The 57,671-nt window shown below is 61.4% G+C and carries 50 protein-coding genes (2 of these 50 only partly in view); 11 read left to right on the forward strand and 39 right to left on the reverse strand.

What is annotated here, in order from left to right; all coding sequences use genetic code 11:
- A protein-coding gene (locus LDZ28_RS13405) for an aromatic ring-hydroxylating dioxygenase subunit alpha (protein WP_244826588.1) crosses the window boundary here: on the reverse strand, nt 1-301 show its 5' portion. The gene continues 683 nt to the left of window position 1, outside the view; the window shows 301 of its 984 coding nt (coding positions 1-301); the start codon lies at nt 299-301; its stop codon lies off the left edge, out of view.
- A 203-nt stretch (nt 302-504) separates the two neighbouring features.
- Here LDZ28_RS13405 and LDZ28_RS13410 point away from each other — a divergent pair, with 203 nt between their 5' ends.
- On the forward strand, nt 505-1,599 hold the full coding sequence (locus LDZ28_RS13410; RefSeq protein ID WP_244826589.1) for a diguanylate cyclase: 1,095 nt from the start codon (nt 505-507) through the stop codon (nt 1,597-1,599).
- A gap of 94 nt (nt 1,600-1,693) precedes the next feature.
- Here the strand turns inward: LDZ28_RS13410 and LDZ28_RS13415 are convergent, their stop codons facing one another.
- Genes LDZ28_RS13415 through flhF form a run of 3 tightly spaced genes read right to left on the reverse strand, consistent with a single transcriptional unit; the run spans nt 1,694 to nt 5,141 of the window.
- A complete protein-coding gene (locus tag LDZ28_RS13415) occupies nt 1,694-2,425 on the reverse strand; it encodes an RNA polymerase sigma factor FliA (RefSeq protein ID WP_244826590.1) in 732 nt (243 codons plus the stop codon).
- An 18-nt stretch (nt 2,426-2,443) separates the two neighbouring features.
- Nucleotides 2,444-3,364, reverse strand: a complete 921-nt coding sequence (locus LDZ28_RS13420; RefSeq protein WP_244828138.1) for a MinD/ParA family protein — start codon at nt 3,362-3,364, stop codon at nt 2,444-2,446.
- Nucleotides 3,357-5,141, reverse strand: a complete 1,785-nt coding sequence (gene flhF, locus LDZ28_RS13425; protein ID WP_244826591.1) for a flagellar biosynthesis protein FlhF — start codon at nt 5,139-5,141, stop codon at nt 3,357-3,359. The genes LDZ28_RS13420 and flhF overlap by 8 nt, the downstream gene beginning before the upstream one ends.
- Nucleotides 5,142-5,545: 404 nt before the next feature.
- On the opposite strand from flhF, the gene LDZ28_RS13430 reads away from it, so the two are divergent.
- The 4 genes from LDZ28_RS13430 to LDZ28_RS13445 all read left to right on the forward strand — a co-directional run bounded on the left by LDZ28_RS13430 (nt 5,546) and on the right by LDZ28_RS13445 (nt 9,238).
- Nucleotides 5,546-7,228, forward strand: a complete 1,683-nt coding sequence (locus LDZ28_RS13430; RefSeq protein WP_244826592.1) for a thiamine pyrophosphate-binding protein — start codon at nt 5,546-5,548, stop codon at nt 7,226-7,228.
- 78 nt (nt 7,229-7,306) lie between these two features.
- A complete protein-coding gene (locus LDZ28_RS13435) occupies nt 7,307-7,570 on the forward strand; it encodes a PepSY domain-containing protein (protein WP_244826593.1) in 264 nt (87 codons plus the stop codon).
- Nucleotides 7,571-7,582: 12 nt separating this feature from the next.
- Complete coding sequence (locus tag LDZ28_RS13440) at nt 7,583-8,143, forward strand: cytochrome b/b6 domain-containing protein (RefSeq protein ID WP_244826594.1); 561 nt, start codon at nt 7,583-7,585, stop codon at nt 8,141-8,143.
- 195 nt (nt 8,144-8,338) lie between these two features.
- A complete protein-coding gene (locus tag LDZ28_RS13445; RefSeq protein ID WP_244826595.1) occupies nt 8,339-9,238 on the forward strand; it encodes an NYN domain-containing protein in 900 nt (299 codons plus the stop codon).
- Nucleotides 9,239-9,309: 71 nt separating this feature from the next.
- On the opposite strand, the gene LDZ28_RS13450 is transcribed toward LDZ28_RS13445, so the two are convergent.
- The 4 genes from LDZ28_RS13450 to hemE all read right to left on the reverse strand — a co-directional run bounded on the left by LDZ28_RS13450 (nt 9,310) and on the right by hemE (nt 18,729).
- Nucleotides 9,310-10,458, reverse strand: coding sequence for a branched-chain amino acid ABC transporter substrate-binding protein (locus tag LDZ28_RS13450; RefSeq protein ID WP_244826596.1), 1,149 nt, complete (start codon nt 10,456-10,458; stop codon nt 9,310-9,312).
- A gap of 92 nt (nt 10,459-10,550) precedes the next feature.
- Nucleotides 10,551-14,480 (reverse strand): trifunctional transcriptional regulator/proline dehydrogenase/L-glutamate gamma-semialdehyde dehydrogenase, encoded by a 3,930-nt coding sequence (gene putA, locus LDZ28_RS13455; protein ID WP_244826597.1) that lies wholly within the window; start codon nt 14,478-14,480, stop codon nt 10,551-10,553.
- Nucleotides 14,481-14,945: 465 nt separating this feature from the next.
- Nucleotides 14,946-17,183 (reverse strand): primosomal protein N', encoded by a 2,238-nt coding sequence (locus LDZ28_RS13460; RefSeq protein WP_244826598.1) that lies wholly within the window; start codon nt 17,181-17,183, stop codon nt 14,946-14,948.
- 448 nt (nt 17,184-17,631) lie between these two features.
- On the reverse strand, nt 17,632-18,729 hold the full coding sequence (gene hemE / locus LDZ28_RS13465) for a uroporphyrinogen decarboxylase (RefSeq protein ID WP_305038164.1): 1,098 nt from the start codon (nt 18,727-18,729) through the stop codon (nt 17,632-17,634).
- Between the two features lie 141 nt (nt 18,730-18,870).
- Between hemE and LDZ28_RS13470 the strand changes: the two genes are divergently transcribed.
- Nucleotides 18,871-19,710 (forward strand): transporter substrate-binding domain-containing protein, encoded by an 840-nt coding sequence (locus LDZ28_RS13470; RefSeq protein WP_244826600.1) that lies wholly within the window; start codon nt 18,871-18,873, stop codon nt 19,708-19,710.
- Between the two features lie 4 nt (nt 19,711-19,714).
- Here the strand turns inward: LDZ28_RS13470 and LDZ28_RS13475 are convergent, their stop codons facing one another.
- The 27 genes from LDZ28_RS13475 to LDZ28_RS13605 form a co-directional block, all read right to left on the reverse strand.
- A complete protein-coding gene (locus tag LDZ28_RS13475) occupies nt 19,715-20,662 on the reverse strand; it encodes an alpha/beta hydrolase (RefSeq protein ID WP_244826601.1) in 948 nt (315 codons plus the stop codon).
- 601 nt (nt 20,663-21,263) lie between these two features.
- Nucleotides 21,264-22,994: an AMP-binding protein gene (locus LDZ28_RS13480; protein ID WP_244826602.1), complete on the reverse strand. Its 1,731-nt coding sequence runs from the start codon at nt 22,992-22,994 to the stop codon at nt 21,264-21,266.
- Nucleotides 22,995-23,212: 218 nt separating this feature from the next.
- The gene (locus tag LDZ28_RS13485; RefSeq protein WP_244826603.1) at nt 23,213-23,638 is read right to left on the reverse strand and encodes a F0F1 ATP synthase subunit epsilon; all 426 of its coding nucleotides are present in this window, start codon (nt 23,636-23,638) and stop codon (nt 23,213-23,215) included.
- A 70-nt stretch (nt 23,639-23,708) separates the two neighbouring features.
- Nucleotides 23,709-25,103 (reverse strand): F0F1 ATP synthase subunit beta, encoded by a 1,395-nt coding sequence (gene atpD, locus LDZ28_RS13490; RefSeq protein WP_244826604.1) that lies wholly within the window; start codon nt 25,101-25,103, stop codon nt 23,709-23,711.
- 44 nt (nt 25,104-25,147) lie between these two features.
- A complete protein-coding gene (gene atpG / locus LDZ28_RS13495; protein WP_244826605.1) occupies nt 25,148-26,044 on the reverse strand; it encodes a F0F1 ATP synthase subunit gamma in 897 nt (298 codons plus the stop codon).
- A 70-nt stretch (nt 26,045-26,114) separates the two neighbouring features.
- Nucleotides 26,115-27,656 carry a F0F1 ATP synthase subunit alpha gene (gene atpA, locus LDZ28_RS13500; protein ID WP_244826606.1) on the reverse strand — a complete coding sequence of 514 codons (1,542 nt, stop codon included), beginning with the start codon at nt 27,654-27,656 and terminating at the stop codon, nt 26,115-26,117.
- Between the two features lie 57 nt (nt 27,657-27,713).
- Nucleotides 27,714-28,256, reverse strand: coding sequence for a F0F1 ATP synthase subunit delta (locus LDZ28_RS13505; protein ID WP_244826607.1), 543 nt, complete (start codon nt 28,254-28,256; stop codon nt 27,714-27,716).
- 2 nt (nt 28,257-28,258) lie between these two features.
- Entirely contained in the window at nt 28,259-28,729 is a 471-nt protein-coding gene (locus LDZ28_RS13510; RefSeq protein WP_244826608.1) for a F0F1 ATP synthase subunit B, read from the reverse strand.
- Nucleotides 28,730-28,865: 136 nt separating this feature from the next.
- Nucleotides 28,866-29,135 carry a F0F1 ATP synthase subunit C gene (gene atpE / locus LDZ28_RS13515; protein WP_244826609.1) on the reverse strand — a complete coding sequence of 90 codons (270 nt, stop codon included), beginning with the start codon at nt 29,133-29,135 and terminating at the stop codon, nt 28,866-28,868.
- Nucleotides 29,136-29,225: 90 nt separating this feature from the next.
- Complete coding sequence (atpB, locus tag LDZ28_RS13520) at nt 29,226-30,077, reverse strand: F0F1 ATP synthase subunit A (protein WP_244826610.1); 852 nt, start codon at nt 30,075-30,077, stop codon at nt 29,226-29,228.
- Nucleotides 30,078-30,244: 167 nt separating this feature from the next.
- Nucleotides 30,245-30,724: an ATP synthase subunit I gene (locus LDZ28_RS13525; protein WP_244828139.1), complete on the reverse strand. Its 480-nt coding sequence runs from the start codon at nt 30,722-30,724 to the stop codon at nt 30,245-30,247.
- Nucleotides 30,725-31,027: 303 nt separating this feature from the next.
- A complete protein-coding gene (locus tag LDZ28_RS13530; RefSeq protein WP_244826611.1) occupies nt 31,028-32,164 on the reverse strand; it encodes an SLC13 family permease in 1,137 nt (378 codons plus the stop codon).
- A gap of 3 nt (nt 32,165-32,167) precedes the next feature.
- Nucleotides 32,168-33,070 carry a ParB/RepB/Spo0J family partition protein gene (locus LDZ28_RS13535; RefSeq protein ID WP_244826612.1) on the reverse strand — a complete coding sequence of 301 codons (903 nt, stop codon included), beginning with the start codon at nt 33,068-33,070 and terminating at the stop codon, nt 32,168-32,170.
- 46 nt (nt 33,071-33,116) lie between these two features.
- Complete coding sequence (locus tag LDZ28_RS13540; protein ID WP_244826613.1) at nt 33,117-33,887, reverse strand: ParA family protein; 771 nt, start codon at nt 33,885-33,887, stop codon at nt 33,117-33,119.
- Nucleotides 33,888-33,962: 75 nt separating this feature from the next.
- A complete protein-coding gene (gene rsmG, locus LDZ28_RS13545) occupies nt 33,963-34,628 on the reverse strand; it encodes a 16S rRNA (guanine(527)-N(7))-methyltransferase RsmG (RefSeq protein WP_244826614.1) in 666 nt (221 codons plus the stop codon).
- The gene (mnmG, locus tag LDZ28_RS13550) at nt 34,625-36,589 is read right to left on the reverse strand and encodes a tRNA uridine-5-carboxymethylaminomethyl(34) synthesis enzyme MnmG (protein WP_244828140.1); all 1,965 of its coding nucleotides are present in this window, start codon (nt 36,587-36,589) and stop codon (nt 34,625-34,627) included. The genes rsmG and mnmG overlap by 4 nt, the downstream gene beginning before the upstream one ends.
- Nucleotides 36,590-36,739: 150 nt before the next feature.
- On the reverse strand, nt 36,740-37,492 hold the full coding sequence (locus LDZ28_RS13555; protein ID WP_244826615.1) for an ABC transporter ATP-binding protein: 753 nt from the start codon (nt 37,490-37,492) through the stop codon (nt 36,740-36,742).
- Nucleotides 37,492-39,276, reverse strand: coding sequence for an ATP-binding cassette domain-containing protein (locus tag LDZ28_RS13560; RefSeq protein ID WP_244826616.1), 1,785 nt, complete (start codon nt 39,274-39,276; stop codon nt 37,492-37,494). Before LDZ28_RS13560 ends, LDZ28_RS13555 begins: the two co-directional genes overlap by 1 nt.
- A 4-nt stretch (nt 39,277-39,280) precedes the next feature.
- Entirely contained in the window at nt 39,281-40,336 is a 1,056-nt protein-coding gene (locus LDZ28_RS13565) for a branched-chain amino acid ABC transporter permease (protein ID WP_244826617.1), read from the reverse strand.
- Between the two features lie 156 nt (nt 40,337-40,492).
- Nucleotides 40,493-41,665 (reverse strand): ABC transporter substrate-binding protein, encoded by a 1,173-nt coding sequence (locus LDZ28_RS13570; RefSeq protein ID WP_244826618.1) that lies wholly within the window; start codon nt 41,663-41,665, stop codon nt 40,493-40,495.
- A 247-nt stretch (nt 41,666-41,912) separates the two neighbouring features.
- Entirely contained in the window at nt 41,913-43,079 is a 1,167-nt protein-coding gene (locus LDZ28_RS13575) for an ABC transporter substrate-binding protein (protein WP_244826619.1), read from the reverse strand.
- 505 nt (nt 43,080-43,584) lie between these two features.
- Nucleotides 43,585-44,556, reverse strand: a complete 972-nt coding sequence (locus LDZ28_RS13580; protein WP_244828141.1) for a branched-chain amino acid ABC transporter permease — start codon at nt 44,554-44,556, stop codon at nt 43,585-43,587.
- Entirely contained in the window at nt 44,556-45,440 is an 885-nt protein-coding gene (locus tag LDZ28_RS13585) for a branched-chain amino acid ABC transporter permease (protein ID WP_244826620.1), read from the reverse strand. Before LDZ28_RS13585 ends, LDZ28_RS13580 begins: the two co-directional genes overlap by 1 nt.
- An 83-nt stretch (nt 45,441-45,523) precedes the next feature.
- Nucleotides 45,524-46,741, reverse strand: coding sequence for an ABC transporter substrate-binding protein (locus LDZ28_RS13590; RefSeq protein ID WP_244826621.1), 1,218 nt, complete (start codon nt 46,739-46,741; stop codon nt 45,524-45,526).
- A gap of 95 nt (nt 46,742-46,836) precedes the next feature.
- Entirely contained in the window at nt 46,837-47,598 is a 762-nt protein-coding gene (locus tag LDZ28_RS13595) for an ABC transporter ATP-binding protein (protein WP_244826622.1), read from the reverse strand.
- Nucleotides 47,595-48,374: an ABC transporter ATP-binding protein gene (locus tag LDZ28_RS13600; protein WP_244826623.1), complete on the reverse strand. Its 780-nt coding sequence runs from the start codon at nt 48,372-48,374 to the stop codon at nt 47,595-47,597. The genes LDZ28_RS13595 and LDZ28_RS13600 overlap by 4 nt, the downstream gene beginning before the upstream one ends.
- 312 nt (nt 48,375-48,686) lie before the next feature.
- Entirely contained in the window at nt 48,687-50,363 is a 1,677-nt protein-coding gene (locus tag LDZ28_RS13605) for a GMC family oxidoreductase (RefSeq protein WP_244826624.1), read from the reverse strand.
- A gap of 125 nt (nt 50,364-50,488) precedes the next feature.
- On the opposite strand from LDZ28_RS13605, the gene LDZ28_RS13610 reads away from it, so the two are divergent.
- Nucleotides 50,489-51,391: a LysR family transcriptional regulator gene (locus tag LDZ28_RS13610; RefSeq protein ID WP_244826625.1), complete on the forward strand. Its 903-nt coding sequence runs from the start codon at nt 50,489-50,491 to the stop codon at nt 51,389-51,391.
- An 88-nt stretch (nt 51,392-51,479) separates the two neighbouring features.
- Nucleotides 51,480-52,019 carry a class IV adenylate cyclase gene (locus LDZ28_RS13615; protein ID WP_244826626.1) on the forward strand — a complete coding sequence of 180 codons (540 nt, stop codon included), beginning with the start codon at nt 51,480-51,482 and terminating at the stop codon, nt 52,017-52,019.
- Here the strand turns inward: LDZ28_RS13615 and LDZ28_RS13620 are convergent.
- A complete protein-coding gene (locus tag LDZ28_RS13620; RefSeq protein WP_244826627.1) occupies nt 51,995-52,480 on the reverse strand; it encodes an Lrp/AsnC family transcriptional regulator in 486 nt (161 codons plus the stop codon). The genes LDZ28_RS13615 and LDZ28_RS13620 overlap by 25 nt on opposite strands.
- A gap of 2 nt (nt 52,481-52,482) precedes the next feature.
- On the opposite strand from LDZ28_RS13620, the gene LDZ28_RS13625 reads away from it, so the two are divergent.
- The 3 genes from LDZ28_RS13625 (at nt 52,483) to LDZ28_RS13635 (ending at nt 55,256) form a co-directional block, all read left to right on the forward strand.
- Nucleotides 52,483-52,746: a hypothetical protein gene (locus LDZ28_RS13625; RefSeq protein WP_244826628.1), complete on the forward strand. Its 264-nt coding sequence runs from the start codon at nt 52,483-52,485 to the stop codon at nt 52,744-52,746.
- Between the two features lie 282 nt (nt 52,747-53,028).
- Nucleotides 53,029-53,715 (forward strand): response regulator transcription factor, encoded by a 687-nt coding sequence (locus LDZ28_RS13630; protein WP_244826629.1) that lies wholly within the window; start codon nt 53,029-53,031, stop codon nt 53,713-53,715.
- A 20-nt stretch (nt 53,716-53,735) separates the two neighbouring features.
- Nucleotides 53,736-55,256, forward strand: coding sequence for a sensor histidine kinase (locus tag LDZ28_RS13635; RefSeq protein ID WP_370652049.1), 1,521 nt, complete (start codon nt 53,736-53,738; stop codon nt 55,254-55,256).
- 54 nt (nt 55,257-55,310) lie between these two features.
- Here the strand turns inward: LDZ28_RS13635 and LDZ28_RS13640 are convergent, their stop codons facing one another.
- The 3 genes from LDZ28_RS13640 to LDZ28_RS13650 all read right to left on the reverse strand — a co-directional run.
- Nucleotides 55,311-55,760, reverse strand: coding sequence for an SET domain-containing protein (locus LDZ28_RS13640; RefSeq protein WP_244826630.1), 450 nt, complete (start codon nt 55,758-55,760; stop codon nt 55,311-55,313).
- Between the two features lie 217 nt (nt 55,761-55,977).
- On the reverse strand, nt 55,978-57,090 hold the full coding sequence (locus tag LDZ28_RS13645; protein ID WP_244826631.1) for an NADH:flavin oxidoreductase/NADH oxidase: 1,113 nt from the start codon (nt 57,088-57,090) through the stop codon (nt 55,978-55,980).
- A 101-nt stretch (nt 57,091-57,191) separates the two neighbouring features.
- Nucleotides 57,192-57,671: the 3' portion of a glutamine amidotransferase gene (locus LDZ28_RS13650; protein ID WP_244826632.1), read on the reverse strand. Its footprint extends 249 nt past the window's final position; the window shows 480 of its 729 coding nt (coding positions 250-729); its start codon lies beyond the right edge, outside the window — the gene reads right to left on this strand; its stop codon occupies nt 57,192-57,194.

Here is a 57,671-nt window from a genome sequence, read left to right on the forward strand (position 1 = left end):
CGCACGCGCGTTTCGAAGGCCGAAGCGACGGATTCGACGGAATCAGCACGCACTGACCAAGCGTGTCGTAGCGCCAGCCGTGATACGGACACGCGAGCTGATCGTTCGTCACCGTGCCCAGCGACAGTTGCGCGCCGCGATGCGGACAGTAGTCACGCCAGACATGCGCCACGCCTTCGGCATCGCGCCAGACGACGATGCGCTCATCCGCGACGATGAACGCTCGCGTCGAACCCGCCGGCACGTCATCGCCATTACAGACCGCCAGCCATTCGCCAGCGAGAGAAAAGTCGTCGCTCATAGCACTGAAGCATCCGCAGAAAACGCCGTTAATCATCTGTCCGAGATGCGTTCTTACACGATTCACAGCAGCTTGGCAAAACGTTGCAAAATACCAGTCGTCGAAGACGAACATCGCGACGGGGCCGCAATAAGACAGAAGCGCGACAGCAAAGACACGCGCAAAAGACCATAACAGCAAGAAATCACCACCAGGGGTTCGGTATGGAGCAGGCGCATCAACCGGCACGCCGGGCCTATGCCTTCGCATGGTCCGGCAACCGGAATCCCGAACGCGAGCAAGCCATGCTGCGTATCGGGATGGGAGCGGCAGTTCTGCTGGCTTATGCGGTGTATGCGTGGCGGCACCCTTCGGCCAACGCGTCGCTGATCACGCGGTTGATCGCGCTCTACGTGTCCTACGGTGCAATCACACTATTGCTCGTCAGCCGGATGATGGCGCTGTCCAACGTCCGGCTCGTCATCACCACTATCCTCGATCAGGCGTTGCTCGGCGCCATGCTCTTTCTCTGCGGCACGCTCGCCTTGCCGCTGCTGTGGGTGGTGTTCTGGTTTCTGATCGGCTCGGGATGCCGCTACGGCAAGCGCACGCTCGCCATTTCGTGCGCGATGGCGCTCGTCGCGATCGTCGCGCTGGCGTTGTGGCAACCGTGGTGGGTGGCAAACCGCGCCGCCGCGCTCGGGCTCGCGCTGAGCGTGCTGGGCGCGTCGGTGTATCTGAGCGTGCTGGTCGACAGGCTTGGCAGCGCGAATCGCGTGCTGGCGCGGCAGGCATCGACGGACCCGCTCACGGGCCTCTATAACCGTTACGCGCTCGAACAAACCGTGAATCGCGCGATGTCCGCGCCCGAAGCCGCCGACGCGAATACCAGCGCACTGCTACTGATCGATCTCGACGGCTTCAAGGGCGTGAACGATACCTACGGTCACGCGGTCGGCGACGTGCTGTTGCAGTCGTTCGCGCAATTGCTTGCACGGCGCATGCGCAAGACCGACACCATCGCGCGGCTGGGCGGCGACGAGTTCGTCGTGCTCGCGCGCAACATGCGCGATCGCAGCGCGGTGCTCACGCTCACCGATGGCATCCATTCGGCGCTCGCCGACCTCACGCTGGTGCAGGAGCGGCCAGTGAGCGTATCGGCGAGTATCGGCGCCTGCTTGCTGTCGAGCGCGGCAGAAGCGCATGACGCCGATATCACCGCCGTGCTGAGAGCCGCCGATCGCGCGATGTATCGCGCAAAGAGTCTCGGCGAAGGCAAGACGGTGTTCGCCGAGGCGCGCGACTTCGAGATGCATTGAGCCCATCCGCGCGCATTCGAGCGCCTTTGCAAAGGCAAAAGCAAAAAGCGCGCGGCCCCGGTTCGGGGCTTCGCGCGCCTCTACAACTCGGAACTCAAGCCTCGACGCTAGTCCACGACTGTTCCCGCAGCTTCGCACGCAAACGCGCCACGGCCTGGCTATGCAACTGGCACACGCGCGACTCGCTCACTTCCATCACCGCGCCGATTTCGCGCAGGTTGAGGCCCTTCTCGTAGTACAAGCTCATGAGCAGCTTCTCGCGCTCCGGCAACTTGTCGATGGCTTCGATCAGCGCGCCGCGCAGACTGTCGTCCAGAAGCGCCGACAGCGGGTCCGAACGATCGACGCAGTAACGGTCGAGGAACGGCTCGTCGTCCGCCGAGCGGTCGAAGTCTTCGTAATAGATCAACTGGCTGCCGTGCAAGTCCTGCAGCATCGACTGATACTCGTCGAGCGGCATCTTCATGTGCTCGGCGACTTCGGTCTCGCTGGCCGAACGGCCAAGGTTCTGTTCCACCTTGTGTACCGCCGACTCCACTTCGCGCGATGTCTTGCGCATGCTGCGTGGCAACCAGTCGTTGGCGCGCAACTCGTCGAGCATGGCGCCGCGAATACGCTGACTTGCGTAGGTTTCGAACTGGGCGCCCTGATCTTCCTTGTAGCGGCTAGCCGCATCGAGGAGGCCAATCATGCCGGCCTGGATCAGATCGTCGAGATCGACGCTCGCCGGCATTTTGGCGACGAGCTGGAGTCCGAGGCGGCGAACGAGCGGCGCATATTTCGTAAGCACGTCGGACTGCGAGAGTTTGCCTTGGGCGTTATACATCCTGTTCACCTTTCAATATCACATCGACGCCGTGCTGCTCATTGCATGATCGGAAAACGCCGCCGCTCGGTGCGCCGCTTTCCGTCCGCTTTCACCAGACTCGCCAACCGGAATGTGCGCGTCGTACTGGCTCGCTTCGTCGCCGCGCGAAAACGGCGCGGGACGCATCGGCCAGTGCAGCAGCTCGGCTGCGATGTAGCGGTAGTCGCGCGCCGCGGCCGTAGCCGGAAACGCTTCCACCGCACACCGAGAGAGCTCCCTCGCCCGAGCGACGCGCGCATCCTCGGACACATACCCTGCCTGCACGAGCGAAACGGCCAGATAACGGCTCGCGACACCCGAGAGGTTGTCGAACGCGACCGCTGCATCGGCTGCGTCCTGCACGTGATTCATCAGCACGCGGAACTGGCCGATCGCGTGGGCGTAGTGCAAGCGCTTCATGCACGCATACGCCTCGGTGATCGCCGACGCGGCTACCCGCGTCACTATCAGAAAGTCATGCGCCTGCGCCGCGAGCGACGAGAGCGCGCCATTACGATCGAGTTGCGCATCGATCAGCACGATATCCGCGGGGCCGTCGAGCAGCGCGCGTGCTTGCGCCGCATCGTGGCTGATACGTTCATCGCGCGGTGCGGCGATCAGCGAAAAACCCATCGGCGTGCGCACCGCGACATCCTGCAGTTCGCGACGGCCGGACATCACCGCCGAGAGCGCGCCCGCGCCATCCACACCCGCCATGCGGCTGACCGAGCCCGCGTTATGCCGCTCGTCGATGACGAGCACATCCTTGCCATGCACGGACAACGCCGCGCCGAGGTTCACTACCGCCGACGTGCAACCGATGCCCGCCGGTCCGCCCACTACAGCCACCACGCGAGAACTGGCGCGCGTCAGCAGCCTTCTCAGGCCTTCAGCCTGATCGAGCACGAACTTATCCAAAATGGACTCCATGCAGTTCGGTCGTGGCGCGTGCGGACAGTGCGGACAGAAGCGCCGGCACATCGTCGTCTTGCGGCACGAAAGGCGAGCCATCGCGCGGAATGCAGAACGCGCTCTTGATGAGGAAACGCTTGGTTGCGACGTACAAGTTCTCCGGCACCTTCTGACCGGTCGATACGTAATGCACCGGCAGCTTGTAGCGGATGACCGTATCGAGCACGCTGCCGAGGTTGGTCGCCTCGTCGAGCTTGGTCAGAATGCAGCCCGCGAGCGGCGGCTGGTCCGGCGCACTCTTGTAGGCCTGCACGACTTCGTTGAGCGTGTCGCCGTGGCTCGTGGCGTTCAGCAGCAACAAGCGTTGCACCGGCTGACCCGTGCCGCACAGCATCGCGATCTGGTCGGAGACCGTGCGATCGCGCTGGCTCATGCCGATCGTGTCGATCAGCACGATATGTTTGTTGCGCAGTTCGGAGAGCGCGAGTTGCAGGTCAGCGCCGTCCTTTACCGCGTGCACCGACACGCCGAGAATCTTGCCGAAGATGCGCAGTTGTTCATGCGCGCCGATCCGGTAGCTGTCCGTCGTCAGGAGCGCGACCTTGCTGGCGCCGAAGCGCATCACGCAGCGCGCCGCGAGCTTTGCCGTGGTCGTCGTCTTGCCGACGCCCGTCGGGCCCATCAGCGCGAACACGCCGCCGCGTTCCATCAACGCGTCTTCGCTCGGCATCACCGGCAGATTCGATTCGAGAACTTGCTGCACCCATTCGAGCGCGTTTTCCACGTTCTCCATCGACGGCATGTTGTCGATCACCATGCGCACGAGTTGCGCGGAGAAACCGGCGGCGAAGAGGCGCTTGGTCAAGGCCGAGTTGGTCGGGTTGCGGCGCTGGCGGTCGCCCCACAGCAAACCCGAGAAGTGCTCTTCCATCATCTCGCGCATCGACGAGAGTTCGTTCATCACCGTTTCGTTGACGACTTGCTCCATGCGCGTGCGGATGGCTTCGGTCACGACGGCTGCGGCATTAGCCGGCAAGCCTTCGAAATTGCCCGATGCGGCCGGCGCTTCGTCGGCGGGTTGCGGTGCTGCGTTGATCTTCTGTGCGGCGCGGCGTGCGGCGACTTGCGCGGCTTCACGCGCCCAGTCGGGCGTTTCGATCTTTGCGTGCGCTTGCGCGGCGGGTGCGGCAGGCGCGGCGGCAACCGGTTGCGCGGCGGCTTGTGCACGCGGCGCTTGCTGGCGCGGTGCGTCGGCTGCCTTGACCGATACCGGCACGCCCATGCCGCGTGCAATTGCGGCGGACGGCGTCAGCGGCCGGTTCGACGGCACCGAAGCCTGTTGCGCGATACGGCGCGCATGTTCGATCAACCACGGATTGGAATCGGCCATCGTGCGCGGTGCTTCCATGCGCTCTTCGTCGGCTTGCTCGTCGAAATCGTCGGCGTCGGCGGTGTTGCCGAAGACGGAGGAGAAAACATCGCCGCTGGCGTAGGGGTTCATCGGAGAGCTGGGAGCGGCGGCCTGCTGCTTCATCGCGGCGGCTGCGGCTTGTGCAAGCGCGGCGCGCGGCGTGGCGCTGGCGAACGGCGCGGCGGCGGCTTGTTCGCGTGCGGCCTTCGCGGGCGAGATCGAAGCGAGATCGCTATCCGCGACACCGACGATTTCCACCGATCCATCGTCGAGCGTGCGGTTGGACAACACCACGGCATCGGGTCCGAGCGCTTCACGGACCTGGCGCAGAGCGTCACGACTGTTCGCGCCGATGAATTTACGAATGTTCAAACTGGCCCCCGATGAGGATAAATGCAGCGATATTTGCGAGGCGAGCACCCTTTGGTTATTTCCGTGCCCGCTTTTCAGTGAAGCCATTATTGCGAAGATCACTTCGGGCCTATCGCTGGATAAAGGGTGTGAAAGAGGGGTATTTCGACTGATGGAAACAACCCGGCCGTGCGGATTGCGTCGCGCGTCATGCGGGAAAAAATGCCGGTCTGGCACGATCGACGCGACGGGACGAGAGATGTCGCTTGGCGGTTTGTCCGGCTGTGAGGCGCGCGGCGGCAGGCGCGTTGCGCGCCAAGGCGGCCGGACTGCATCAGCCAGAGTCCCATCCAGCGGCGTAAGCTACGGTCTGCGGCTCGAAACCCGGGCTCACCGATGCTCACTGACAAAGGAGACTTGTTCGCATGGCATCCGCTTCTCATGGCCAGACCACCGGCGCGCGTCTGGTTGTCGATGCGCTCGTTCATCACGGTGTCGAACGCGTGTTCTGCGTGCCGGGCGAGAGCTTTCTCGCCGTCCTGGATTCGCTGCACGACGAAACCAGCCAGATACAGACGATCGTCTGCCGCCACGAAGCCGGCGCGGCGAACATGGCCGAGGCGGTCGGCAAGCTGACGGGGCGTCCGGGCGTGGCTATCGTCACGCGCGGGCCGGGCGCGACGCACGCGTCCATCGGCGTGCACACCGCTTTCCAGGACTCGACGCCGATGATCCTGCTGATCGGCCAATGCGCGCGGGATCACATGGATCGCGAGGCGTTTCAGGAAATCGACTATCGGCGCATGTTCGGGCAAATGGCGAAGTGGGTCGCGCAAATCGACGATCCGCGCCGCGTGCCGGAGTATCTGAGCCACGCGTTCCATGTCGCGACGGCGGGACGTCCTGGCCCGGTCGTGCTGGCGTTACCCGAAGACATGCTGACCGAAGCGTGCGACGCGGCGCCGCCCGTGCCGCGCTATCAGCGCGTCGCGGCGGCGCCGTCGCAGGCGCAGATCGAGCGCGTGCGCGAACTGCTCGCCAACGCGAAGACACCGTTCGTGATCGCGGGCGGCAGCGGCTGGACCGCCGAGGCGACGCAGGACTTCGCGCGCTTCATCGAGCGCTGGCAGTTGCCGGCGGGATGCGCGTTCCGCTATCAGGACACGCTTCATAACGAGCATCCGAATTACGCGGGCGATGTCGGGCTCGGCATCAATCCGGCGCTGGGCGCGCGCGTGCGCGAAGCGGACGTGCTCTTCGTTCTCGGCCCGCGCATGGGTGAATCGACGACGGGCGGCTACACGCTGCTCGACATCCCGAAGACGAAGCAGACGCTGATTCACGTGCATCAGGGCGCGGAGGAACTGGGCCGCGTGTATAGCGCCGATCTGCCGATCGTCTCCGGCATGCCCGAGATTGCGTCGATGCTTGCCGCGCTCGAACCACCCGCGCAGATCGCGTGGTCGGGCAGCGCCGAGACGGCGCACGCCGCGTATCTCGAATGGCGCAAGCCGCGCCCCATGCTCGGCGATGTCCAGCTCGGCGAGATCATGCGCACGCTTTCGGAGCGCCTGCCCGAAGACGCGATTCTCACCAACGGCGCGGGCAACTACGCGACCTGGCTGCATCGGCATTATTCGTATCGGCACTTCCGCTCGCAAGTTGCGCCGACGAGCGGTGCGATGGGTTACGGCGTGCCCGCGGCCATCGCGGCGAAGTCGCTGTATCCGCAGCGCACGGTGATCGCGTTCGCGGGCGATGGCTGCTTCATGATGTCGAGCCACGAACTCGCCACGGCGATGCAGTACCAGCTGCCGGTGATTTTCGTGGTCGTGAACAACGGGCAGTTCGGCACGATCCGCATGCATCAGGAGCGGCACTATCCGCATCGGGTCCATGGCACGGGGCTGACGAACCCCGACTTCGCGGCTTATGCGCGCGCGTTCGGGGCGCACGGCGAGCGGGTCGAATCGACGGAGCAGTTCATGCCGGCGTTCGAGCGCGCTGTGAGTTCCGGATTGCCCGCGGTGATCGAGATTCGGATTCCGGCGGATCAGAGCACGCCGGGCGCGACGCTCGAACAGATTCGGGAGCAGGGGAAGCGCTGAGGGATAGCTTTCGATTGACTTGCGATGTCCTTCCGGTGGAAGTAGAGTGTTCGGACTTCAAACCACCGGGAGTCGACGATGTTCAAGGTACTGGCTTTGTCATTGGCAATGGGTTTCTCCGGCGCCGCGTTCGCGAAGGCGGACTGCACGGCGCATCCCAAGAGCGAGTGGATCAAGGAGTCGGACGCCAAGGCGCAACTCGAAGCGCAGCGCTACAAGATCCGCAAGTTCAAGATCGATGGCAACTGCTATGAAATCTACGGGCACGACAAGAATGGCAAGAAGGTCGAGATCTACTACGACACCAAGACGCTGGCTGTCGTGAAATCGGAAGTCGAATAAGCGCGCTTCGTCATGTCTGCCAAGACCGGCCCTCGCGTGAAGGTCTGGGATCTTTGGGTCCGGCTCACACACTGGATCGTGGCGGGCGTCGTTTCATGGAATCTTTTTGGGCCAACAGACCAGACGCATCGAGTGCTTGGCTATATCGCGGCGGGGTTGGTGCTGGCGCGTATCGTGTGGGGTTTCGTCGGTTCGCGGCATGCGCGCTTTGCCGCCTGGTGGCCGGGCGCCGCGCAGCTTCGTACCTATCTCCGTTCGCTTGCAGCGGGCAAGCCCCTACATCATGTCTCGCATAATCCATTGGGCGCGTTGATGGCCGTTGCGTTGTGGTTCCTGGTACTGGCGCTCGCGGTATCCGGCTGGATCATGCGGCTCGATGCCTTCTGGGGCGAAGACTGGCCACAAGAGATCCACACATGGCTGTCTTATCTGATCGAAATATGCGTGTGCGTGCATGTCGTCGCGGCGGTGTCGATGAGCTTGTGGACACGAGAGAATTTAATCGGCGGGATGGTGACGGGACTCAAGCGCGTTAAACAGCACGATGAAAGCGATCGAGCAACTGATGCCTAAGCGCGTCAGATTCAGCTAATCGGCAAATGACTGATAGATCGCTTGAGATTTAGGCAGCAACAAGCGGTGACGTCGGCGCACGAGCCGATTCTTTTAAGCATTAAACACTATCAGCAGCCTGCATTCGCTTTGGATAATTGAGTTAATCGCCCATTCGGCGAGCCACCTCAGTTTGAAGAAGGAGCGAACTAAACGATGTCTCACGCAGCGAAGCAACTGACGAAGATCGGCGTCTTCTACGATGGGAATTACTTTGATCTGGTGAGCAAGTACTACATGCACCAGCATCCGAAAAAAGCATGGCTTTCGATTCACGGTTTGCATGAATACATTCGCCACAGAGTAGCGCTTGTCGAGACAGTGGACGCGCGCGATTGTCAGGTGATCGACGCGCATTACTTCCGAGGCCGATTCTCAGCGCGCAAGAGCGCGGACAAAGGCCACGACATTCTGTTCAACGAGCGTGTACTCGACGACATCCTGATGCGGGAGAACGTCACGGCGCATTACTTCCCAATGAGCTTCGCTGGCAAGGAAAAGGGCATCGATGTCTGGCTGGCTCTTGAAGCGTTCGAGCTTTCCATTTACAAGCAGTTCAATGTGGTCGTCCTTATTGCAGGCGACAGTGATTACATACCGCTCGCGCGTAAGCTCAAGACGCTTGGTATTCGAGTAATGGTTGTTTGCTGGTCTTACTCATTCGAGACTACGACTAGAGAACAAAAGGGCGCAAATCCGAGCCAGATGTTGCTCAACGAGGTGAGTTATCCATTGATGATGTCCGAGGTCATCGACCGGATGGATGACGCGCGAGGAGACGAGCGGGCCGTTTTGAGCGGGTTGTTTCAGATCAGACGCGACAGGCCTCCGTCCTCTGGGGCAGCGGAGGATGTCTGGAAGATGGGCGTCATTGCAAGTCTGAAAGATCACTTCGGCTTCATCAAACCGGCAAGCGGTTCGAACACAAGCATCTACTTCCGATACGCCGTTCTGACGGATGCCGACCCGGATGGACTCGAAGAAGGCATGGAAGTGAGTTACCAGGCTAATGAAACGCCGAGAGGCTTGCAGGCCGTGAAAGTTCGTACTGGCTAAATTGTCGTTGGATCACAAATAAGAACGGCCCGGTCGCACACGACCGGGCCATCCAAAACAGCCACTAAACCTTACTTCCCACCCACGCTCTGCAGCGTCGTCCACTTCCCGCCAACGACCTTATACAGCGTGATACCGCCGTTCTTCAGATCGCCCTTCGAGTCGTACGCCAGATGCTTCGTGGTCACGCCTTGCATGTCGGTCTTGGCAAGCAGCGGCAGATACTTTGCCGGGTCCGTCGAGTTGGCCGCCTTCATTGCGTTGAACATGGCCATTGCACCGTCGTAGGCGTAGGGCGAGTACGTCTCTACGTCTTCGTTGAAGCGCTTCTTGTACTTCGCCGTGTAGTCCGCGCCGCCAGGCATCTGGTCCATCGGCAGGCCGGCGAGCGATGCCACCGTGCCATCGGCCGCGTCGCCCGCGATCTTGATGAAGGTGTCGGTCTTGACCATCTCGCCCGCCATCAGCGGTGCACGAAAGCCAAGCGTCTTCATTTGCTTGGCCATCGGCGCGGCTTGCGAATCCGCGCCGCCGTAGTACACGAGGTCAGGATTCGACGACTTGATCTTGGTCAGAATCGCCTTGAAGTCGACAGCCTTGTCGTTCGTGAATTCGCGCACGACGATGTTGCCGCCCGACGCCTTCGCTGCCTTCTCGAACTGGTCGGCGAGACCCTGGCCGTAAGCCGTGCGGTCATCGACGATGGCGATCTTCTTCACTTTCAGCGTCTTCACCGCAAACTCGCCCGCGACCGAGCCTTGCTGCGTGTCGGACGTCATCATGCGGAAGGCCGTCTTGAAGCCTTGCGTGGTGTACTCCGGCGCGGTTGCCATCGCGATTTCGGGGATGCCGGCATTCGCATAGATGCGCGATGCCGGAATGGTCGTGCCCGAGTTGAAGTGGCCGAGCATGCCCTTGATGCCGTCGTCGACGAGCTTCTGCGCGACGGTCGTGCCCGTGCGCGGGTCGGCCTGATCGTCCGCCGAATCGAGCACGATGCGAACCGGCTTGCCGCCGATCACCGGCTTCGTGGCGTTGAAGTCCTCGACCGCGAGCGTGATGCCGTTCTGGAAATCCTTGCCGTAGTGCGCCTGCGCACCGGTCATCGGCCCGGCGAAGCCGACCTTCACATCTTCTGCTGTTTGCGCGAACGCAGTCCCCGCGAGCGACAGGCCGGCGAGCGTCAGGGCGGCTGCCAGCTTGTTCATCGTGTGCTTCATAGCTTCTCCTAGTACCAGTGTGAATGGCAGCTCGTCGCCGGGATCGCCGTGCCTGCTGCCGTTTGTTTGAATCGAGCGCGAGAGGATACTTCTCAACCGATCGTCATCAAATTCGCATTGCCGCCCGCCGCCGCCGTGTTCACGCTCACCGAGCGTTCCGTCAGCAGACGTTCGAGCGCATAGTCTTCGCCGTCATGATCAGCATCGGCGAATGTTCCCGCCGCCACGCCCTGCACCGATACGATCGGTCCCGGGCGCTTCGCGACTTCCTTCACGAGCGACAACAGTTCGTCGCTGTCGCCTTCGAACAGCACGGCATCGAACTCCGCCGCCGCGTCTTTCCTGACCGCCGCATACGGCTTGAGCGATGCCGGCAGCGACGCCGCCAACTGCTCGCCCGCCGAACCGGCGAACAGCGCCTTGTTGCCCGTTGCCAGCACGGCGGCAAACTGCGCCCGCGCGCCGCTCGGGGTTGCCGCCACGCACAGCACCGTGCCGCGCGCGCCGAGCGTGTACGTGTTGCGCTCGCCGGTCGGACCGGACAGCACGGCCGTCGCGCCCGCGAGCACGTGTTGCAGATAACCGTCGCAACGCGCCGCGGTCTGCGGATCGCGTTCGCCGATCGACCAGTCGCGCAGCGCCGTGAGAGCGGCGGTCGGGGCATCGGCGGATGCCGCCTTGTCCACCACGAGCGCGCTTGCCAGCGACTTCGGCAATCCAGTGGGACGCTTGGCCAGCAAGCGCTGCAAGTACAACGCGCCGCCCGCCTTCGGACCCGTGCCCGACAAACCTTCGCCGCCGAACGGCTGCACGCCGACCACCGCGCCGATCACATTGCGGTTCACGTAGATGTTGCCCACGTGCGCGCGCGAGATCACATGCGCGATGGTTTCGTCGATCCGCGTGTGGATGCCGAGCGTCAGTCCATAACCGGTCGACCGAATTTGGTCGAGGAGTTTATCAAGAGACGAACGGCGGTAACGCACCACATGAAGCACCGGGCCGAAGACCTCGCGCTTGAGTTCGTCGATGCCGTCGAGTTCGATCAGCGTCGGCGGCACGAATGTGCCTTGCGCGCAACCGTCCGGCAGCGGCAGTTGCACGACCTTGCGGCCCTTCTCGCGCATCTGCGCAACGTGCGCGTCGATGCCGCGTTTCGCGTCGGCATCGATCACGGGACCGACATCCGCCGACAGCCGGTCAGGATTGCCCACCGCGAGTTGCTTCATCGCGCCGGTCAGCATTTCGAGCGTGCGATCCGCGACATCGTCTTGCAGACAAAGAACGCGTAGCGCCGAGCAGCGTTGACCCGCCGAGTCGAACGACGACTGCATGACGTCCGCGACGACCTGTTCCGCAAGCGCCGAGGAATCGACGATCATCGCGTTCTGGCCGCCGGTTTCGGCGATGAGCGGAATCGGGCGGCCGTCCGGATCGAGCCGTTCGGACAGCGTCTTGTTGATGAGGCGCGCGACCTCGGTCGAGCCGGTGAACATCACGGCGCGCGTGCGCGGGTCGGCGACGAGCGCTGCGCCCACGGTTTCACCGTTGCCCGGCAACAGTTGCACGGCGCCCGGCGGCACGCCCGCTTCGCGCAGAATGCGCACGGCTTGCGCGGCGATCAGCGGCGTTTGCTCGGCTGGCTTCGCGAGCACCGGATTGCCAGCCGCGAGCGCCGCCGCGACCTGACCCATGAAAATCGCGAGCGGGAAGTTCCACGGGCTGATGCAGACCACCGGTCCGAGCGGACGATGCGTGTCGTTCGAAAATTCCTCGCGAATCTGTGCGGAGTAATAGCGCAGGAAGTCGATAGCCTCGCGAATCTCCGATACCGCGTTCGCCAGCGACTTGCCGGCTTCGCGCACGACGAGGCCCATCAGCGTGTGCATCTGCGCTTCGAGCAAGTCGGCGGCGCGCGTGAGGCAGTCGGCGCGGTCATCGACGGGCGTCGCTTGCCAGATCGGCGCGGCGGCCACCGCGTTGGCGATCGCGGCGCCAACTTGTTCCTTCGACGCTTCCACCACCGTGCCGACGAGATCGCGCAGATCGGCGGGATTGCGAATGTCGCGTGCGACGCCGTTGTGCGGATCGTCGCCTTCGAGCATCGGCTCGGCGCGCCACTGATGATTCGCGCTCGCGAGCAACGCCGACGACAGCGACGCCAGGCGATGCTCGTTCGACAAGTCCAGACCCATCGAATTGGGCCGCTCGTCCCCGTACAACTGACGCGGCAGCGGAATCTTCGCGTGCGGCGCGCCGAGCGGCACGATCTTCTGCGCTTCGTCGATCGGGTCTTCGACGAGATCCTTCACGGGGATGGATTCATCGGCAATACGGTTCACGAACGATGTGTTCGCGCCGTTTTCGAGCAGACGCCGCACGAGATACGCGAGCAGCGTTTCGTGCGTGCCGACCGGCGCATACACGCGGCATGGCCGGTTCAGCTTGTCGCGGCCCGTGACTTCTTCATAGAGCGGTTCACCCATGCCGTGCAGGCACTGAAACTCGTACTGGCCGGGATAGTAATTCTGTCCCGCGAGGTGATAGATAGCCGACAGCGTGAACGCGTTGTGCGTCGCGAACTGCGGATAGACGGCATCCGGCGCGCCGAGCAGTTTTTTCGCGCAAGCAAGATACGAGATGTCCGTATAAATCTTGCGCGTATAAACCGGATAGCCTTCGAGGCCGTCCACTTGCGCGCGCTTGATTTCGGTATCCCAATACGCGCCCTTCACGAGACGAATCATCAGCCGATGCCGGCTGCGGCGCGCCAGGTCGATCAGGTAATCGATCACGAACGGGCAGCGTTTCTGATAACCCTGCACCACGAAGCCGATGCCGTTCCAGCCCGCGAGCGCCGGGTCGAAGCACAGCGCTTCGAGCAGATCGAGCGAGATTTCAAGGCGATCCGCTTCTTCCGCGTCGATGTTCAGGCCAATGTCGTAACGACGCGCGAGCAGCGCCAGCGCGCGCACGCGCGGCAGCAGTTCGCTCATGGTGCGTTCCTGCTGCGAACGCGAATAACGCGGATGCAGCGCCGAGAGCTTGATCGAGATGCCCGGGCCTTCGTAGATGCCGCGCCCGCCCGCCGCCTTGCCGATAGCGTGAATCGCCTGCTCGTAGGACGCGTAGTAACGCTGCGCGTCTTCCTCGGTGGTCGCTGCTTCGCCCAGCATGTCGTAGGAATAGCGGAAACCGCGCGCCTCGAACTTGCGACTGTTCGCGAGCGCTTCGGAGATGGTCTCGCCGGTGACGAACTGCTCGCCCATGAGGCGCATCGCCATGTCCACACCCTTGCGGATCAGCGGCTCGCCGCCTTTGCCGATCATGCGCGTCAACGCCGACGACAAACCGGCCTCGCTATTCGTCGTGACGAGCTTGCCGGTGATCATCAAGCCCCACGTCGCCGCATTCACGAACAGCGACGGCGCCTGGCCCATGTGCGAACGCCAGTCGCCCTTGCTGATCTTGTCGCGGATGAGCGCGTCGCGGGTCGCGCGGTCGGGAATGCGCAGCAGCGCTTCGGCGAGACACATCAGCGCAACGCCTTCCTGACTCGACAGCGAGAACTCGTGGATCAACCCTTCCACGCCGCCGCCCGTGCTCTTCGCGCGCAAGGCTTCGACGAGTCTGGTCGCGAGCTTTTCGGTATCGGCGGAAACGCTGGCCGGCAAGCGCGCTTGTCCGATCAGGAACGGCACGCATTCGGGTTCCGGGCGACGATACGCCGCCGTGATCGCCGCGCGCAACACCGACTGCGGTTGCACGTTCTGCGCGAAATCGAGGAAAGGTTGCGGCGCGCTGTCGTCATCGCCCTCGACGGCTACGGTCTCGCCGGGTTCGCCCGAGCCGTTCGTGCCCGAGAGTTCCGGCGGAAGCTGACCATGCTCGATACGCTCCAGATAGGCAAAGATCGCCTGCTTGATGAGCCAGTGAGGAGTGCGCTCGAGCCGGGTCGCGGCATCTCTGAGCCGTGAACGCAGCAGATCGTCGACTTTGACGCCAAGGGTTGTGCTCGCCATGATTCCTTCGTTTGCCGGACGTGCTCACCCGGCGGTAGACCTAAAAGTTGGCGAATCGTACTCCGCTGAAATAAAAGGTGCAACCGACAATTTCGAGAGGGTTGCACCATGTTGGAACCCTTGTGGGACAAGGCTTTGCGGGATGCAACGCCGAACGGACATTGGCGGAAATCACCTAGTAGTTTCCCTAGGCGTTTTTATTTTGGGACATGCCCTAAGTAATTGCCCGAGTGCAGCCGATATAAACGCCATGCGCGCCGTCGGCGCCACATTCCGCGGAGGACCACCGCGGGGCTCTCGGAGAATAACGAGCATGAGCACTTGGATGGTGATAGCCAGCGTTTGGGTGATGTTCGCAGTGTGCGTCGTCTTGTTTGTGCGAGGCGCATCGCCGCATGTAGGCCGTTCGGACGATCTGCACGACGACCTCGAATCCGCATCTGGAAGCGCCACGCGCGCCGAGTATTAGACGTCCAGCGGATCCACTTCCACGTTCCAGCGCAGTACGCCCTTCAGCGCGCGCAACGCCGGTTGCCACGCGCGCAGGGCGGATTGAAGCGCAGCCCGCGAGCTGCTTTCGAGCAGCAATTGCGCGCGGTGCACGTTGAACACTTTCACGATGGTCAGCGGCACGGCATCGTAGACCGTCACGCGGTCCGCGCCCGGCAAGGGCGCGAAGGCGGCCGCCGCCTGCCCGAGAAACGCCAGCGCCGCTTCGAGCGTGCGGCCTTCCGCGCGCAGCATGGCCTGATAGACGAATGGCGGCAGACGCGCATCGCGACGTTCCGCGAGCGTCGCGTTGGCGAATCCCACGTAATCCTGCCGCGATAACGCCTGATACAGCGCGTGACGCGGATATCGCGTCTGAATCATCACTTCGCCGGGAAGTCCGGCGCGACCCGCGCGGCCGCTCACCTGCGTCAGTTGCGCGAAAAGCCGTTCGCTTGCGCGAAAGTCGTGAGAAAAAAGCGCGGTGTCGGCGTTCAGGACACCCACGAGCGTCACACGGCGGAAGTCGTGGCCCTTCGCGATCATCTGCGTGCCGACGAGAATATCGACCTCGCCTGCATGGACATCCGAGAAAAGCGCCTGCGCGCTGCCCTTGCGCCGCGTGCTGTCCGCGTCGATGCGCAACACCCGTGCGCCGGGAACCACGCTCGCGAGTGTTTCTTCCACGCGTTGCGTGCCGCGTCCCATTGGCGCGATATCGATGTTGCCGCATTCCGGGCATGCCTTTGGAATGCGCGATTCCCAGCCGCAATGGTGACAGCGCAACGCGCGCTCGGGCTTGTGAAGCACGGCGTAGGCGCTGCATCGCGGACAGCCCGCGACCCAGCCGCAGGCGTCGCACGACAGAATCGGCGCATAGCCGCGCCGATTCAGGAACACGAGACTCTGCTCGCCGCGTTCCAGGCGCGCCTTCAGCGCTGCGATGAGCGGGCCCGACAAGCCTTCCACGGACGCGCGCCCGCGCTGCCTTTCCTCTTCGAGATCGATGAGCCGCACGCTTGGCAACGCCGCATCGGCGACGGCGCGGCGCTTGAGCGTCAGGCGCGTGTAGCGGCCCTGCTCCGCCTGCCACCAGGTTTCGAGCGATGGCGTCGCCGACCCGAGCACGACGGGAATACCAAGCTGCTTCGCCCGATAGATGGCCAGATCGCGCGCGGAATAACGCAAGCCTTCTTGCTGCTTGTACGCCGGGTCGTGCTCTTCATCGACGACGATCATCGCCAGTTTTGGCTGCGACGCGAGGATCGCGAGGCGCGTGCCAAGCACGATGCGCGCGCTTCCCGTGTGTGCCGCGAGCCAGTTGCGGGCGCGTTCGCCCTCGGCAAGACCGCTGTGCATCGTGACGATGGAACCGGGCGCAAGCATCGAAAAACGATTGCGGAACGCCGCCTCGAACTGCGGTGTCAGGTTGATTTCGGGCACGAGCACGAGCGCCTGCGCATCCGCTTGTCTGGCGAGCAGCGCGGCAAGCGCGTGCAGATAAACCTCGGTCTTGCCGCTGCCCGTCACGCCGTGCAGCAGAAATGGCGCGAAGCCTTGCGCGCTCGCGATGGCATCGACGGCTTCGCGTTGCTCGTCGGTCAGGCGCGGCGGCGCTTCGGTCGCCGCGAGCGTCGGCGCGTGATCCGCCGGCGATGCGTTTTCAACGCTTTCGATCCAGCCGCGCGTCAGCCATTCGTCGAAAGTCGCGCTTGCTTTGGGATGTACGGCGCGCGCTTCGGACAAACCCAGCGTCTCGCTCGATCCCAGCGCTTCCACCAGCCGCCGCAACGCGCTCGCCCGAGCGGGCAAGGCATCCGGAAGTTCGGCTCGTCCGGCTGCCAGCATGCGGTAACGCGGCTCGACCGCGAATAGGCGGTTCCAGCGCGATGCGTCGCGAAGAGCTTGCGGCAAAGCGGGCAGCGCAACTTCGCCGAGCCCGCGTTGATAGTATTCCGCCGCGAACGTCGCGAGCCCGATCCATTCGGCGGAAAGCGGCGCGCAGGCATCGCAGATGGCGCTTACGTGGCGCAGTTTGTCGGCGGGGACGTCGGTTGAGGTCGCGATTTCGCAGATGAGCCCAACGACGTCGCGCCGCCCGAACGGCACCTGCACCAACGAGCCGACCACAGGCTCGACGTCGAGTTGATAGACGTAATCGAACAGCACGGACATCGGCTGATCGATAGCGACGCGCACAAAGAGGCCGCTCATACCACGCGACGCCTTTCGGCAAGCCACGGCGGGCTTTCCGACAATGACATCAGGCTTCGCGCGACGAACTTAAAGTAAAACATCAGAATCGCTGGTAAACCGAAGATTATTTTTAGATTTCCGATGCTTTCCACAGGCCTGTGGATAACTTTGTTGAGAAGTGCATTACGGGCTGCCGCAAACCGTGTCGCCGATCACTTATGTGCGTCGGCCCACATTTCGGGCAGACCACAACAAACATTAATGCAAACAGGCACTTACGCAACAAATAGCGACATTTAATTGATCGCGGATGGCGATATGTCTGATGGCGCGCCGCAACGTACAAAATGTGTATAACTGCTGTCTTGACATCTTTCGATTCCACCAAGGGCGGGCGTTTCAGACAAATCCGACGATTTCTGAAACGCTGCGCCCGAAGGTATCTCGCTGCACCGCAACATAGCGCTTAGCGTAGTAACGTGGCCGCGCGCATCGCCCGGCTGTGCGAATGGACTTCATCGACCAGCTCGGCAACGTGTTCGGGCGGCGTGAACTGCGAAATGCCGTGGCCGAGATTGAAGACGTGTCCCGGATGATTGCCGAAGCTTTCCAGCACGCCACGCGCTTCGGCACGAATCGCCTCGGGCGGCGCAAACAGTACGCTCGGATCGATATTGCCCTGCAACGCCACGCGAGCGCCCACTTTCTCGCGCGCCGCGCCGAGGTTCACTGTCCAGTCCAGCCCGACAGCATCCACGCCGATTGACGCGATCTGCTCAAGCCACAACCCGCCGCCCTTCGTGAACGTAATAACCGGGACCCGCGCGCCGTCGTGCTCGCGCTTGAGGCCTGCGACGACCTTCGCAATGTAGTCGAGCGAGAAGCGCTGATACGCGCCGTCGGCGAGTGCGCCGCCCCAGGTATCGAAGATCATGACCGCCTGCGCGCCGGCTTCGATCTGGGCGTTGAGATACGCGACAACCGCTTGCGCGTTCACATCGAGAATGCGGTGCATGAGATCGGGCCGCGAATAAGCCATCGATTTCACGGTGCGATGATCGTCCGAGCCGCCGCCTTCCACCATGTAGCACGCAAGCGTCCACGGACTGCCCGAGAAGCCGATGAGCGGTACCCGCTGACGGCCTTCCGCGTCGGTGAGCGCGCGGCGAATCTGGCCGACGGCGTCGGTGACATAGCGCAGCGTGGCGTCGATGTCCGGCACGGCCAAGCGCTTTACGTCGTCTTCGGTGCGTACCGTGCGTTCAAAACGCGGACCTTCGCCTTGCACGAAGTTCAGCCCGAGGCCCATTGCGTCGGGAATGGTGAGGATGTCGGAGAAGAGGATCGCCGCGTCGAGCGGATAACGTTCGAGCGGCTGAAGCGTCACTTCGGTGGCGTAATCGGGATTCTTCGCAAGACCGAGGAAACTGCCGGCGCGTGCGCGCGTGGCGTTGTACTCGGGCAGATAGCGCCCGGCCTGACGCATCAGCCAGATTGGCGTGTATTCGGTCGGCTGCCGCAAGAGCGCGCGCAGAAAGGTGTCGTTCAGAAGAGTGTGGGCCACGGCGCTCGATGCTGAATGCGAGGAATCGTCCATTCTACCGGACGATGCGCGCGTCATCGGCGGCTGAGAGTGATGTTCAGACTCACGCGCGCTCGTTATGATCGACGGCGGCAACCAACACGAATAGAACACGGAGAATCGATGAAACGCGCGTTTTTAACGTCCATTAGTGTCGCAATCGCCGTCTTTGCCGGGTCGATGTCCACCACCGCACTTGCTCAAACGGTGCAGGCGGGAAGTGTCGGCACCGTGCCCGCGCCTCCGCCGCCCGTCGCGCCTCCCACACGGCTCGACGACATCCTCGGGCGCCACACGCTGCGCGTCTGCACGACCGGCGACTACAAGCCGTACACGTTCCTGCGTACGGACGGACAGTTCGAAGGCATCGATATCGACCTGGCGGAAAGCCTCGCGAAGTCGCTTGGCGCCAAGGCCGAATACGTGAAGACTTCGTGGTCGAACCTGATGAACGATTTCATCGACAAGTGCGATATCGCGGTCGGCGGCGTATCGACGACACTCGACCGGCAGAAGCGCGCCTTCTTCACCGCGCCATATATGGAGGACGGCAAAACGCCAATTGTCCGCTGCGATGACGTGGACAACTACCAGACCGTCGAACAGATCGATCAGCCGAACGTGCGCACGATCGTGAATCCCGGCGGCACGAACGAGCGCTTTGCCAAGCAGTTCTTCCCGCATTCGCAGTTGATCGAGTACCCGGACAACGTCACGATCTTCAAGCAGATTCTGGACGGCAAGGCAGATGTCATGGTCACGGATGCCTCGGAAACGCTGCTTCAGCAGAAGCTCAATCCAGGCCTATGCACCGTGCATCCGGACAAACCGTTCCAGTTCGGCGAAAAGGCGTATCTGCTGCCGCGCGGCGATGTCGTCTGGCAGCAGTACGTCGACCAGTGGTTGCACCTCGCGCGCGGTTCGGGCGAGTTTCAGGCTGTAGTGGACAAGTGGCTCAAATGAACAATCAGCGCGCGGCGCGCAACCACTCGCCTGCGCGCTCGCCGATTCGACGCAGCCAGGCAAGCGCGGCTTCGGATCGCGGATGCATGCGGCCAAAGCCGTGCGTCATGTCCGCGGCGTCGATTAATTCGACGCGGCCGCCGTTGGTTTCGAGGAAGCGCTTGAGTTCGTGGGCATCGTCGTAAAGCGGGTCGTAGGCTGCCGCGACGATCAACGCGGGCGCAGGCGTCCGCTCGAACGGCTCGGCGAGCGGAAAGGCGCGCACGTCATGGGCGTCGGGCATCACGCCGGACAGGAACTGAGTCCAATACCACTTCATCTCGTCGTTGGTGAGGCCGGGGCCGTTCGCGTTTGCAAGACAGCTCGCGCTCTCGAATTGCCGCCGCATCACCGGATACAGCAGAAGCTGGAGACTGACGAGACCGGCCACGCGCTCGTTCGCGCCGCGCGCCGCGACCACCGAGAGATGCGCACCCGCGCTATCGCCACCGACAGCCAGCCGGTCCGTCGCGAAGCCAAGCCGCGAACGATGTTCGGCGAGCCAGATCAGCGCGTCGAGGGCATCTTCGCAAGGCGCGGGAAATGGATGCTCCGGCGCCAGCCGATAATCGACGCTCGCGACTGCGCACTGCGAGTCGCGCGCGAGGCGGGCGACCAGCGCATCATGCGTCTCGATATCGCCGACCACCCAGCCACCGCCGTGAAAGTAGACGATTAGCGGCAGCGGACCGTTCGCCGACTTCGGCTTATAGATGCGCGTGGCAAGCGTGCGCCCGGCAAGCGGAATCTCGATGTCCTCGACGAAAATGGTTTCGTCCGGCGCCGGGGCGTAGGCTTTCGCCACTTCGCTGAAGCGCTCGCGCACTGCCTTCGCGTCGGCATCGGGACCGAGCGGCGGAAAAGCTTCGGCGACGGTGGCGTAGTAGCGAAGCAGAGCGGCGTCAATGGTCATACGAGTCTCCAAGTGCGTCTTTTACAGGAAGTTTTGGCGGTTCAGGCCGAATGAGTATCGATTTCATACGTGCGCCCGTTCGATTTTCCCGGAAAATGCCGATTAACGCAGCGGCCCATATAACCGGAAAAACTCCGGGAGTTTTAGCGGATCGAATAAATCAGCTTAATAACTGACAATATCTGCACGGCTTTATACGCATCCGCGACCGAAAATTTAACGAGAGCCTTATGGGACGGGGGTTACAACCTGAAACACTTTGTTACGGCGGGTCAGAATCAATTCGCCCACAATCTGTTCAAACGGTTTCAACACGGATGTGTCCGGGCGCGCGGTTGCAAATGCGGCGTTTTCCGGTGGTCGCCTTGGGCGAATCTCTGAAAGGGGCATCAGTGTTGGGATCGTTCTTCGATTTGACGTTGAATCGAATCCCACCTTTGGTCTCCTCGCGCTAACCCCGTAGCGTGTGGTTTTTAGCGGGCTCCAGGCCCGCTTTTTTTTCGCCTGCACAAACGTTTGCGCTAGTTGCGAGTTTCGCAGCCGAACGTTTCGTGCCATGACAGGAAGGGAGCGCGTAATAGCGCTCCCTTCGTCGTTTCAATTACGCCGTTTTGGCTTCCGCAAGCTTCAGGTCGTCGATCATCTGCGCGCGCATCACAAACTTCTGGACCTTGCCTGTTACCGTCATCGGCAATTCGTCGACGAACCGGATGTATCGCGGAATCTTGTAGTGCGCGATTTGTCCTTGGCAAAAGTCGCGGATCTCGTCGGCGCTGGCCATCTCGCCCGGACGCAGCACGACCCAGGCGCACACCTCCTCGCCATACTTTTCGTCCGGGACGCCGAACACCTGCACCGACTGCACCTTCGGATGGCGGAACAAGAATTCCTCGATCTCGCGCGGATAGACGTTCTCGCCGCCGCGAATCAGCATGTCCTTCAGGCGTCCGACGATGTTGCAGTACCCTTCGGCGTCGAGCGTCGCGAGGTCGCCGGTGTGCATCCAGCCATCGACGATTGCCTCGCGCGTCTTTGCGTCGTCGCCCCAGTAGCCTTTCATCACCGAATAGCCGCGCGTGCACAGTTCGCCCGTCTGGCCGACCGGCACGATTTCGCCGAGCGGGTCGATGATCTTCACCTCCAGATGCGGCTGAACGCGCCCGACAGTGGTCGTGCGTTTGTCGAGCGGGTCGGTGGTCGAGCTTTGAAACGAAACGGGACTTGTCTCCGTCATGCCGTAAGCGATCGTGATCTCGTCCAAATGCATGGTGGAGACCACACGCTTCATCGTTTCGATGGGGCACGGCGAGCCCGCCATGATGCCCGTGCGCAGCCGGCTCAAGTCGTAATTCGCGAACTCGGGATGATCGAGCTCGGCGATAAACATCGTCGGCACGCCGTGTAGCGCCGTGCAACGCTCCTCGTGCACGGCGGCGAGCGTCGCGGCGGGATCGAATGCCTCGCCGGGGAACACCATCGCGCAGCCGGTCGATACGCAAGCCAGCACCGCGAGCACCATGCCGAAGCAGTGGTAAAGCGGCACGGGAATGCACAGCGAGTCGTTCTCGGTGAGGCGCATGGCCATCGCGATATAGCGCGCGTTGTTCACCACGTTCCGATGCGTAAGCGTCGCGCCCTTCGGATTGCCCGTCGTGCCGCTCGTGAACTGCACGTTGATCGCTTCGTCGGCGGCGAGTTTGGCTTCGAGCGCATCGAGCTTGGCGGTATCGACGAGCGCGCGGCCTTCTTCCATCAACGCGTCGAAGTTGAGCATGCCGGGCGTCTTGCCTTCGCCCATTCGGATGATGGCGCGCAGGTCCGGCAGCTTCGCCGCATTTAGCGCGTTCGGTTGCGCATGGGCGAGCTCCGGCGCGAGCGTCTGCAACATCTCCAGATATTTCGACGACTTGAACTGCTCCGCCGCGACGATCGCCTTGCAGCCGACCTTGTTCAGTGCGTATTCCAGTTCGGCAAGCCGATAAGCCGGATTGATATTCACCAGCACCGCGCCGATGCGCGCCGTCGCAAATTGCGTCAGCAGCCATTCCGCGCGATTCGGCGACCAGATGCCGACGCGGTCGCCTGCTTCGATGCCAAGCGCAAGCAAGCCGCTCGCAAGCACGTCGATCTCGTCGGCGAACTCACGCCAGGTCCAGCGGATGTTCTGCTCACGAAACACGACAGCGGGACGCCCGGGAAAGCGGCGCGCGGTATCGAGAAGAAAGCGCGAAACGGTGGCGTCGCTCAAGGGCGTGTCGGTCGCGCCGCGGACGTAGGAAAGACCGTCACGCGGTTCGACTTGCGCGCTGGCCTGCGTCGGTTGAGTTGCCATCGAATGGTCTCCGCTATCGACCGTGCAAGATATACAGCCTCAAGGACGTAGGCTGTTTGGAAGGCTATTTTGCACGGTGGCAAGCGGCGCTGGCATCAAGTGTTACCCGCAATCGGGGTGCACAACGGTCATGCAGATTTGCCGGTAAGCAACCCGGACTCGCCATAAAAAAAGCAGCCCGGAGGCTGCTTTCTTCGATTCGCTACAAGCGCGCTGGCTTAGTGCTTCGAGCCAAGCTTGCGCAAACGCTGAATGGCGGCGAGCTGTGCCGTTGCGTACGCGAGTTCCGCTTGCGCGGTCGCGTATTCAAGGTTCGAGCCCGTGTTCTGCAACGCTTCTTCCGCGCGCTTCTTTGCTTGCTCGGCCTTCGCTTCGTCCAGATCGGCGCCGCGAATGGCGGTATCGGCAAGAACGGTCACGACGCCCGGCTGAATCTCGAGGATTCCGCCTGCGACGAAAACGAACTCTTCCGAACCGTCTTCCGCTTCGATGCGCACCGCGCCCGGACGAATGCGCGTGATGAGCGGCGTGTGGCCCGGCAAAATGCCGAGTTCACCTGCTTCGCCCGGTAGCGCGACGAACTTCGCCTGGCCCGAGAAGATCTGCTCTTCCGCGCTGACGACGTCTACTTTGATGGTTGCCATATCGACTCCTGAGCGTATTACGAAGGCGCGGAGTTTTGAGATCCGCGCCCGCTTCGTCTACACCCGACCGTTACTGAATCTTCTTGGCCTTTTCGAAGGCTTCGTCGATCGTGCCAACCATGTAGAACGCCTGCTCCGGCAGATGATCGCACTCACCTTCGACGATCATCTTGAAGCCGCGAATGGTTTCCTTCAGCGGCACGTACTTGCCCGGCGAGCCCGTGAACACTTCAGCAACGTGGAACGGCTGCGACAGGAAACGCTGGATCTTACGAGCGCGCGCCACGGCGAGCTTGTCTTCCGGCGCGAGTTCGTCCATGCCCAGAATCGCGATGATGTCGCGCAATTCCTTGTAACGCTGCAGCGTTTGCTGCACGCCGCGCGTGATCGAGTAGTGCTCTTCGCCGATCACGTTCGGGTCGATCTGACGCGAGGTCGAATCGAGCGGGTCCACTGCCGGATAGATACCCAGCGATGCAATGTCACGCGACAACACGACCGTTGCGTCCAAGTGGCCGAAAGTCGTAGCCGGCGACGGGTCGGTCAAGTCATCCGCAGGGACGTACACGGCCTGAACGGACGTGATCGAACCAGTCTTGGTCGACGTGATGCGCTCTTGCAGCTTGCCCATTTCTTCAGCCAGCGTCGGCTGATAGCCCACTGCCGACGGCATACGGCCGAGCAGTGCCGACACTTCCGTGCCCGCCAGCGTGAAACGGTAGATGTTGTCGACGAAGAACAGCACGTCGAGACCTTCGTCACGGAAGTGCTCGGCCATCGTGAGGCCGGTCAGCGCCACGCGCAGACGGTTGCCCGGCGGCTCGTTCATCTGGCCGTACACCAGCGCGACCTTGTCGAGAACGTTCGAGTCCTTCATTTCGTGATAGAAGTCGTTCCCTTCGCGGGTACGCTCACCCACACCGGCGAACACGGAATAACCGCCGTGTTCCTTCGCGATGTTGTTGATGAGTTCCATCATGTTCACGGTCTTGCCCACGCCGGCGCCGCCGAACAGGCCAACCTTACCGCCCTTGGCAAACGGGCAGATCAGGTCGATAACCTTGATGCCCGTTTCGAGCAGTTCGGTCGAAGGCGACAGCTCGTCGAACTTCGGCGCGAGCTGGTGAATCGAACGCGTGGCGGTCGATTCGATAGGACCGGCTTCGTCGATCGGACGGCCGAGCACGTCCATGATGCGGCCAAGCGTCGGCTTGCCGACCGGCACGCTGATGGGGTTGCCCGTGTTCTTCACGATCGTGCCGCGGCGCAAGCCGTCGGATGCACCCAGACAGATGGTGCGGACCACGCCGTCGCCCAACTGCTGCTGGACTTCCAGCGTCAGCTCGGTGCCTTCCAGAATGAGCGCGTCGTAAATCTTCGGCATGTGCGAGCGCGGAAATTCCACGTCGATAACGGCGCCGATGCACTGTACGATCTTGCCTTCTACCAAAGCAGTAGTACTCATCGCATTTCCTTTAGATACTGTGTTCTTTCACGCGGTCATCAAGATCAGACCGCAGCGGCGCCGCCGACGATTTCCGACAATTCTTTCGTAATCGCGGCCTGGCGGCTCTTGTTGTAGACGAGCTGCAGTTCGTTGATCACGGTCTTCGCGTTATCCGACGCGGCCTTCATTGCGACCATGCGCGCCGATTGTTCCGACGCCATGTTTTCCGCCACCGCCTGATAAACCAGCGCCTCGACGTAGCGCACGAGCAATTCGTCCACCACGGTTTGAGCGTCCGGCTCGTAGATGTAGTCCCACGAGGTCTTCGGCGTGTCGTTCGCAATCGCGGCTTCGTCTGCCTTCTGCTGCAGATCTTCGGCCGTCAACGGCAGCAATTGCTCGATCACCGCTTCCTGCTTCATCGTATTGACGAAGCGCGTGTACCCCAGGTACACCGCGTTGATCTTGCCTTCCGAATACAAGTCGAGCTGCACCTTCACCGCGCCGATCAGCTTTTCCAGATGCGGCGTGTCGCCCAGATGCGTGACTTGCGACACGACCTTGGCGCGCAGCCGGTTCAGGAAGCCGAGACCCTTGGCGCCGATAGCCGACGCTTCGATGGACACGCCGGTCTGCTCCAGCTCCTTGATGCGCTGCAACGACGCACGCAGCACGTTCGTGTTCATGCCGCCGCACAAACCCTTGTCGGTCGTGACGAGGATCAGGCCGGCCGTCTTCGCGCCTTCGTTCTTCACCATGAACGGGTGACGATACTCGGGGTTCGCCGCGCTCATGTGCGCCGCGATTGCACGGACCTTGTCGGCATACGGACGGGCGGAACGCATGCGCTCCTGGGCGCGGCGCATCTTCGATGCGGCGACCATTTCCATCGCTTTCGTGATCTTGCGCGTGTTCTGCACGCTCTTGATCTTGCCGCGAATTTCCTTCATTCCAGCCATTGCTTACTCCTTGATCGAAGCCGCGCGGTGTTCATCGGTCGATGCACCGCGCGTTGCTCCTCAGTCCCGATCAATAAGCGCCCGATTTCTTGAAGTCCTTCAGCGCGGTATGCAGTGCGCCGTCGTCGTCCTTCGACAAGTCTTTATTGTCTTCGATGCGCTTAACCAGATCGGCATGGCTCGTCTTCAGGTATTCGCGCAGGCCCTTTTCGAACGGCAGCACTTGCGCAACTTCCAGATCGTCGAGGTAGCCGTTGTTAGCCGCGAACAGCGCCACAGCGAGTTCCCACACTTGAAGCGGCTGATACTGCGGCTGCTTCAGCAGTTCCGTCACGCGGCGACCGCGCTCCAGCTGCTTGCGGGTGGCTTCGTCCAGGTCCGACGCGAACTGCGCGAACGCAGCCAGTTCACGATACTGCGCCAAGTCGGTACGAATACCGCCCGACAGCTTCTTGATGACCTTGGTCTGAGCCGCACCACCGACGCGCGACACCGAAACGCCCGCGTTGATGGCAGGGCGGATACCGGCGTTGAACAAGTCGGTTTCCAGGAAGATCTGGCCGTCGGTAATCGAGATCACGTTCGTCGGAACGAACGCGGTCACGTCGCCGGCTTGCGTTTCAATGACGGGCAGTGCCGTCAGCGAACCGCTCTTGCCCTTTACTTCGCCGTTGGTGAACTTCTCGACGTAGTCTTCCGAAACACGAGCCGCACGCTCGAGCAGACGCGAGTGCAGATAGAACACGTCACCCGGATACGCTTCACGACCCGGCGGACGGCGCAGCAACAGCGAAATCTGGCGATAGGCCCATGCTTGCTTGGTCAAATCGTCATATACGATCAGCGCGTCCTGGCCGCGATCGCGGAAGTATTCGCCCATCGTGCAGCCGGCGTACGGCGCGAGGTATTGCATCGCGGCCGATTCCGAAGCCGAAGCCGCCACGACGATGGTGTAAGCCATTGCGCCGGTTTCTTCGAGCTTGCGCACTACGTTCATGATCGACGAAGCCTTCTGGCCGATCGCGACATAGATACAGAAAAGGTCCTTGCCCTTCTGATTGATGATCGCGTCGACAGCCACCGCGGTCTTGCCGCACTGACGGTCGCCGATGATCAGCTCGCGCTGACCACGGCCGATCGGCACCATCGAGTCGATGGACTTCAGACCCGTTTGCACCGGCTGCGACACCGACTTACGCCAGATCACGCCCGGAGCAATCTTTTCGATTGCGTCGGTCATCTTCGCGTTGACCGGACCCTTGCCGTCGATGGGGTTACCCAGCGCGTCGACCACGCGGCCGATCAATTCCGGACCGACCGGCACTTCGAGAATGCGGCCCGTCGTCTTGACGATGTCGCCTTCCGAGATGTGCTCGTACTGGCCGAGAATAACGGCGCCGACGGAGTCGCGTTCGAGGTTCAGCGCGAGGCCGAAGGTGTTGCCCGGAAACTCGAGCATTTCACCCTGCATCACGTCCGACAGGCCGTGAATACGCACGATACCGTCGGTCACGGAGATCACGGTGCCCTGGTTGCGAACATCCGCGCTCGCTTCAAGGCCCTGGATCCGGCTCTTGATCAGCTCGCTGATCTCAGAGGGATTGAGTTGCATTATTCGCTCCTGATAGTCAATTCTGTTGCGTGCCAGCGATTCGCTTCTAACGAAGCGTCAGGCGGTCAGAGCCGTCTGCATGCTGGCGAGGCGCGCGCGGACCGAGGTATCGAGCACTTCGTCGCCAACCGTCACGCGAACGCCGCCGATCAGCGACTGATCGACTTCGACGGTCGGTTTCAGCTTGCGTTCGAACTTGCGTTCGAGGCTTGCGACTAGGTCGTTCAATTGTTCGCCTTCGAAGGGGAACGCGCTTACGATCAGCGCGTCGGCCGCACCTTCGCGGGCGTTCTTCAGCTCGTCGAACTGCACGGCGATTTCAGGCAGCAGCGACAGACGATGATTGTCCACCAGCATGCCGACGAAATTCTTCGCCTGTACATTGCCTTGAGCCAAAGGCGATTTCACTGCGGACAGCAGCAGGTCCGCTACTTGATCGCGGCTCACCTTCGGGCTCGAGGCGACCGACTGCACTTCGGGCAGACGCGCAACCTGGGCCAGTTCCTCGACGAAAGTGGACCAGCCCGCGAGATTGCCGCTCTCGGCTACGCGGAACAGCGCTTCTGCGTAAGGACGAGCGATGGTTGCAAGTTCGGCCATGATCAGAGCTCGGTTTTGAGTTGATTCAGCAGATCGGCGTGAGCCTTCTGATCGACTTCGCGCTTCAGAATTTGCTCGGCGCCCTTCACGGCCAGGGCCGCGACTTCGGCGCGCAGCGACTCGCGCGCCTTGACGACTTGCTGTTCGGCGTCCGCCTTGGCTTGCGCGACGATGCGCGCGGCTTCAGCCTGAGCGTTGGCCTTGATTTCTTCGGCGACGGCTGCGGCGCGCTTTTCGGCGTCAGCGATACGTTGCTGACCGTCCGTGCGAGCCTGCGCGAGTTCCTGGTCGACGCGCTTATGCGCGGCTTCGAGTTCCGCCTTGCCCTTGTCGGCGGCGGCGAGGCCGTCGGCAATCTTCTTTGAGCGCTCGTCGAGGGCATTGATCAACGGCGGCCACACGAACTTCATCGTGAACCACGCGAGGATCAGAAACACGACCATTTGCGCAAACAGGGTTGCGTTGAGATTCACGGTGTTTCCTTAAACGTTGCTTAGTCGGAGAGTGAAACGGTTAAAAGGCGCTCATCGGCCCGTTGTGCTCGATCAGCGCCTCACCCGTTCCGTCTTGCGTCTCATCGCAAGAAGAGACGCACACTTCCGAGGAACCTCAGCCTGCGAGCTTCGAGAGCAGCGGGTTCGCGAACGCAAACAGCATTGCCACACCAACGCCGATCAGGAACGCCGCGTCGATCAGACCAGCCAGCAGGAACATCTTGGTCTGGAGCGGGTTCATCAGTTCCGGCTGGCGGGCGCATGCTTCAATGTACTTGCCGCCCATCAGGCCGATACCGATACAGGCGCCGATTGCACCCAGGCCGATGATGATGCCGATACCGATGGCGGTCAGACCCTGGATGTTGGCGATGAAAGCGTTCATGTTCACTCCTTTGATTAAAGACTTTGGAACTGGATTTATAAAAATTGAAAACTAAAACCTAAGCGATTCTGGACCTGCCGCGAACACTCTTTAGTGAGAGTCGTGCGCCTGACCGATGTACACGAGCGTCAGCATCATGAAGATGAACGCTTGCAGCAGCACGATCAGAATGTGGAAGATCGCCCAGACCGTACCCGCGACCACATGGCCGATAAAGCCAAGTACAGAGGCGTCCGCGCCGAAGTGCCACATGCTGCCGAGCAGCGCGATCAGCAGGAACAGCAGCTCACCCGCGTACATGTTGCCGAAAAGCCGCATGCCGAGCGAAACCGTCTTGGCGACGAACTCGATGATGTTCAGCGCAAGATTCGGAATCCACAGAAGCGGATGCGCGCCAAACGGAGCGGACAGCAGCTCGTGCACGAAGCCGCCTGCGCCCTTGATCTTGAGGTTGTAGTAGATCATCAGCACGAACACGCCGAGCGCGATGCCGAGCGTGCCGTTCAGATCGGCCGTGGGCACGATGCGATGATGCGGCAGCACTTGTTCGAGGCCCAGCCAGCCAATCACGCGGCCTGGCAGATCCACGGGGATGAAGTCGAGCGAGTTCATCAGGGCGACCCAGACGAACACGGTCAGCGCGAGCGGAGCGATGAAGCGGCGGCTGCCGTGGATCATCGACTTCGACTGATCTTCGACCATTTCGACGAGCATCTCGATCGCGCACTGGAAACGGCCGGGAACACCGGACGTCGCGCGGCGCGCCGCGATACCGAGAATGACGATGGTCAGGAGACCGCACACGATGGACCAGAACAGCGTGTCCAGATTCCAGACGTGGATGTCGAAAATCGACGTCTGTGTGTGCGTGGAAAGATTCTGCAAGTGGTGCGCAATGTACTCGGACGGGTCCAGAGCGTGCGTTCCTTCGCTAGCTGCCATATCGTTAAAGCCACCCAAATTGTCAAAAATCTTTCGTCGCCAGACGCTTATCCGAGCCACCGCTTCGCGTTGCGGCTCCGGGCGTCCGGCCCGAGCGCGGCGTTCATAACCGCGCTTTCATGTGTGATGCTACATACTTGACTTCGGGCTGGCGATTACCCTGGAGGTCAACGCAAAGCCATGGCCAGCCAGTAAGTCTTCAACGCGACGATGTACGTAACGAGCAAAGGCAACCACAGTGCGCTCTTGTACCAGAAGGCGACCGCTACGAACATAGCAATCGTCGCTCCCATTTTCATCGCTTCGCCGATCATCCAACTCATGATGGTCTCGGCTCCGCTCTTCGCCTTCAGGCGCGCCGCGAACAGTGCACTGGGCAGCCAGCAGATCGCGCCTCCGAGGAAGGCGGACAGCGCAGCATCGCCCGGCGGCTTGTAGAACAGCCACCACAACAGCGTCGCACCCAGGGACAAAACCATTTGCGCGGCCACTACCTTGAAAGGCGTGACCCGCGATGGACGACTCACATCAGGACCGAACAGCTTCTCTGCCTGGCCCCGCGTGAGCGGAACGATATTGTTATCTTGCGCCTCGGCGTCCCACGAGTCGTCACACGAACTGCGGGGCTGATTTCCTGAGGCGTGAATGTCTCCGCGTTTGTTTTGAGCGCTGTCTTGCCCGCCCACCGGCGCTCGATTCTGCTCTCGCACCGTCTTCAAACCCCTTCAACACATCAACCGACAGTTCGGAAACCACCCTGCGCTTTCGCCGCGCTTTCTAGGTGGCCTAGCTGATAAATCCGGGGGATTGTAAGCGATTGTCCTCGGGGATTCAATAGTTTAGGTGCGTCAAAAGCCAAGCGGACAAAGCTTAAAAAATGGTCTCGAAAGCGAGACTTTTCTTGCGGTTACAAGCAGATTTTCAGACGACGTGAGATTGCGTCGCGAAACTCAGATAAGCGCCCATCCAACAAGCGCTGCAACAAACCAGAAAGGGATCGAAACGAGGTGAAACGGACCCCACATGCCCTTCTCGCCCGACAGACGCACGGCGATGAGATTGGCGAGCGAGCCGATTGCCACCCCAAAGCCACCGACGCTCACGCCGAACGCAAGCGCGCGCCAGTCCTTCGAAAACTCGGCGAGCACGATGGCCGCCGGCACGTTACTGATGGCCTGCGACAGCACCGCGCCCGCAGCATAAGCACGCATCGGCGTGCCGATGCCCAACTGCGCGATGAAGCCGTGGATGGCCGGCAACGCGGCCGCGCTGCGCAGCACAATGAACATCAGCATGAAGATGAGCAGAAGCAGCCAGTCGATCTTCAAGACGACTTCGCGGCGCCAAAGAAGGAACGCGACGGCAAGGACGGCGAGGCCGGGCCCGGCATGATGCGCGTCGGCCAGTGCGACGAAGCCAGCGAACGCAAGCACGCTCACACCGCATAACACACGGTCGACGCCGTGCTCTTCGGCATCGCCAGAAAGGTCGAGCGGCGCGTTGCGAAACATTGCGCAAGTCACGGCGCCGAGCATGAGCATGAGGACCGCGCAAAGCGGCAGCAACGCCCAGACGAACGCGCCGAAGGAGACGCCGCTCGTCTGCCAGAGGAAGAGGTTTTGTGGATTGCCGAGCGGCGTGAGGATCGATCCCGCGTTCACCGACAACGCAATCACGATGACAAGACGCTTGATGGGCAAGGGCGCGAGCCGATGCAGCGATAGCGCGAGCGGCACGACCGCGAACAACGCGACATCGTTGGTCAGCACCGTGGACAGCGCCGCCGCCAGCGCGACGAGCAGCAGCGCCAGGCCGCGTTCGCCGTGGATGTGATGCACCAGCCGATGCGCGGCCCACATCAGGAATCCTGACAATTCGATCGCTTTGGTCAGGATGAGCAGGCCGGCGAGCGTGAGCACGGTCTGCCAATCCACAAGACCTGGCAGCGAAGCCCACGAGCGCGGATGAACCACTTGCAACACGCCGAGCGCGAGCACGAGAATGGCGAGGACCGGCTCTTTACTGACGGTCCTCCAGACGCGCGTCAGGAGGTCGGACCGCGATTGCTTGACGTTGTATTCCGACAAGACTCACGCGGCCGAATTAGGCGCTTCAATGCTGCCGCGTAGTTTGCTCAGAATGCCTTCGAGCGCGTCGAGGTTGCCGAAATCGATCATCACCTTGCCGCGTCCTCGTCCGCCCAGCTTGATCTTCACGCTCGCCGCGAGCAGATCCGACAGCTCTTCTTCGAGCCTGCGCGTGTCACGGCCGCCATCGTTCGCGGGACGCGCCTTGACTGCCGGCGCTTCCTTCGTCGTCGCGGCGACGAGGCGCTCCGTTTCACGCACCGACAAGCGGCGATTCACCACGTGATTAGCCAATTGAATCTGCGTGGCGGCATCGACGGCGAGCAGCGCGCGTGCGTGCCCCATGTCGAGATCGCCTGCGAGCAGCATCGTCTGAACGGGCGTGGCGAGGTTCAAGAGACGCAGCAGATTCGATACCGCGCTACGCGATCGCCCGACCGCTTCGGCCGCCTGCTCGTGCGTGAACGTAAATTCGTCGAGCAGGCGCTGAATACCCTGCGCCTCTTCCAGCGGATTCAGATCCTCCCGCTGGATGTTTTCGATCAGCGCCATCGCGGCGGCAGCCTGATCGGGCACGTTCTTCACCAGCACCGGCACTTCGTCGAGCCCAGCCAGACGCGCCGCGCGAAAACGTCGCTCGCCCGCGATGATCTCGTACTGATCCGGGCCGACGGAGCGCACGAGAATCGGCTGCATGAGGCCTTGCGCGCGAATACTCGCGGCGAGCTCTTGCAACGCGCCCTCGTCCATTCGGGTACGCGGCTGATACTTGCCCGCCTGCAGCTTGTCGAGCGACAGGACTGACGGCGTGCCTTCGCCGCGTACGGCTTCGGTAATGTCGACGCTGCCGCCGAGCAATGCATCCAGGCCTCGGCCCAAACCCTTCTTCTTCATCACAGCGCTCATTTCGATTCCTCCGTTGGCGTCGTCCGCCAGATCGAATGGGTTTGCGTTACAGCGCGCGTACGCGCTCGATCATTTCCGTGCCGAACTGGATATACGCCTGCGCGCCACGCGACGACTTGTCGAACACCACGCCTGGCAGGCCGTAACTCGGCGCCTCGGCAAGGCGCACGTTGCGTGGAATGACGACATCGAAAACCTTGTCGCCAAAGTGTTCCTTCAACTGTTCGGAAACTTGCTGCTGCAAGGTGATGCGCGGATCGAACATCACACGCAACAGTCCGATCACTTTCAGATCGCGGTTGAGGTTCGCGTGGATCTGCTTGATGGTGCTCACCAGATCCGACAAGCCTTCCAACGCGAAGTATTCACATTGCATTGGAATGACGACGCCATGCGCGGCGCACAACGCGTTCAATGTCAACAGCGACAAAGCAGGCGGACAATCGATTAAGATGAAGTCATAGTCATCGACTATTTGTGCAATGGCCGCGCGCAGAATGTGCTCGCGGTCGTCCATATCCACAAGCTCGACTTCCGCGCCAGCGAGTTCACGATTCGCAGGCAGAACGTGGTATCCCACGCTCTCCGGTCGCACTACCGCCTCACGTAGTGTCACCCCGTCGACTAACACTTCGTAGATTGTCTTCTCGCATGCGCCTTTATTGACGCCACTGCCCATCGTCGCGTTCCCCTGCGGGTCCAGATCGATGAGTAGAACGCGTTGATCAAGGCCCGCGAGACTTGCCGCGAGATTGACCGCCGTGGTGGTCTTTCCAACGCCGCCCTTCTGATTTGCGACGCAGAAGATTTTTGCCATCGTTTTATGTCCTCGTTTCTTCGCTGTCAGAAGATCAGCTGCCGTTACGGCCGTGACGAAAGCGCCCGCGACGTGTTACTGCGCGCCGACGGCTACATGGATCAAGTGGCGCTCGGCATCGAGCATCGGAACTTGCAAACGCTCGATGCGCTCCACCGTCGCGCCATTTGGCAGACGCGCGATTTCGTCGTCCGGCTGCAAGCCCTTCATCGCGAGAATCCGGCCGTTGTCCGCGACCAGATGACGCGCAAGTGTAACGAAATCCGCGAGGTCTGCGAACGCGCGCGAGACAATTACGTCGAATTTCCCCGGGACTTCGCAACCCGGCCGCAAATTCTCGACGCGCCCCGTCACAACGGAAAGATTCGCCAACCCCAACTGAACCTTCGCTTGCGACTGGAAGGCGGTCTTCTTGTGAACGATGTCGTTCAGTGTCACTTTAACGTCGGGGAAGACAATTGCTAGCACGATGCCCGGCAGGCCGCCGCCCGAACCGACATCCAAAATCGATTTTGGTTGGCGCGCCACGAGCATCGGAACGATGGCGAGCGAATCGAGAAGATGCTGAATGAGCATTTGCTTCGGGTCGCGGATCGCCGTCAGGTTGTAGACGGCGTTCCATTTGCCCAGCAGCGCAACGTAATCGAGTAGCTGCTGTTTCTGCGATGAAGTCAGCGCAAGCTCGAGTTCAGTCGTACCTCGGTTGAGCAAGTTAGCCAGCGATTCGTTTTGGTCCTTCATTGAACCACCGGGTTGCTGCTGGCCTGATCCTGATCGCTGCCTGTGCCGCGTCCGCGCCGGCCGAGGCCGCGCTTGAGATGCACCATGAGCAGGGAGATGGCAGCCGGCGTGATGCCCTGAATACGCGATGCCTGCCCGATCGTCTCGGGACGATGCTGCGTTAACTTTTGTCGCGCCTCAAACGAAAGACCGCGTACTTCGCTGTAGTCGATCGTCTCTGGTAAACGCGTGTTCTCTTGCGCTCCGTTGCGCACGATCTCGTCCGCTTGCCGGTCGATATAGCCTTGGTACTTCACGCCAATCTCGATCTGTTCTTTGATCTGCGCGAGCAGAACTGGATCATCGGCTAACGATTCGGCTGAACCGCATTCCCCGTTGCGCAGAGCGCAGACGCCATCGTACGAGACACCAGGGCGTCGTAGCAGGTCGGCCAAACTGTATTCGTGATCGATCGGCTTGCCGAGTAACGCGGTCGCCTCTTCAGCGGGAAGCGTCTTAGGGTTCACCCACGTGGAGCGCAACCGCTCTGTTTCACGTGAAACAGCGTCACGCTTGCGGCTGAAAGCATCCCACCGGACGTCATCTACGACTCCAAGCTCCCGCCCTGCTTCGGTCAGGCGCATATCCGCGTTATCTTCACGTAGAGACAGACGATATTCCGCACGGCTCGTGAACATTCGATACGGTTCAGAGACTCCGCGCGTTACCAAATCGTCGACCAATACACCCAAGTACGCCTCATCACGGCGCGGTGTCCAGGCATCCCGGCCCTGCACTTGAAGCCCTGCATTTATGCCGGCTAGTATTCCTTGAGCGGCAGCTTCCTCATAACCCGTTGTGCCGTTGATCTGTCCGGCAAAGAAAAGCCCACCGATGGATTTCGTTTCAAGCGAAGCCTTAAGCGCACGCGGATCGAAGTAGTCGTATTCGATTGCATAGCCAGGGCGCAAGATATGGGCGTGTTCGAGACCACGCATGGAACGCACAAGATCTAATTGGACATCGAAAGGCAGACTCGTCGAAATTCCATTGGGATAGAACTCGTTCGTAGTCAGCCCTTCCGGTTCCAGAAAGATTTGATGTGCGTCCTTCGATGCAAACCGATGAATCTTGTCTTCAATCGACGGGCAGTACCGCGGCCCAACGCCTTCAATCACCCCTGTGTACATCGGCGACCGATCCAAGCCCGAACGAATAATGTCGTGCGTTTGAGCGTTCGTGTGCGTCACCCAACACGGCACCTGACGCGGATGCTGCTCGACGCGGCCAAGAAAAGAGAAAACCGGAACCGGATCCAAATCGCCCGGCTGCTCATCAAGCTTCGAAAAATCGATCGTGCGGCCGTCGATGCGCGGTGGCGTTCCCGTCTTAAGTCGGCCCTGCGGCAAATTCAACTCTTTGAGACGTGCGGATAAAGATATCGCAGCAGGATCGCCCGCGCGGCCGCCCACGTAGTTGTTCAACCCCACGTGGATCTTTCCGTCGAGGAACGTCCCCGCTGTCAGAACCACGGCACGCGCCCGAAACCGTAAGCCAACTTGCGTAACGGCACCAACCACGTGGTCGCCTTCCACCATCAAATCATCGACGGCTTGCTGGAACAGCCAGAGATTCGGCTGATTTTCCAGCCGATGGCGTATTGCCTGCTTGTAAAGAATGCGGTCGGCTTGAGCGCGCGTGGCTCGCACTGCAGGACCCTTGGACGAATTGAGAATGCGAAACTGAATACCGGACTCGTCGGTGGCGGCAGCCATCACGCCGCCCAACGCATCGACTTCTTTGACGAGATGTCCTTTTCCGATGCCGCCGATCGACGGGTTGCAGCTCATCTGGCCAAGCGTCTCGATGTTATGCGTCAGGAGCAGCGTCCGACAGCCCATTCGCGCCGATGCAAGCGCCGCTTCGGTGCCCGCGTGACCACCGCCAACGACGATCACATCAAATTCTGAGGGAAAAAGCATGAAGATCTCGCATCGAGCGATGCGAACCTGAAGAAAGAATATCGACGAATTATATCGGGTTCTCGTCCGCCGATTTTCCAACGACCCGGAAAAGGCGAAAAAAATGGCGTGTTTCACGTGAAACACGCCTTCGAGATTTGACGCAACCCGCTAAACAGCCTTCTTTACCAACCCGAGGTAAGTCTCAATGACCTGGGGATTGTGTTGCAAATCTTGCGCGAGGCCTTTCAGGGCGAATTCGCCTGTCTCAAGAACGTACCCGAAGTCTGATATCTGTAGTGCCGCGCGTGCGTTTTGCTCGATCAAAAGTATTGCGACGCCCGTCTCGCGAAGCGCACTAACGATATGAAAAATTTCCTTCACGATCAAAGGTGCCAGACCGAGACTAGGCTCATCGAGCATCAACAATTTTGGCTTGGCCATCAACGCTCGACCCACAGCAAGCATTTGCCGCTCACCGCCGGATAGCGTTCCTGCCGCCTGCGTGCGGCGCTCCTTCAACCTGGGAAAAAGGCGAAAGACTGGTTCCAGCTGATCCAAGAAGTTTCGCTCCCCCGCTCGCTTGCGCCGATACGCGCCTAGGACGAGATTGTCCTCAACCGACATCGAAGCGAACAGTTCCCGACGCTCAGGCACGAGGCACATTCCACGTGAAACACGACGCTCGATAGGCAGCGCAGCGACATCCTCGTCCAGATACCGAATCACACCGTTAGCCGATCCTGTCGGCGGCAAAGCCCCCATGATTGCATTTAACAGGGTGGATTTTCCCGCACCATTTGGACCGATCACCGACACGATTTGTCCAGCACCAACCGTGAGCGTCGCACTGTGCAGCGCCTCGACTTTCCCGTATCGGGCGGATAAACCATCGACTTGAAGAATCGGTACACTTTTTTGCATTACTCCACTCCACCAAGATACGCTTCGAGCACAGTAGGATCTTTCTGAACTTCTGAAGGCAAGCCTTCCGCAATCTTCGTCCCAAACTCCATCACGACAAGGCGGTCGGTGAGATTCATCACGAAGTCCATATCGTGCTCGACCAGCAGGATGCTCATTCCCTCTGCGCGAAGCCTACGCAGCAGGTCGGCAAGCTGAAGCTTCTCCTGATACCGCAAACCAGCAGCTGGCTCATCGAGAAGCAACAGCGTTGGATCGCAACACAGCGCGCGCGCAATTTCCATGATGCGTTGTTGCCCCAGCGCCAAACTTCCGGCCTCACTGAATACATGCTTTTTCAGGCCGACGCGTTCGATCTGTCGCGCCGCCTCGGCCATCAGCCGACTTTCCTCCGCACCGTTCAAACGCGCGACGCTCCGCCAAACTCCGGTGTTTCCCCGCAGATGTGCGCCGATCGCAACATTTTCCAAGACGCTCATACCCGGAAGCATCTTCACGTGCTGGAAGGTTCGCCCGATGCCGCGCTTTACGATCTCCCGCGATGTCAGCCTCTCGATACGCTCGCCTCGAAAGCTGATCGCGCCGCTCGTAGCCTGAAGCACTCCGGTCACGAGATTGAAAGTGGTGGATTTTCCAGCGCCGTTCGGCCCGATCAGCCCTATGATCTCCCCTGCCTTTATATCGAAACTCACATCGTTTACTGCAACAAGCCCGCCGAACTGTTTGCGCGCGTTATCGACGACAAGAAGCGATTCGCCCGCCGCCGGCTTGCTGCGCTGCGGCAACGCTTCGCCGCGCTCCGGCACGCGCGCTCGCGGAGCGCTTGGAAACAAACGCGCTACGAACGGCCACACTCCCTGACGCGCGTATTGAAGCAGCAGCACCATCAACACGCCGAAGACAATAACCTCGAAGTTTCCATTCGCACCAATCAACTTGGGCAGCAGCGTCTGCAGATAATCTTGCAGAACGGTGAGGATAGTCGCGCCCAGAATCGCACCCCAGACATGCGCCACTCCGCCAACCACCGCCATGAACAGAAACTCGATGCCATGATTAAGCCCGAACGGCGTCGGATTCACCGCACGCTGTAAATGCGCGTAAAGAAAGCCGGAAATGGATGCAAGCACCGCCGCATAGACAAAGATAACGACGCGCATCCAGCCGGTATTGACGCCCATCGCCTCCGCCATCGTGCCGCCGCCGCGCAACGCGCGGATAGCGCGGCCCGGACGACTATTAAGCAGATTCTGAACAGATACGACGGCGAGCAGCACGACGACCCAAATCAGGTAGTAGATGCTGCGCCCAGACTCCAAGTGCCATCCAAAAAGGTTCAACACAGGAATTCCATTGATCCCGTCGTACTTGCCGAGCAACTCCATGTTTCCAAACAGATAAAACAACGACAGTCCCCACGCGATTGTGCCGAGCGGCAGAAAGTGCCCGGAAAGCCGCATCGTGATGAGGCCCAGAAACAGCGCGATGATCGCCGTCAACACCACGCCCGCGATCAACGCAAGCCACGGTGACACACCGTATTGGGTCGTCAGAAACGCCGTTGCATACGCGCCTACGCCGACGAACGCGGCCTGCCCGAAGCTCGTCATCCCGCCTATGCCCGTCAGCAAGACGAGCCCTATCGCAACAATCGAATACAAGCCGATGTAGTTGAGCAGCGTTATCCAGTACTCGGGCACGGCCACCGGTTTCGGCAACACGGGCAACGCAAAGACCACGACGAGGAACAGCCAGAAGAAGCGGTATCGATGAAGGAATGCCATTGCGTTACTCCTCGTCTTCATCGGAATGCGGGCTTGCCAGGCTTCGCCATAGCAGCACCGGAATAATTAGCGTGAAGACGATCACCTCTTTGTACGCGCTCGCCCAGAACGACGAATACGACTCCAGCAAGCCGACGAGCAGCGACCCCGCCGCCGCCAGCGGATAACTCACCAGACCGCCCACGATTGCCCCGACGAAGCCCTTCAAGCCGATCAGAAATCCCGAGTCGTAATAGATGGTCGTGATGGGTGCGACGAGTACGCCGCACAGCGCGCCGAGCCCCGCCGCCAGCGTGAACGCGAGCCGCCCCGCCTGCGTCGTGCCGATGCCGACCAGGCGCGCGCCCAAACGGTTCACCGACGTCGCCCGCAACGCCTTGCCGGAAATGGTCCGGTCGAAGTAGAAGTAGAGCGCCGCGATCAGCACGACCGCCGTGCCCACCACCCACACACTCTGCCCGGAGATCGACACGCTGCCGAGATTGAACGTGGCGTCGGAGAACGCCGTCGTGCGCGATCCTTCCGCGCCGAACATGACGAGCCCGAGCCCGACCATCGCGAAGTGCACGGCCACCGCGACGATCAGCAGCAACAGCGTGCTCGCCTCCGCGATCGGCTCGTAGGCGAGTCGATACACGAACGGTCCCATCGGCACGACGATCAACAGCGTCAGCGCGATCTGCACGAACATCGGCAAGGGCTGCGCGAAGATTGCCTGCGTCAGTGCCCATACGGCGACGGGAAACAGCACATACTTTCCCGCGAGCGTTGCAAGCAGCCGTCCAATCTGCCGATACCGCGTCGGATGCCGCACGATCCCCGCAAGTTCGGCGACGAAGCAACCCGCGCCCATGACGATGAGCAAGTAACACGTCGCCGGCAGCTTTTGCGTCTGCAGCGCGGCAAGCGTGAGCGCGCCATAAGCGACGAACTCCCCTTGCGGGATGAAAATGACGCGAGTCACGGAAAACACGAGCACCAGGGCGAGCGCGAGCAATGCGTAGATCGCGCCCGTGGTGATCCCGTCTTGCGCGAGGATCGCCGCAATCGATAAGTCCATACTTCCTCTTCAGAGCTTCCGCAAAAAGGTCGGGCTGCCGGATCAGCCCGTGAACATGGGAAAAAGCGGCGCGCCGCATACATCGGCGCACCGCTTTGCTATCTTGAAAATCGGAGAAAAGAACGCGCCTTTAGCAGAGCGCGCGCTCAAGTCCGATCAGTCGTTGAGCAGCTTCCACTTGCCATCGGAGATTTGCACCATCACACGCGCGCGATCGTCGAAGCCGTTGTGATCGTTCGATGTCGTGTTCATGATGCCGTGCGCGACGGGCAAGTCCTTCAGATTCTCCAACGCGGCACGCAGCGCCTCACGGAACTCGGGCGTACCCGGCTGCGCTTTCTTCAGCGCTTCGGGGATGGCACGCTGAAGCATCTGACCGGCGTCCCACGCGTGACCGCCGAAGGTGGAAAGCGTACCCGCCCCGTTGGCCTTCTCATAGGCGTTCTTGTACGCCGCCGAGGACTTCTTCACCGGATTGTTTTCCGGCAGTTGCTCGGTCACGAGAACCGGCCCGGCAGGCAGGATCTCTCCTTCGCAATCCTTGCCGCATACGCGCAGAAAGTCGTTGTTCGCCACCCCGTGCGTCTGATAAACCTTGCCCTTGTACCCGCGCTCCTTCAACGCCTTCGCCGGCAGCGCCGCCGGCGTTCCCGCGCCTGCGATCAGCACGGCATCCGGATTGGCGCCCACCGTCTTGAGCACCTGACCGGTGACGGACGTGTCCGTGCGGTTATAGCGTTCGTTCGCGACGATCTTGAGCTTGTGCGCGCTCGCCGCTGCGTTGAAGACGTTGTACCAGCCGTCGCCGTAGGCATCCGCGAAGCCGATGAAGCCCACTGTCTTCACGCCGTGCTTCTCCATGTAACTGGCGATGGCGTCGGCCATGAGCGCGTCGTTCTGCGGCGTCTTGAAGACCCACGCTTTCTTGCCATCCATCGGTGCAATGATGGAAGCCGATGCCGCCATCGAGATCATCGGTGTCTTCGAAGCCGAAGCGGCATCGATCATCGCGAGCGAATTGGGCGTGACCGTGGAACCGACGACTGCATCGACATGATCCTCGTCTATCAGCTTGCGCGTGTTCTGCACGGCGCGGCTCGTGTCGGAGCCGTCATCCAGCACGATGTACTCGACGGACTTGCCGCCAATTTCCTTCGGCAACAACGCGATGGTATTTTTCTCGGGAATCCCGAGCGATGCCGCCGGTCCCGTGGCCGAGAGCGTCACGCCAATCTTCACTTGCGCGAAGGCCGCGCCTGAGCTTACGAGCGCGCCCCCCGCGATGGCGAGCGCGACGCTTGCCCTGATCCATGTGTGCTTCGTTTTCATTGCTTGTCTCCAAACGCGACCGGCTGTACGCGCCGCTGCGAGTTGTTATCGATGAAGCTTGCTTACTGCCGTCTGAACAGCCGCCCCAATCTATGTACCGCGAAACCACGTGCCTAGGCTGGTTTTCCCTGACCGTCGGCAGGCGCTGCATGGGGTTTTCGCGCCCTCTTCTCTTCGATTACGGCATGCAGAAAAAAAGGCGCGACCATGACAGACGCGCCTTCTTCATTTGCATGATTTCACATGCTCAGTTGCCCGAGAGCTTCCACTTGCCGCCGACGATCTCCACCATCACGCGAGCACGCTGATCGAGGCCAGAGTGATCGTTCGCGCTCATGTTGAAGATGCCGTGCGATGCAGGCAAGTCCCTGGTGCCTTCGATAGCCGCGCGCAATGCCTCGCGAAACGCGGGCGTTCCTGGCTGACCCTTCTTCAAGGCAATGGGAATAGCGCGCTGGAGAATGAGGCCCGCGTCCCACGCATGACCGCCGAACGTCGAGACCGAACCCGCGCCGTATGAGCCTTCATAAGCCTTCTTGTAAGTGAGCGCGGCTTGCTTTACCGGATTGCTGTCCGGCAGTTGCTCGGCGACCAGCAACGGTCCGGCGGGCAGGAACGTGCCTTCGCAATCCTTGCCGCATACACGCAGGAAGTCGTTGTTGGCAACGCCGTGCGTCTGATAGATCTTGCCCTTGTAGCCGCGCTCCTTGAGCGTCTTCTGCGGCAGCGCGGCGGGTGTTCCAGCACCGGCGATGAGCACCGCATCCGCGTTCTGCGACATCATCTTGAGCACTTGCCCCGTGACCGATGCGTCGTTGCGCGCGAAGCGCTCGTTGGCCACGACGCGAATCTTCGCGAGCTCCGCCGCCTTCGTGAACTCCTTGAACCAGCTCTCGCCGTAGGCGTCCGCAAAGCCGATGAAGGCAACCGTCTTCACGCCATGATTCGACATGTGCTGCGCAATAGCGGTCGCCATGAGGATGTCGTTCTGCGGCGTCTTGAAGACCCACGCCTTCTTCGCGTCCATGGGTTCGACGATGCTGGCCGCGGCCGCCATCGAGATCATGGGCGTGGTGGTCTCGGCGGCGATGTCGATCATCGCGAGGGAATTGGGAACGACCGTCGAACCGACGAGCGCATCGACGTGGTCTTCGCTCGTGAGCTTGCGCGCGTTCTTCACGGCTTGCGTGGAATCCGTGGCGTCATCCAACACGATGTACTGCACCTTCTGCCCCGCCACTTCTTTTGGCAGCAACGCGATGGTGTTCTTTTCCGGAATGCCGAGCGAAGCCGCCGGGCCCGTTGCCGAGACCGTCACGCCTATCTTTACGTCCGCGAAAACCTGAGTGCTGAATACCGCCGATAAACCCGCGACAGCCATTGCGACCGTCTTAACGCGTAAAGCCCACTTCATTGATTTGCGCCCCGTCTTGATCGTGAAACGTCCAGTTTGAAGCCCGCGTCTTTTCACCGACCGATGGGTCGGGAAATGCAGTTTAGCGGAGGCGCGTCATGCACAGCAAGCGTTTTGCAGGGCTTATGACGGCTGTCGAACGTAAGCTGCGACCGGGTGTGAATGCGAGTTTTTTGAATCCGCCGAAACGGTATGCGGATTATATTTCGGCGACGCGAAATATCGACGTAAAACAAAACAGCCAATAAAAAAAGCGCTGTTGGAATCATCCAACAGCGCTTTCGGTCGGGCACTTGGTGCCTCATGTCTCCTCGTTCTCCACCTCAAAAATCTGGGTGCAACAGAACTAAGCAGAATGTTATCGACTGTATCGTTTCGCAACAACCTAGCATTTACCCTAGTGGTGCATAAAAGCACCTTAAGAGGGCGATTTCGAGGTCGTTAACCGTGCATTGCGCGCGTGTCGTTGATTGAACAGTATTTGTTCGGATATCCAACTAAATGGTTAACCCTGTAGCGGTCTGACACGCGCCACGATTTCACCCACAATGCCACGTCGAAATGCCAGCACGCATGCGATAAAAATCAGGCCCGTCACGATAGTCACGGATTCACCCAGCGAATTGAACCAGTCCACGCCGGTGAGTCGCGCAAGTCCGCCGCCAATATCGCCGAGCCGGTCTTCCAGCGCAACGATGATCGCCGCGCCGAGCAACGGACCGAACATGGTGCTCATGCCGCCGACGAGCGTCATCAGCACCACCAGGCCGGACATGGTCCAGTAGGCATCGCCGAGAGTTTCGAAGCCGAGCACGAGCGTCTTCAGCGCACCGGCAAGCCCAGCGAGACCCGCCGACAACACGAACGCAAGCAGCTTGTAGCGCGCGGTATCGTAGCCGAGCGATACCGCGCGCGGCTCGTTCTCCTTGATCGCGATCAGCACTTGCCCGAACGGCGAATGCACGATACGCACGATCAACGCGAACGCCAGCAACATGACGACGAGCACGACGTAATAGAGCGTAATGTCACTGCCGAGGTTCAACGCGCCGAAGAGCTTGCCGCGCGGCACGCCTTGCAAACCGTCTTCGCCATGCGTGAACGGCGCCTGCAGGAACACGAAGTAGACCATCTGCGCGAGCGCGAGCGTGACCATCGCGAAGTAGATGCCTTGGCGGCGAATCGCCAGAAGACCGACGATCAATCCAAGCACGGTCGCCACCGCCGTTCCCGCGATCACGCCGAGTTCGGGCGTCAACCCCAATGTCTGGATGGCATAGCCCGCGGTGTAACCCGCGCTTGCCAGAAACATCGCGTGCCCGAAAGACAGCAAGCCCGTATAGCCGATCAACAGATTGAACGCCGCCGCGAACAACGCGAAGCACAGCACTTTCATCATGAAGACCGGATACACGCCCGCGAAGGGCGCGACGATCAAAGCGATCAGCAACAAGCCGTAAAGCGCTTTTCTCTGCATCATTTTTCCTTGCCGAAGAGTCCGGCGGGCCGCACCATCAGCACGAGCGCCATGATGACGAAGACAACCGTCGCGGACGCTTCCGGATAAAACACGCGCGTCAGGCCTTCGATGATGCCGAGCAAAAGACCCGTGAGAATCGAGCCCATGATCGAACCCATGCCGCCGATCACCACGACCGCGAACACGGTGATGATCATCGACTGGCCCATCAGCGGCGACACTTGAATCACCGGCGCGGCCAGCACCCCCGCAAAGGCCGCAAGCGCGACGCCGAAGCCATAGGTGAGCGTGATCATGAGCGGCACATTGATGCCGAATGCCTCGACGAGCTTCGGGTTCTCCGTGCCCGCGCGCAGATAAGCGCCAATGCGCGTCTTCTCGATCACGAACCATGTCGCGAAGCACACCGCGAGCGATGCCACGACGACCCAAGCGCGATAGTTCGGCAGGAACATGAAGCCGAGATTGGTCGCGCCCGTCAGAAGCGAGGGCACGTCGTAAGGCTGACCCGACGAACCATAGATGGAACGGAACACGCCTTCGATCACGAGCGTGAGACCGAACGTAAGCAACAAGCCGTAAAGATGATCGAGCTTGTACAGCCAACGCAGCATCGAGCGTTCGATAACCATGCCGAAGAGGCCGACGATAAGCGGCGCGAGCACGAGCATCGCCCAATACGGCACGTTGAGATACGAGGCGCCCATCCACGCGAGCATGGCGCCGAGCATGAACAACGCGCCGTGCGCGAAGTTGATGACGTTGAGCAAGCCGAAGATCACCGCGAGCCCGAGACTCAGGATCGCGTAGAACGAGCCGTTCACCAGTCCGAGGAGCAACTGGCTCATCATCGCGGCGAGCGGAATGCCGAAAATTTCCATTGAACCTGCCGTCAGGAATGGGTCGATTAAGTCATCGCGACAAGCGGCCGATGACAGCCGCTTGCCGCATCAACCGTGTGCGCTTACTTCCACGCCGCGCAGCGCGACTCCGCCTTCGTGCCGAATGCCTGATCGCCGGGAATCGTCGCCGTGATCTTGTAGTAGTCCCACGGCTCCTTCGACTCCGACGGCTTCTTCACTTCCATGAGATACATGTCGTGGATCATCGCGCCGTCCTGGCGGATGGTGCCCTTCGCGTAGAAGTCGTCGATCTTCGTCTGCTTCAACTGCGCCATGATCTTGTCGCTGTCGGTCGTGCCCGTGGCCTGCACGGCCTTCAGATACGTCGTGACAGCCGAATAGTCCGCGGCCTGCAGGCTCGTCGGCATCTTCTTCATCTTGTCGAAGTAGCGCTTGGCCCACGCGCGCGTCTTGTCGTCCTTGTTCCAGTACCAGCTATCCGTCGCCACGAGGCCTTGCGTGGTTTCGAGTCCCAGGCTGTGGATGTCCGTCAGGAAGATCAGCAACGCGGCGAGTTTCATCGACTTGTTGATGCCGAATTCCTTCGCTGCCTTGATCGAGTTGATGGTGTCGCCGCCCGCGTTCGCAAGACCGAGCACCTGCGCCTTCGATCCTTGCGCCTGCAACAGAAACGACGAGAAGTCCGACGCCGACAGCGGATGGCGTACATCGCCGAGCACTTGGCCGCCGTTGGCCTTCACCACGTCGGCCGTGTTCTTTTCGAGCGCCTTGCCGAACGCGTAGTCGGCGGTGAGGAAGTACCACGACTTGCCGCCCTGCTTCGTCACGGCGGAACCGGTGCCCTTGGCGAGCGCCATGGTGTCGTACGCATAGTGCACGGTGTACGGTGTGCACTGCTCGTTCGTGAGGTTGTCCGCGCCCGCGCCGATGTTGATGTACGGAACCTTCTTCTCGCCCGCGACCTGATTGGTGGAAAGCGCGGTAGCCGAGTTCGTGCCGCCGATGATCACGTTCACGCCATCGCGGTCGATCCACTCACGCGCGCGCGATGCCGCGATATCCGCCTTGTTCTGGTGATCCGCATACACGAGTTCGATTTGCTTGCCGTTCACCTTGCCGCCGAAGTCCGCAATCGCCATGCGAATGGCTTCGAGACCGCCCTGGCCGTCGATATCGGCGTAGAGACCCGACAGGTCGGTAATGAAGCCGATCTTCACCGTGTTGCCGTCGGCCGCGTGAGCAGCGTTCATGGACGCCACACTCGCCGCCGCAGCCGCAAAGCAAAAAGTGGAAAGGCGCGCGAGGGTCTTCATTTTCATTGCAGTCTCCGTGAGTTTTTGGTTGTTGCGTGCTGCCTGAGCCGTGCCGCTTTACGTGCCGCTTCAACGTGCCGCGTTTGTCGATTTAAGAACGATTACACCCCGAGCAATTCGTGCAGCACCGGCATCTTCGCTTCGAGTTCCCCCGCGCCGAAATGCTCGACGATGTTTCCATGCTCCATCACATAGAAGCGGTCCGCGAGCGGCGCTGCGAAACGAAAATTCTGTTCGACCATGACGATGGTGTAGCCACGCGCCTTCAGCATGAGGATCATGCGCGCGAGTGTCTGCACGATGACGGGCGCAAGCCCTTCCGATATCTCATCGAGCAGCAGCAAATTGGCGCCGGTGCGCAGAATGCGCGCCACCGCGAGCATTTGCTGTTCGCCGCCCGAGAGCCGCGTGCCCTGACTCGCGCGCCGCTCCTTCAGATTCGGGAACATGGAGTAGATCTCGTCTAGCGGCATCGCCTCTTTCGGATTGCCGGTCACCGGTGGCAAGAGAAGATTTTCTTCGCAGGACAAGCTCGAGAAAATGCCGCGCTCCTCCGGACAATAGCCGACCCCATGATGCGCGATCTTGTGTGTGGCAAGCCCAATGGTCTCGCGTCCGCCCACGCGGATAGAGCCCGTGCGCCGCCCGGTCAATCCCATGATGGCGCGCATCGTGGTCGTGCGCCCCGCGCCGTTACGGCCGAGCAGCGTGACCACTTCGCCGCGATTCACCTTCAGATCGACACCATGCAGAATGTGCGATTCGCCGTACCACGCCTGCAAGCCTGCTATTTCCAGCGCGGGCACATGACCCGCTGCGCCGTTCGCCTCTTGCGAGCGGCGCGCTTCCACGATCGTGCTCATGCGTGCGCTCCGGTGAGCGCTGCATCGGCGCTGCCCATGTAGGCTTCCATCACGAGCGGATTCTTCGATACTTCCGCATAGCTGCCTTCCGCGAGCACTTCGCCGCGCTGAAGCACCGTGATGGTGTCGGAGATGCCCGCGATCACGTTCATGTTGTGCTCGACCATCAGAATGGTGCGTCCCGCCGAGACCTTCTTGATGAGCGCCGTCACGCGATCCACGTCCTCGTGCCCCATGCCTTGCGTCGGTTCGTCGAGCAGCATGAGTTCGGGTTCCATCGAAAGCGTCGTGGCAATTTCCAGCGCGCGCTTGCGGCCGTATGAAAGCTCGACGGTTTTCGTATCGGCGAAATCGGTCAGGCCCACTTGCGTGAGCAAATCCATCGCGCGGTCGTTGAGGGCATCGAGCGAACGCTCGCTGCGCCAGAACTGGAACGACGTGCCGAGCTGCCGCTGCAGGCCGACGCGCACGTTCTGCAGCACGCTCAAGTGCGGAAACACGGCAGAAATCTGGAACGAACGAATGATGCCGCGCCGCGCGATATGCGCCGGGCGTTCGCGCGTGATGTCGGTGCCGTTGAAGACGATCTGGCCCGCGGTGGGTTCGAGGAACTTGGTGAGGAGGTTGAAACAGGTCGTCTTGCCCGCGCCGTTGGGACCGATCAGCGCGTGGATCGAACCGCGGCGCACGCGCAGGTTCACGCCATTCACGGCCGTGAAGCCTTTGAATTCCTTCGTGAGCCCTCGCGTTTCCAGAATGGTGTCGCCGAGAATCATGTCCCCTTCCATGCGAAGTGAAACGCTAAGCGGATGACTTCGCCTGCGCCTTATTTTTTATCCGCGCATACCGGACGCGGGTTTCGCGCCGATACCGCTTCGCCTCGTGCGCCGCTGTTGCGGTTGCACAAAAGTGTGCGCGCGATAAGCCGAGCATCACCTGATTCGAGGCCATTGTCGCCGCAATGATGCAGCGCAATCATTGGGATTTGCACTTACTTACGCCGTTGAAAGCTCGGGCTGTCGGACATGCGAAGGCCTCGCATGACGCCGTCTCGTGCGAGGCCGCCAAACGCGCCGTTCATCGTGCGGTCATGCAAGCGCGGTTGCGATGACCTCTTGCGCTTCCATGCCGCGCCGGTCTTCGCGAATCATGTCGCTTGCGCGTTCGGCGATCATCAGCGTCGGCGAATTCGTGTTCCCGGAGGTGATGACCGGCATCACCGATGCATCGACCACGCGCAATCCGCGCACGCCGATCACGCGCAGACGGCTATCGACCACGGCGGCGGGATCGTTGTCCGTACCCATGCGGCATGTGCCGACCGGATGAAAAATCGTCGTGCCGATATTGCCTGCCGCTTCGATCAGTTCTTCCTGCGTCTGGAACTGGATGCCGGGCAGAATCTCTTCGGGCGCATGTCGCGCCAGCGCGGGCGCGCTGACGATACGTCGCGTGAGCTTCAACGCGTTGACGGCAACTTCGCGGTCGTGTTCCGTGGAAAGATAATTCGGCGCGATGAGCGGTGCCGCGTGCGCATCCGGCGAGCCGATATGCACGCTGCCGCGCGACGTAGGCCGCAGATTGCATACGGACGCCGTGAACGCATTGAACGCGTGCAAGGGCTCGCCGAAGCGTTCGAGCGACAACGGCTGAACGTGATACTCGACATCGGAGCGCTTAACGGATGCGTCGTCGGGATTGGATTTGGCGAACGCGCCGAGTTGCGACGGCGCCATCGACATGGGGCCGCTGCGCAAGAGCGCGTATTGCATGCCGATGAAAAGCTTGCCCCACCATTTGGCCGACAACGTATTGAGCGTGCGCACGCCGTTCACTCTGTATGCCATGCGCAATTGCAGATGGTCCTGCAGATTCTCGCCGACGCCGCGCAGATCGCGCACGACATCGATGCCGAGCCGCTGCAGCCGCGCGCCATTGCCGATGCCCGAGAGTTCGAGAATCTGCGGCGAGTTCACCGCGCCCGCGCTGAGAATCACCTCGCAACGCGCCCGCGCGATGTAATCGACGTCGCCGCCGCGATATTCCACGCCCGAGCACCGCATGCCCTCGAACACGAGCCGTTGCGTGTGCGCGCCGGTGATCGTCGTGAGGTTCGGGCGCTTCATCGCTTCACGCAGGAATGCTTTGGCCGCGTTCCAGCGAATGCCGCCGCGCTGGTTCACATCGAAATAACCGACGCCTGTGTTGTCGCCGCGATTGAAGTCATCGGTTGCGGGAATGCCGCTTTGCTGCGCGGCTTGCGAGAAGGTTTCGAGAATCTTCCACTTGAGACGCTGTTTTTCCACGCGCCATTCGCCGCCCGCGCCATGCCACTGATTCGCGCCGCCGTGATGATCCTCGCTGCGCTTGAAGATGGGCAGCACGGAATCCCACGACCAGTTCGGGTCGCCGCTGATATGCGCCCAGTCGTCGTAGTCTTCGCGCTGGCCGCGCATGTAGATCATGCCGTTGATGGATGAACATCCGCCGAGCACGCGACCGCGCGGATAAGACAGCGCGCGCCCGTTCAGACCCGCTTCGGCTTGCGTCTTGTACAGCCAGTCCGTGCGCGGATTGCCAATGCAGTACAAGTAGCCGACGGGAATGTGTATCCAGTGATAGTCGTCCTTGCCGCCCGCTTCGAGCAGCAGCACGTTCACGTTGGGGTCTTCGCTGAGGCGATTGGCGAGCACGCATCCGGCCGTGCCCGCGCCGACGATGATGTAGTCGAATTCACCTTCCAGCTTGCGGGCGTCCTGTTTCATCGCTGTCTCCTGATGGCCGGCAATGCCGTCTGTCGCGGCGTGGTCTGGCGAGAGTAACGCCGCAAGCCGCAGCAAATCCAATGAGATATGTTCATCGGCGATATAAGTCGCGCTAATATCAGCGCATGGACTACACACTTCTGCGCGCTTTCATCACCGTCGCTCGCGAAGGCAATCTCACGCGCGCGGCGGCGCAACTGCATGTCACGCAGCCAGCGGTCAGTCTGCAGATCAAGAATCTTCAGGAGATGCTCGGCGTCGTTCTGTTTTCGCGGACATCGCACGGACTTTTGCTGACGCGCGACGGCGAAGCGCTGCTGCCGCACGCGGAACGCGCGCTCGTCGCCGCCGCCGATGTCCAACGCGCCGCCGCCGCATTGCGCGACGAAGTGAGCGGCACGTTGCGCATCGGGACGATCCTCGATCCCGAATTTCTGCGCCTTGGCGGCTTTCTGCGGCAACTCGTGGAAGCGTATCCGCGCATTGAAACGGCGTTGCGGCATGGCATGTCGGGTTGGGTGCTCGAACGCGTGAAGGCGCGCGAACTGGATGTCGGCTACTACATCGGCGACCCTGCGGCGGACGGCACGCGCGATGGCGAGCGCTTTCATGTCGTGCGGCTGACGCCCTTCGACTATCGCGTGCTCGCGCCCGCCGGCTGGCATAACCGCGTGAACAAGGGAAAGCGCAACTGGGCGACGCTCGCGCGGTTGCCGTGGATCTGGACGCCGCCGGAATCCGCGCACAACCGGCTGCTATCGCAGATTTTCCGCGACGCCAACGCGTCGCCGACCATCGTCGCCGAAGTGGATCAGGAGCCGTCGATGCTCGATCTCGTCAAATCGGGCGTGGGCCTTTCGCTCGCCCGCGATTCGATCGCGCTTCGGGAGGCGCACGCGCATGCGCTGACAATCGTCGAGGGCGTCACGGTATCGACACAACTGTCGTTCGTGACGCTCGCCGAACGCCGCGAGGAACCGGCGATTGCGGCGGCGCTGCGGCTCATCGACGCCCAATGGTCGATGTAAGGCGAAGTTCAAGCGGCCTTCATCGAAACTTTGCTAGGCTTGAGCGCAGATGCTTCATTCAAGGCAAACCGCTCAACCGGAGTCCTCCATGGCACGCAACATCGAAATCAAGGCACGCGCTCATCAGTTCGACCAATTGCGTGAGCGCGCCGCCGCGCTCGCCACCGACAGGCCGCTGGTGTTTCGCCAGCAGGACTTCTTCTACGACGTGCCCACCGGCCGTCTCAAGTTGCGCCAGTTCGACGACGGCACGCCATCGGAGCTGATCTTCTATCAGCGCGACGACCGCGACGGCCCGAAAGTCTCGTATTACTCGCGCAGTCCCGTGACGAATCCCGAAGCCATGCATACGCTGCTCGCGCAGGCGCTGACCACGCGCGGCATCGTCACGAAGGAAAGGCATGTCTATCTTGTCGGGCGCACGCGCATCCATCTGGATCGCGTGGATGGGCTTGGGGACTTCATCGAACTCGAAGTGCTGCTGGGTCAGGAAGACGACGAAGCCGGCGGCGAGGAAGAAGCGCACGCCATGTTCGCGCGTCTTGGCGTGGAACAGACGGATCTGGTGCCGGTTGCTTATGTCGACTTGCTGAATCCGACGCTTCAGGCGGAATCGGTCGACAAATGACCTAGCGGAAGCGGACCGTTGCGCTTGAATGTCGTGAGAACGATGTTCGAGCGCACGCTATCGACGCCGGGAACGCGCATCAACTTCTTCATCACGAAGGTGGACAGTGCGTTCAGATCGGGCGCGACGATCCGCAGAAGGTAATCCGCATCGCCGACGGTCGCGTGGCATTCGAGCACTTCGGGCAGCGTCTCGATCTGCTGCTGAAACTCCTCGATGATCGAATCGCCGTGATGCTTGAGCTTCAGGCTCGTGAACGCGGTCACACCGAGGCCGAGCTTTTCTGGCCGCAACACCACCCGATATCCTTCGATCACGCCGGTCGCTTCGAGCCGCTGCAGTCGACGGCCGATCTGCGACGGCGACAGCGGCACCTGCTCGCCCAATTGCTGATGCGTGGCGCGGCCGAAGCGTTGCAGCACATCGAGCAAGGCGAGATCGAAATGATCGAGTTCCAGCATGATTGGGCGCGCGCGAAAGCGAAGACGAAGATGCGACTTTAGCGCATGAAAATGCCATCACTCACATACCCGACGCGTCGAAGGGCCGTTTCGCGCGGAGCTTAACGCCTGCTTACGGCAACCGACAAGGTAACAGCCGTATTACCAACCGTGACATGATCGAAAGGATCGAAAAGCGCCTTTTGCCAGCTTCACGTCATGGATGGAAGCCGATGCGAAGCTTGGAGAAAGAAATCGTGCTGAAATCTTTCGGTCGTGCAGGCTGATTTATAAGCGCGTGTAATGTAGCCGCGTGACGCGCGCCCGTGGACCCGGCCGATCGACCGGCACTTCTGACTGACGCTGTACAATCAGCAGCGCAACTAGCCTGGGCAACGTTCAGGCAGAAAGTCATCCGGTGTACGGCCGCTCGCGGCTCGAGGTTACGTTCGCGCGACGCCGCATGAGAATCAACGGATTTGATCCGGCTCGAACCCGCGCCGCCGCGTCGTGCATGTCACCGGCTTGGGCGCCGGCTCGGGTTAAACCCATCGTACTTGAGCGAGTTCATGCGAATCCTTCTGATTGAAGACGACCGCCCCATTGCGCGCGGCATCCAGAGCAGCCTCGAACAGTCGGGCTTCACGGTCGATATGGTCCACGACGGCATCTTCGCCGAGCAAGCGCTCGCGCAGAACCGCCACGAACTGGTCATTCTCGATCTGGGCCTGCCGGGCATCGACGGCATGACGCTTCTGGCGCGCTTTCGCCAGAGCAACCGGCATACGCCGGTCATCATCCTCACCGCGCGCGACGAACTGCATGACCGCGTGCAGGGGCTGAACAGCGGCGCCGACGACTACATGCTCAAGCCCTTCGAGCCGCAGGAACTGGAAGCGCGCATTCGCGCCGTGATGCGCCGTAGCGGCCCGCACGGCGACGTGCCGCGCCCCGAAGTCACCTTGGGCGGCTTGCGTCTGTCGGGCGTGGATCGCCGCATCTTCAACGACGAGCGTCCGCTCGAACTGTCGCCGCGCGAATTCGCCGTGCTGGAAATGCTGCTGCTGCGTCATGGCCGCGTCGTCAGCAAGGCGCAATTGCAGGATCACCTGACGCATTTCGGCGGCGATCTCGGCGATACGGCCATCGAAGTCTATGTGCATCGCGTGCGCAAAAAGCTCGAAAACACGCGCGTGGAAATCGTGACGGTGCGCGGCTTCGGCTATTTGCTTCAGGAGATCCGTCAGGCGACGTGACGTCCCGGCGGTAGAACGGTTTGCGACTTCCCACCCGGCGCGCGGGCGATCAGCGTTTCGCCCGCGAAGATTGGCTCGATCTGGCGCGATCTAAGGCCACCGAAGTTCCCGCGTCACCGAGCCTGCGGCGCACGCTGTTGCGCCGCCTGGCCGCGCCGCTGTCCCTGCTCGCGCTGATGAGCGGCCTGATGGCGTACTGGCTCGCGTGGCAGTACACGCAGCACGTGGTGGACCGTTCTCTCGCGGATCTCGCCACCGCCATCTCCAAGCAGATTCAGCTCGCGGGCGTCGATGCCCCCGTCACCGTTCCGCCGCTCGCCCAGGCGATGTTCTCCGATCCGGTGGAGCAGCTCGTCTATCGCATCAGCACCGGCGACCAGGAAATTGCCGGCGAGCCCGATCTGCCGCTGACCGGCACCGCCGTGCGGCGCATCCACTATGCATACGTTTTCGAAACGCACTATCAGGGCGTGAGCGTGCGCGCCGCGCAAGTGCGCGTGCCGCAGCCGACGGGCAATCCTATCGTCGTCGAAGTGGCGCAGCGCGTGGGCTCGCGCTACAGAATCGCGGTGGAGTTTCTCTTCGCGATCATGATGCCGCTGCTGCTTTTGCTGCTCGCAGGCTGGGTGATCGTATGGCGCGTGGTGAATCAGCAATTGAACCCGCTCACCGATCTCGCCGACACGCTCAACCAGCAGACCCACATCTCGCTCGAACCCGTCGACGAAACCTTCGTGCCAAGCGAAATCCGTCCGCTCACGAGCGCCATGAACGGCTTGCTCGTGCGTCTTCAGGCCGCGCTCGATGCACAACGCAAATTCATCGCCGATGCCGCGCACCAATTGCGCACGCCGCTTACCGCCGTCAAGCTGCACGCGGAGCAAGCGCTTAGTTCGCGCGATCCGGCGAAGGCCATCGAAGCGGTGAAGGAACTGCGCGCATCGGCGGATCGCGCGGTGCGTTTGTCGAATCAACTGCTTTCGCTCGCGCGCGCCGAACCGGGCGAGCAAGCCGCGCGTTTCACCGACTTCGATCTCGCCACGCTCGCGTTCGAAACCGGCGCGGAATGGGTGCCGCGCGCGTTGTCGGCGGGCGTGGATCTGGGCTTTCAGCGTCTCGACGACCCCGACAACGAACATCCGATGATGGCGCGCGGCAATATCGTGCTGACGCGCGAGGTGATCGCGAATCTCATCGACAACGCGCTCAAGTATGTGCCGCCGTCGCGTCATGAAGGTTCGCGCATCACGCTGACCATCGGCGACTGGCACGATGCGCAAGGCAAGCGTTTCGGCGAAGTGGTCATCGAGGACAACGGTCCCGGTGTGCCGCCGGATCAGCAACCCGATCTCTTCAAGCGCTTCTTTCGTGGCGACGGTCAGATGGTGGAAGGCGGCGCGGGACTCGGGCTCGCCATCGTTCACGACATCATCTCGCTGCACGGCGGCACGGTGCATTACGAAGACGCTCCGGAAGGCGGCGCGCGCTTCATCGTGCGTATGCCGCTCAAGGACGGCGCGGCGCCAGCCGCCGCAAAATAAAAAGCCACGGCATGATTCCATGCAGTGGCTTCTTTACCATCGCGTTGCAAGCGCCTATTTCTTCAGCGCGAGCATGGTTCCGCGACACTTCTTCGCGCCGCAACGGCATTCGTATTCTTTCTTGAGCTTCTTCGTGATGCGGCCTTCGATCACGAGGCCGTAGTCGTAATTGAGCTCTTCTTCCGGCTCGATGTCGCGCAGGGCGTGGATGAACACGCGCCCTTCCACTTCCTCGGCTTCGCAATTCGGCTTGCACGAATGATTGATGTACTTCGCGCTGTTGCCGTCGATCTTACCGTCGATCACGCTGCCGTCGTCGAGCGCGAAGTAGAACGTGTGATTCGGCTCATCCGGATTGTGCGGATGCCGGCGCAGCGCTTCCTTCCACGAGATACGCTCGCCCTTGTATTCCATCACCTGCTCACCCGCCGCGATGTGCTTCACGGCGAATACGCCCTTGCCATGTACTCCCGAGCGGCGGACGGTGATCCTGCGTGAACTCATCGAACGAATCCTTAATAAACGAGGTGTGGGGTTGGCTTCATGTCCACTTCGTCTTGGATCGTCTCGACGAAAGCGGATAAAAAAAACGCGGTGGCCGCTGAGGCGCCGCGTTGGCATGGTTGAACGTGCTATTCAACTCAATCGTTATCGTACACTCCCGGGCCGCTGTCGAACAACTGGCCCGTGAGTATCCGTGGGTATCGACTGATGATGTTGGTTAGCGCTGGCCGAACGCCACGTCGCCGAACAGGTTCTTCAGTTCGCGCGGCTGCGAGCGCCAGTATTGCGGCGGCGCCGTGACGGTCGCGCCGAGCTCGGCGGCGGCGTGCCACGCCCAGCGTGGATCGTACAGCGCGGCCCGCGCGATGGCGACGAAGTCTGCCTTGCCGCTACCAACGATCGCCTCGGCCTGCTGCGGCTCCGTGATGAGACCGACCGCGATGGTCGTCACGCCCGTGGCTTCCTTGACCGCCTGTGCGTACGGCACCTGATAGCCCGGCCCGAGCGTGATCTTCTGCAGCGGCGATACGCCGCCCGACGAGACATCGATCCAGTCGACATCGCGCTTCTTCAGTTCCGCCGCGAACGCGATCGTGTCCTCGATGGTCCAGCCGCCCTCGACCCAATCCGTCGCGGACACGCGCACGCCGACGGGCTTGTCGGCGGGAAACGCGGCGCGCACGGCCTCGAAAATCTCGAGCGGATAACGCATGCGATTTTCGAGCGAACCGCCGTATTCGTCGGTGCGCTGATTGGCGAGCGGCGACAGAAACTGATGCAGCAGATAACCATGCGCCGCATGCACTTCGATGCCGTCGATACCAAGCCGCGCCGCCCGTTTCGCCGATGCGACGAACGCTTCCTTCACGCGAATGAGGCCGGCCGCATCGAGCGCGAGCGGCGGCGTCTCGCCTTCCTTGTGCGGAATGGCCGAAGGTGCGTGCGTCATCCAGCCGCCGTCGGCAACCGGGATCAGCTGGCCGCCATCCCACGGCTTGTTGCTCGACGCCTTGCGGCCCGCGTGCGCGAGCTGCATGGTCACGGCGATATCCGAATACTGGCGGATGGCCGCGAGGACCGGACGCAGCGCGGCTTCGGTCGCGTCGTCCCAGAGACCGAGATCGCCAGGCGTGATGCGGCCGTCAGGCTCGACCGCGGTCGCCTCGATGACGAGCATGCCCGCGCCCGAGAGCGCGAGTTGGCCCAGATGGATCATGTGCCACGCGGTGGCCTCGCCGCGTTCGGCGGAGTACTGGCACATCGGCGAAATGACGATGCGATTGGGAAGCTGAAGGCTGCGTAAGGTCTTGGGAGTGAAAAGCGCGCTCATGTCGAAGGCTCGGTGAGAAAAGATGCGATCGAGAATAGCATCGGGATTTCTTCCGTGCAGGATGCATGCGGTGCCACCCGCCGCAATCCGCGCCTTGACCTTCATCCCTGACGTTCGGTGCAGGGAAACTTGTCGAGCCATTCGTGGAACATGGCGCGCGCCGCGCGTTCGAGGGCGGGACCGTGGCGCGCCGTCTCTTCACGCAGCGTGACGGCCGTGGCGCCGCTCCTGGCGATATCCGCGGGATAGGTGACGAGCCAGCTCTCGAACCGGTCTGGCAGCACTTCGGGATGGCACTGCAGCGCAAGCACATGCTCGCCCCACGAGAACGCCTGATGCGCGCAAGCTTCCGTCGATGCAAGCAAGCTCGCGCCTTGCGGCAAATCGAAGGTGTCGCCGTGCCAGTGAAATACGGGAATGGGTTTGCCATCGGCTTCGAGATGACGCAGCAGCGACGCGCGCCCGGCGTCGGTCAGCGCAAGCGGCGACCAGCCGAGCTCCAGCTTTCCCGACGAATACACGCGCGCGCCGAGCGCACGCGCGATCAGCTGCGAGCCAAGACAGATGCCGATGGTCGGCAA

The sequence above is a fragment of the Caballeronia sp. TF1N1 genome (assembly GCF_022878925.1).
GTDB lineage: Bacteria > Pseudomonadota > Gammaproteobacteria > Burkholderiales > Burkholderiaceae > Caballeronia.

What these genes read in the sequence shown, in the direction of transcription:
- LDZ28_RS13410 (WP_244826589.1), top strand. Translation starts at nt 505, where the DNA reads ATGGAGCAGGCGCATCAACCGGCACGCCGGGCCTATGCCTTCGCATGG.
- LDZ28_RS13415 (WP_244826590.1), bottom strand. Translation starts at nt 2,425, where the DNA reads ATGTATAACGCCCAAGGCAAACTCTCGCAGTCCGACGTGCTTACGAAA.
- LDZ28_RS13430 (WP_244826592.1), top strand. Translation starts at nt 5,546, where the DNA reads ATGGCATCCGCTTCTCATGGCCAGACCACCGGCGCGCGTCTGGTTGTC.
- LDZ28_RS13435 (WP_244826593.1), top strand. Translation starts at nt 7,307, where the DNA reads ATGTTCAAGGTACTGGCTTTGTCATTGGCAATGGGTTTCTCCGGCGCC.
- LDZ28_RS13440 (WP_244826594.1), top strand. Translation starts at nt 7,583, where the DNA reads ATGTCTGCCAAGACCGGCCCTCGCGTGAAGGTCTGGGATCTTTGGGTC.
- LDZ28_RS13445 (WP_244826595.1), top strand. Translation starts at nt 8,339, where the DNA reads ATGTCTCACGCAGCGAAGCAACTGACGAAGATCGGCGTCTTCTACGAT.
- LDZ28_RS13450 (WP_244826596.1), bottom strand. Translation starts at nt 10,458, where the DNA reads ATGAAGCACACGATGAACAAGCTGGCAGCCGCCCTGACGCTCGCCGGC.
- putA (WP_244826597.1), bottom strand. Translation starts at nt 14,480, where the DNA reads ATGGCGAGCACAACCCTTGGCGTCAAAGTCGACGATCTGCTGCGTTCA.
- LDZ28_RS13460 (WP_244826598.1), bottom strand. Translation starts at nt 17,183, where the DNA reads ATGAGCGGCCTCTTTGTGCGCGTCGCTATCGATCAGCCGATGTCCGTG.
- LDZ28_RS13470 (WP_244826600.1), top strand. Translation starts at nt 18,871, where the DNA reads ATGAAACGCGCGTTTTTAACGTCCATTAGTGTCGCAATCGCCGTCTTT.
- LDZ28_RS13475 (WP_244826601.1), bottom strand. Translation starts at nt 20,662, where the DNA reads ATGACCATTGACGCCGCTCTGCTTCGCTACTACGCCACCGTCGCCGAA.
- LDZ28_RS13480 (WP_244826602.1), bottom strand. Translation starts at nt 22,994, where the DNA reads ATGGCAACTCAACCGACGCAGGCCAGCGCGCAAGTCGAACCGCGTGAC.
- LDZ28_RS13485 (WP_244826603.1), bottom strand. Translation starts at nt 23,638, where the DNA reads ATGGCAACCATCAAAGTAGACGTCGTCAGCGCGGAAGAGCAGATCTTC.
- atpD (WP_244826604.1), bottom strand. Translation starts at nt 25,103, where the DNA reads ATGAGTACTACTGCTTTGGTAGAAGGCAAGATCGTACAGTGCATCGGC.
- atpG (WP_244826605.1), bottom strand. Translation starts at nt 26,044, where the DNA reads ATGGCTGGAATGAAGGAAATTCGCGGCAAGATCAAGAGCGTGCAGAAC.
- atpA (WP_244826606.1), bottom strand. Translation starts at nt 27,656, where the DNA reads ATGCAACTCAATCCCTCTGAGATCAGCGAGCTGATCAAGAGCCGGATC.
- LDZ28_RS13505 (WP_244826607.1), bottom strand. Translation starts at nt 28,256, where the DNA reads ATGGCCGAACTTGCAACCATCGCTCGTCCTTACGCAGAAGCGCTGTTC.
- atpE (WP_244826609.1), bottom strand. Translation starts at nt 29,135, where the DNA reads ATGAACGCTTTCATCGCCAACATCCAGGGTCTGACCGCCATCGGTATC.
- atpB (WP_244826610.1), bottom strand. Translation starts at nt 30,077, where the DNA reads ATGGCAGCTAGCGAAGGAACGCACGCTCTGGACCCGTCCGAGTACATT.
- LDZ28_RS13535 (WP_244826612.1), bottom strand. Translation starts at nt 33,070, where the DNA reads ATGAGCGCTGTGATGAAGAAGAAGGGTTTGGGCCGAGGCCTGGATGCA.
- LDZ28_RS13540 (WP_244826613.1), bottom strand. Translation starts at nt 33,887, where the DNA reads ATGGCAAAAATCTTCTGCGTCGCAAATCAGAAGGGCGGCGTTGGAAAG.
- rsmG (WP_244826614.1), bottom strand. Translation starts at nt 34,628, where the DNA reads ATGAAGGACCAAAACGAATCGCTGGCTAACTTGCTCAACCGAGGTACG.
- mnmG (WP_244828140.1), bottom strand. Translation starts at nt 36,589, where the DNA reads ATGCTTTTTCCCTCAGAATTTGATGTGATCGTCGTTGGCGGTGGTCAC.
- LDZ28_RS13555 (WP_244826615.1), bottom strand. Translation starts at nt 37,492, where the DNA reads ATGCAAAAAAGTGTACCGATTCTTCAAGTCGATGGTTTATCCGCCCGA.
- LDZ28_RS13560 (WP_244826616.1), bottom strand. Translation starts at nt 39,276, where the DNA reads ATGGCATTCCTTCATCGATACCGCTTCTTCTGGCTGTTCCTCGTCGTG.
- LDZ28_RS13565 (WP_244826617.1), bottom strand. Translation starts at nt 40,336, where the DNA reads ATGGACTTATCGATTGCGGCGATCCTCGCGCAAGACGGGATCACCACG.
- LDZ28_RS13570 (WP_244826618.1), bottom strand. Translation starts at nt 41,665, where the DNA reads ATGAAAACGAAGCACACATGGATCAGGGCAAGCGTCGCGCTCGCCATC.
- LDZ28_RS13575 (WP_244826619.1), bottom strand. Translation starts at nt 43,079, where the DNA reads ATGAAGTGGGCTTTACGCGTTAAGACGGTCGCAATGGCTGTCGCGGGT.
- LDZ28_RS13580 (WP_244828141.1), bottom strand. Translation starts at nt 44,556, where the DNA reads ATGCAGAGAAAAGCGCTTTACGGCTTGTTGCTGATCGCTTTGATCGTC.
- LDZ28_RS13585 (WP_244826620.1), bottom strand. Translation starts at nt 45,440, where the DNA reads ATGGAAATTTTCGGCATTCCGCTCGCCGCGATGATGAGCCAGTTGCTC.
- LDZ28_RS13590 (WP_244826621.1), bottom strand. Translation starts at nt 46,741, where the DNA reads ATGAAAATGAAGACCCTCGCGCGCCTTTCCACTTTTTGCTTTGCGGCT.
- LDZ28_RS13595 (WP_244826622.1), bottom strand. Translation starts at nt 47,598, where the DNA reads ATGAGCACGATCGTGGAAGCGCGCCGCTCGCAAGAGGCGAACGGCGCA.
- LDZ28_RS13600 (WP_244826623.1), bottom strand. Translation starts at nt 48,374, where the DNA reads ATGATTCTCGGCGACACCATTCTGGAAACGCGAGGGCTCACGAAGGAA.
- LDZ28_RS13605 (WP_244826624.1), bottom strand. Translation starts at nt 50,363, where the DNA reads ATGAAACAGGACGCCCGCAAGCTGGAAGGTGAATTCGACTACATCATC.
- LDZ28_RS13610 (WP_244826625.1), top strand. Translation starts at nt 50,489, where the DNA reads ATGGACTACACACTTCTGCGCGCTTTCATCACCGTCGCTCGCGAAGGC.
- LDZ28_RS13615 (WP_244826626.1), top strand. Translation starts at nt 51,480, where the DNA reads ATGGCACGCAACATCGAAATCAAGGCACGCGCTCATCAGTTCGACCAA.
- LDZ28_RS13620 (WP_244826627.1), bottom strand. Translation starts at nt 52,480, where the DNA reads ATGCTGGAACTCGATCATTTCGATCTCGCCTTGCTCGATGTGCTGCAA.
- LDZ28_RS13630 (WP_244826629.1), top strand. Translation starts at nt 53,029, where the DNA reads ATGCGAATCCTTCTGATTGAAGACGACCGCCCCATTGCGCGCGGCATC.
- LDZ28_RS13640 (WP_244826630.1), bottom strand. Translation starts at nt 55,760, where the DNA reads ATGAGTTCACGCAGGATCACCGTCCGCCGCTCGGGAGTACATGGCAAG.
- LDZ28_RS13645 (WP_244826631.1), bottom strand. Translation starts at nt 57,090, where the DNA reads ATGAGCGCGCTTTTCACTCCCAAGACCTTACGCAGCCTTCAGCTTCCC.